This window comes from Streptomyces sp. NPDC047869, from assembly GCF_040704065.1.
In the GTDB taxonomy this organism is placed as follows: domain Bacteria; phylum Actinomycetota; class Actinomycetes; order Streptomycetales; family Streptomycetaceae; genus Streptomyces.
Window position 1 is genome coordinate 96,697 of sequence record NZ_JBEYRK010000012.1, and the last position, 56,653, is coordinate 153,349.

Sequence of the window (56,653 nt, forward strand, 5' to 3'; positions counted from 1 at the left end):
CCCGCTAGAGCCCCACGATCGTGTTCCACCGCTTCGCGAGTTCCGGCCGTTCCGCGGAGGTGATGTCGCGGGCGATGGCCAGGCGGCCGCGCATGGTGGAGTCGGGGAAGATCAGCGGGTTGCCGGCCAGGGCTGCCGTGTCCTTGTCCTTGGACGCGGCCAGGACCTCCCTGGCCGCCGGGACGGGGCAGACGTAGTTGACCCAGGCGGCGAGCCTCGCGGCGACCTCGGGTTCGTAGTAGTGGTCGATCAGGCGCTCGGCGTTGGACTTGTGGCGGGCCCGGTCGGGGATCATCAGGGAGTCCGACCACAGTTCGGCGCCCTCCTCGGGGACGACGAAGCGGATGTCGGGGTTGTCCGCCTGGAGCTGGATGACGTCGCCGGAGTAGGCCTGGCAGGCGAGGACGTCGCCGCTGACCAGGTCCTTGGTGTAGTCGTTGCCGGTGAAGCGGCGGATCTGGCCCCGGTGGACCTCCCGTTCCACCCGGTCGCAGACCCGGTGGAAGTCGTCCGTGGTCCACCGGGTGATGTCCACTCCGTCGCCCTGCATCAGCAGCGCGAACGCCTCGTCCAGCCCGGAGAGCAGGGTCACCCTGCCCTTCAGGTCGCTCGCCCAGAGGTCGGCCACCCCCCGGATCTCACGGCCCAGCCGGCGGCGGTCGTAGGCGATCCCGGTGATGCCGGACTGCCACGGCACCGTGGACCCGCGGCCCGGGTCGAACGCGGGCGAGCGCAGCAGCGGGTCCAGGTGCTCGGCCACGTTGGGCTGGCGGGAGCGGTCCATCCGCTGCACCCAGCCCAGCCGGACGAACCGCGCGCACATCCAGTCGCTGATGACGATCAGGTCGCGCCCGGTGCGCTGGTGGTTCATCAGCGCGGGGCTGATCTTGCCGAAGAACTCGTCGTTGTCGTTGATCTCCTCGGTGTAGCCGACGGAGATCCCGGTGTGCTTCTCGAAGGCGTCGAGGGTGGGCCGCCGGCTCGTGTCGTCGTCATCGGTGTCGATGTACAGCGGCCAGTTCGCCCAGGTGAGTCTCCGGTCGGCGGCGGACTCGTCGGTCACGGACCGGTCGCCGGGCTCGACGTAGGCGGCGGGCACCCCGCAGCCGGCGAGGCTGCCGAGCGCGGCGGCACCGGTGAGCGAGCGCAGCACGGAACGGCGGGACGGGGCGTGCGGGAAGGTCCGGGTCACCCCGGCAGGATGCCGCCGCGGCGCGGGCAGGGGCAATTGACGGGGCGTCGAGCGGACCGGGCCGTACCCGACACCCTGTCCACCGGCGTCCGGGCCCCCGGTACACGCGCGCGGCCCCGGACGGGGAGGTGTCCCGTCCCCGGGGCCGCGGGCCGGTCCCGGTTCCCCGAGCCAGGGGCTCAGGACGCCGGGGGCCGGGTCGTGTCCGCGAGGTCGCGACGCAGGCGTGACCTCGCGGACACGGCCCAAGGCGTCAGGAGGCTCACGCGTCGAGCGACGTCATGACGTGCTTGATCCGGGTGTAGTCCTCGAAGCCGTACGCCGACAGGTCCTTGCCGTAGCCGGACTTCTTGAAGCCGCCGTGGGGCATCTCGGCGACCAGCGGGATGTGGGTGTTGATCCACACGCAGCCGAAGTCGAGCTTCTTGGACATGCGCATCGCACGGCCGTGGTCCTTGGTCCACACCGAGGAGGCGAGGGCGTACTCGACGCCGTTGGCCCACTCGACGGCCTGGTCCTCGTCCGCGAAGGACTGGACGGTGATGACCGGGCCGAAGACCTCGTTCTGGACGATCTCGTCGTCCTGCTTCAGGCCGGAGACGACGGTCGGGGCGTAGAAGTAGCCCTTGTCGCCGACCTGCTGGCCGCCCGCCTCCACCTTGGCGTGCGCGGGCAGCCGCTCGATGAAGCCGGCGACCTGCTTGAGCTGGTTGGGGTTGTTCAGCGGGCCGAAGAGGACGTCCTCGTCGTCCGGCTGCCCGGTCTTGGTCTCGGCGGCGGCCTTGGCCAGCGCGGAGACGAACTCGTCGTGGATGGACTCGTGCACCAGGACGCGGGTCGCGGCCGTGCAGTCCTGGCCGGCGTTGAAGAAGCCCGCCACGGAGATGTCCTCGACGGCCTTGGCGATGTCGGTGTCCTCGAAGACCACGACGGGGGCCTTGCCGCCCAGCTCCAGGTGGACCCGCTTGACGTCCTTGGAGGCGGACTCGGCGACCGACATGCCGGCCCGGACCGAGCCGGTGATGGAGGCCATCGCCGGGGTCGGGTGCTCGACCATCAGGCGGCCGGAGTCGCGGTCGCCGCAGATGACGTTGAAGACGCCCTTGGGCAGGATCGAGCCGAGGATCTCGGCGATCAGCACGGTCGAGGCGGGGGTGGTGTCCGAGGGCTTCAGGACGACCGTGTTGCCCGCGGCGATGGCCGGGGCGAACTTCCACACGGCCATCATCATCGGGTAGTTCCACGGGGCCACCTGGGCGCAGACGCCCACCGGCTCACGGCGGATGATCGAGGTCATCCCGTCCATGTACTCGCCGGCCGAGCGGCCCTCCAGCAGCCGGGCCGCGCCCGCGAAGAAGCGGATCTGGTCGACCATCGGCGGGATCTCCTCGGAGCGGGTCAGCCCGGTGGGCTTGCCCGTGTTCTCCACCTCGGCCGCGATCAGATCCTCGGCGCGCTCCTCGAACGCGTCGGCGATCTTCAGTAGGGCCTTCTGGCGCTCCGCGGGAGTGGTGTCGCGCCAGGCCGGGAAGGCCGCGGCGGCGGCCGCCATGGCGGCGTCCACGTCCGCCTGACCGGACAGCGGCGCGGTCGCGTACGCCTCGCCCGTCGCGGGGTTGACCACCTCGGTGGTCCGTCCGTCGGCGGCGTCCCGGAACTCACCGTCGATGTAGTTGCGCAGACGACGCAGCTCGGTGCTCACTGCCGGCCTCCTGATCTGGTTCGAGGGTTCGAGCTGTCCAGCCCGGACAGCCGCTCCGGCTGTCCGAAGACTGAGACACCCCACCCTAATCGGCGCGCCCACGTTTTCAACACCCCCGCCGCCACCTGTTCTGCGAAATCCGCAAGGTTCGGACTCGTAAACAACGAATTTCATCGCGACGGCCTTGCGAAACTGTCGAGACGTCGTGCACAGTGAGGCCGTGGCCAGTCGAAGCGCAGACCAGAGGGACTCGCCCCGCGAGTCCAGGAACGGCAACAGTCCCCAGCTGGACGCCGTCTCCCTCGCCATCATCCAGCAGCTCCAGGAGGACGGCCGCCGGCCGTACGCCGCGATCGGCAAGGCCGTCGGCCTCTCCGAGGCGGCCGTGCGCCAGCGCGTCCAGAAGCTGCTGGACCAGGGCGTGATGCAGATCGTCGCCGTCACGGACCCGCTCACCGTGGGCTTCCGCAGACAGGCGATGGTCGGGATCAACGTCGAGGGCGATGTCGAGTCGATCGCGGACGCGCTGACCGGCATGTCGGAGGTCGAGTACGTGGTGATGGCCGCGGGCTCGTTCGACATCCTCGCCGAGATCGTCTGCGAGGACGACGACCACCTGCTGGACGTCATCAACAAACGCATCCGGGCGCTGCCCGGCGTGCGCTCCACCGAGAGCTTCGTCTACCTGAAGCTCAAGAAGCAGACCTACATGTGGGGAACCCGATAACCGTGACCGAGAAGGACCTCAGCCGCACCGCGTACGACCACCTGTGGATGCACTTCACCCGCATGTCCTCGTACGAGAACTCCCCCGTCCCGACCATCGTCCGGGGCGAGGGCACCTACATCTACGACGACAAGGGCAAGCGCTACCTCGACGGTCTCGCGGGCCTGTTCGTGGTCCAGGCCGGTCACGGCCGCACGGAGCTCGCCGAGACCGCCTTCAAGCAGGCCCAGGAGCTGGCCTTCTTCCCGGTGTGGTCCTACGCCCACCCCAAGGCCGTCGAACTGGCCGAGCGTCTGGCCAACGAGGCCCCCGGCGACCTGAACAAGGTGTTCTTCACCACCGGCGGCGGCGAGGCCGTCGAGACCGCCTGGAAGCTGGCCAAGCAGTACTTCAAGCTGATCGGCAAGCCGACCAAGTACAAGGTCATCTCCCGCGCCGTCGCCTACCACGGCACTCCGCAGGGTGCTCTGTCCATCACCGGTCTGCCCGGCCTGAAGGCCCCCTTCGAGCCGCTGGTGCCCGGCGCGCACAAGGTCCCGAACACCAACATCTACCGCGCGCCGCTCTTCGGTGACGACCCGGAGGCCTTCGGCCGCTGGGCCGCCGACCAGATCGAGCAGCAGATCCTCTTCGAGGGCCCGGACACGGTCGCCGCGGTCTTCCTGGAGCCGGTGCAGAACGCCGGCGGCTGCTTCCCGCCCCCGCCCGGCTACTTCCAGCGCGTGCGCGAGATCTGCGACCAGTACGACGTGCTGCTCGTCTCGGACGAGGTCATCTGCGCCTTCGGCCGCCTGGGCACGACGTTCGCCTGCGACAAGTTCGGCTACGTCCCGGACATGATCACCTGTGCCAAGGGCATGACCTCGGGCTACTCCCCGATCGGCGCCTGCATCGTCTCCGACCGCCTCGCCGAGCCCTTCTACAAGGGCGACAACACCTTCCTGCACGGCTACACCTTCGGCGGCCACCCGGTGTCGGCCGCGGTGGGCCTCGCCAACCTCGACCTGTTCGAGCGCGAGGGCCTGAACCAGCACGTGCTGGACAACGAGGGCGCGTTCCTCCAGACCCTGCAGAAGCTGCACGACCTGCCGATCGTCGGCGACGTACGCGGCAACGGCTTCTTCTACGGCATCGAACTGGTGAAGGACAAGCACACCAAGGAGTCCTTCAACGACGAGGAGACCGAGCGCGTCCTGTACGGCTTCCTCTCCAAGGCGCTGTTCGACAACGGCCTGTACTGCCGTGCCGACGACCGCGGCGACCCGGTCATCCAGCTCGCCCCGCCGCTGATCTCCAACCAGGAGACGTTCGACGAGATCGAGCAGATACTGCGCGCCACCCTCACGGAGGCGTGGACGAAGCTCTGAGCCCCGGCGCGAGCCCGGATCATCCGACCGGATGATCAACACCGGCCCCGGTGCCGCCCGTTCGAGTGAGAACGGCGGCCCGGGGCCGTGTGCTGTCCGGGCTCCCGCGGCGGGCTGCCTAGCGTGCCAGTGACCGATCGGCCCTGCCTTCGTTCACCCGGACGAGCGATCAGGCACGGGAAAACGGATCAGAACCGAGGTGTTCGCCATGGAGGCCCCGCCGGACAACGACGTGCTCTGGGCACACTCCCTGCAGTTCAGGCACCTGGACGGCTCCCCCGGCCTCGCCGGGGTCTCGCTGGGCGTCCGGGAGGGCGAGATCCTCGCCGTCGCCGGCCCGCGCGGCAGCGGCAAGACGACCCTGCTGCACTGCCTGTCCGGACTCCTCCCGGTGCGCGACGGCGAGGTCTGGTTCAACAGCTCGCCCGTGCACACCATGGGCCCGGCCGCCCGCGAGCGGCTGCGCCGCGACCACTTCGGCTGGGTCGAACCGGCGCCGGTGCTGGTACCGGAGCTGAACGTCTGGGAGAACACCGCCCTGCCCCTGATGCTGCGCGGCATCGGCCGCCGGCGCGCCAAGGTGGCCGCGCTGGAGTGGCTGGAGCGCCTCGACGCCGGCGAGCACGCGCGCAGGCACCCGCGCGAGCTCCAGCAGGCCGAACGCCAGCGGGTGGCCATCGCCCGCGCGCTCGCCCCGGGGCCCACGGTCCTCTTCGCGGACGAGCCGACGGCGCCGCTGCACCGCGGTGACCGGGCGCATGTGCTGCGCACCCTCACCACGGCGGCCCGCTCGCACGGCATCACGGTCGTCCTGGCCACGCACGACGCCGACACCGCCGCCCTCGCCGACCGCACCGTCTCGCTGCTGGACGGGCGGCGGGTGCGGAACGTGCCGCTGCCGGACGCCGCGGAGACGGAAGGCCGGGCGGCGTGCTCGCTCTCCGTCTGACCCGCGCGGCCCGGCCCGCCGTACAGCTGCGCCGGCTGCTGGTGGCCGCGGCCTCGGCGGGCACCGGTTTTCTCCTGCTGTCCTCACTCGGCTACGCGCTGGCCCACCCCGGGACACCGGACACCGCGGTGCCCCGGCTGGCGTGGTGCGTGGTCCCGCTCGCGGCCACGGTGTACCTCGCGCTCGCCGTGGCCCGCACGGATCCCGGCACCCGGCCGCGTCCGGGGCTGTCGGCCGTGGGGCTCGGCCCGGCGCGGCTGATGGCGGTCTCGGTCCTGACCACCGTGCTGTCCTGCGGCCTGGGCTCGCTGCTGGCCCTGCTGCTCTTCCTGCAACTGCGCGGCGACCTGGCGGGCACGCCGATCGACGGCGTGGCGGCCCGGTTCCTGGCCACGGGCCGGTCGCTGCCGCTGCCCGCGGCGCTGACCCTGCTGACCCCGGTCCCCGCGCTCGCCGCCGCGGCGGTCGCGGTCGCCCTGCGCCCCCGGGACCCGCGCCCGCCGGCCGGCGCACCGCGCGCGTTCGGCCGCTTCGGGGCGTACGGCCACTCGGCGCCCCGGGAGACGTTCGGAGCGTACGGGAGGTTCGGGGCGCGGCCGCGCACACCGGCGGCGACGCGGCAGGGCGCGGCGCGGCCCCCGGCCGCCGGGGCCCCCACGGCGGCGGTCACCGAGCCCGAGGTGAACGGGGCCGAGGTGAACGGGGCCGAGGTCCGGGACGCCGACGAAGCCGGTGCCCTCGGCCGCCGGCCCTCCCCGGCCGCCACCCCCGCCGGTCTCCCCTGGGGCATCGCGGCCGTCGCCGCCGGGCTCGCCGTACAGGCCTACTCCGGCGGGCCCGCGGCCACCCCGGCCCTCACCCGCCTGCCCGCCGAGGCCATGGCCGTCCTGGCCGGCTGGGTCCTCACCGCCGCCGGGCTCGTGCTCGCCGCCCCCGGCCTCACCCACCTCTGCGGACGCCTGCTGCAGTCCAGCCGTCCCGGGGTGCTCCGGCTGCTGGCCGGCCGCGTGCTCATGGCGGAGGCCCCCCGGATCGGCCGGCCGCTCGGGGTGGCCTGCGCGGCCGCCTCGGCCACCTACGCCATGACCGTCCTGTACGGGGGTCCGGTCTCGTCCGGCGGCCCGCTCACCGTGCTCGGGGCGCTCGTGGTCACCGGCTGCACCGTGGCGACCCTGCTGACGGCGGCCGTCGAGGCCCGCCAGTGCCGTGCCGAGACGACCGCCGCCCTGCTGCGGCTCGGCGCCCCGCCGGGAACGCTGCGCACCGCCGCCGCCCTGCGCGCGGGCGCCCTGCTGGCGCTGTTCGGCCCGCTCACCCTGGTGATCGCCCACCTCACCGCTCTGGCGTCGGCCCCGTGAGACCCCGCACCGGAGCCGGGCGGAAAAAAACTTCGCCACCCGGCGATGAGTTCCGCCGCCGCCCGCTGTCCAACTCACGACAGCGGCGACCGCAGCCCAGGGAGGCACCCCGTGTACCAGCAGATGATCTTCGTGAACCTGGCCACCGACGACGTCGAGGCCTCGAAGAAGTTCTTCACCCAGCTCGGCTACTCGATCAACCCGCAGTTCAGCACCGACGACTGCGCCTGCGTGGTGATCAGCGACACGATCGTCGCGATGCTGCTGAGCAAGCAGCGCTACGCCGACTTCACCAAGAAGGAGATCGCGGACTCCACCAGGACCAGCGAGGTGCTGATCTGCCTGAGCGCGGAGAGCCGGGAGAAGGTGGACGAGCTGGTCGACAGGGCGATCGCGGCCGGCGGCTCGGCGAGCGGTGACACCCAGGACCACGGCTTCATGTACGGCCGGTCCTTCGACGACCTCGACGGCCACAGCTGGGAGGTCGTGTGGATGGACCCGGCCGCGGTCCAGGGCTGACCCCTTCCGGCCGGGGACGCGCACCCGCACACCTAGCATGGGCGGGTGGATCAGACACCCGCCCAGCCGAACCGAGCCGCCCACGACCGTGAGATCGAGTCCCTCGCCGAGTTCGACGAGGTGGTCGCCGCGCACGGCTCACTGACCCGATTCCGCGTGCAGGCCGTCGATCTGACGGCACGCACGAAGGAGCTGCTCACCGTCGACACCGCGAGCGCCGTCTTCCTCGGCTGCCCGATGGACCCCGAAGCCGCCGCGCACGTCCGCTCGGCCGGCGCCCTGGTCTTCCCGCCTATACCGGGGCTCCCCTTCGATCCGTACCGTGGATTCGCCTACACGCCCGACGAGTTGTTCGCATCGCTCGACGGCGGCTACGAGGCGACGCCCGACGCGCGGGCCTACTCCTGGTTCCAGCGCACCAAGGCGGACGGCGACGTCTTCGCCTCGATGCTGCGCGCGATCCACGACGACTCGGTCTCCGACTCCCTGGACGAACTGCTCGCCGGCGCACGGGTGGTGGGCGTCATGGGCGGGCACGCCATGGCCCGCGGCACCGTCGAGTACGCCGGCGCGGCCCGGCTGGGCCGCGAGCTGACGCGCGCCGGATTCACGGTCGCCACGGGTGGCGGACCGGGCGCGATGGAGGCGGCGAACCTCGGCGCGTACGCCGCGCCCTTCGCGGACGGCATGCTGGAGGAGGCGCTCCTGCTCCTCGCCAAGGCACCGTCCTTCCGGCCGTCCGTCACCGACTGGGCGCGGGCCGCCTTCGAGGTACGCGAACGCTGGCCCGGCGGTGGGGAGTCGGTGGGCATCCCGACCTGGTTCTACGGCCACGAGCCGCCGAACGCCTTCGCCGCGCACATCGCCAAGTACTTCACCAACGCCATCCGCGAGGACGGCCTGCTGGCCCGCTCCACCGCCGGAGTGGTGTTCCTGCCCGGCGCCGCCGGGACCGTACAGGAGATCTTCGACAACGCGACGCCGAACTACTACGAGTCCCGGGGCGAGCCCACGCCCATGGTGCTCGTGGACGAGGAGCACTGGACACGGCGGCTGCCCGCCTGGCCGCTGCTGCGGTCGCTGGCAGGAGGCCGGGCGATGGAGTCCCGAATCAGCCTGGTTGACCGGATCGAGCAGGCTCCCGAGGCGCTGAAACGTCTCCGCGGGCAATAAGCAGGCAAAGTCAACGGGCGTCGGGGGCATATGCATTGACACTTCTTATGGAACGCTTATAGACCTGTGTGTCTCTTGGGGGTGCTGGGACCACATCTCATCCATGTGCCTCAACTCCCCCTTTACCCCCCGCAGTTATGCACTCTGTAAAGGACAAACGTGTCCATAACTCGCCGTAACGCACGTCGTTCCGTGCGCATCCTGGGTGTCGCCTCCGCCTCCGCCGCACTGGCGCTCGGTGTCGCCGGCCAGGCGCTCGCCTGCAACATCAGTGAGTTCTCCGCCGAAGCCAAGTGCGACGGCGACAAGGGCGTCATCGTCGTCACCGACGTCGACCGCTCCGGCACCCCGGCCACCATCACGGTGTTCCGGAAGACCGACGCCGGTGAGACGCCGGTCGGCCAGCCGCAGGTGGTCAAGGGCTCCCGCGAGGGCGCCACGGTGACCTTCCAGGAGGACTGGAAGCCGAACGCGACGTACCGCATCCACGTCAAGACGGACCGGTTCAACGTCGACGCGGACATCAAGGACGGGCTGACGACCCCGGCCGAGGCCTGCAAGAAGGAGGAGTCCTCCTCCCCGAGCGCGCCGGCCAGCCCGTCGTCGAAGCCGTCCCCGTCCGCCCCGGAGGAGTCCGCCACGCCGGCTCCGTCTGCGTCGGAGAGCAGCACCGCCCCGGCGGGCACCTCGGACAACGCGCCGTCTCCGGCGGCCGGTGACTCGAACCTCGCCGAGACCGGTGCCAACTCCAACACCGGCATGATCGCCGGTATCGCCGGCGCGCTCGTCGTCGTCGGCGGGGGCGCGGTCTTCCTCGGCATGCGCCGCCGTGGGGCGAAGAACGGCGCCTGACGCCTGACCTCGCACCACCGCTCGTACAACACCGCGGCCCGTCCCCGTATCCCCGGGGGACGGGCCGCGGTCGTGCTCAGCCGAAGCTGGTCCGCTCGAGCCAGAACTCCAGCACGGCGCGCTCACCCAGCACTTCGAGGCCGGGCGCGTCCAGCGGCAGCCGCCGGTAGAAGGCGAGCAGCACCGAGGTGAGCGGGCCGCGCAGGGCGACGGTGGCCTTCTCGTGGCCGCGGCGCCAGCCGACGCCCTCCTCGCCCAGTTCGACGATCCACTCGGCGTTCAGGGCCGGATCGGTGTCCGTGGCGTGCAGGTGGATGCTGCGGCCGGGGCCGCGCAGTTCCGCCGCGGCCGGGTGAGCCTCGTTCCGCTGCACCCACTCCACGAGCAGCAACCACTCGTCCAGCGCGTCGGCGGCGATGTCGGGCGCCACCTCGTAGGGCAGGCCCGCCGCGAGCGTGGCGTCGGCGCGGTGCACGGTGATCTCGTGCGCCATGCGCCGGGCCCAGAAGCCGGAGTCGAGGCTGCCCGCCCACGTCCACACCGGCGTGCCGGCTCCCGCCTCGCGCAGCGCGGCCACGGCCAACTCGCCGGTCTCCGCGAACCACTTGTCCAGGGCGGCCGCGTCACCCCGCTCCTGCGGTCCGGCTCCGAACGGCACTTGCTCCACCGGGATGTTCTCCTGCGCCCGGGCACGTACCAGGGTGTCCACCCAGCGCAGGGCACCGCCCATGTGGCGCACGAGGTCTTCCAGCGACCACTCCGGGCAGGTGGGCACGGTAGCGGCGAGATCGGCGCCGGAGGCCACCACGGCTCTCAACTGCTGTACCTGAAGGTCGATTTCGTCGCAGTACCGGTCATGTGCGAGCAGAGTCATGCCCTCACCCTAGGCACGCGGTGATCAGCCGAGCACGACGATTTCGGCCGCGTCGAACGCGAGCCCCACCTCGGCCCCCGGCTCCGGCGCGGCCCGGAGCGCGCAGGCCGCCTCCAGGGGCGGGCCGCCGTCCCGGGGCAGCAGCCGGACGGCCACATGGGTGCCCTTGAAGGTGCGGGCGGTCACCGCGCAGGGCAGACCCTCGTCCGCCGCCACGAGCCGCACACCGGCGGGCCGGACCAGCAGCGGATGGTCACCCTGGGGTGAGCCGTCGAGGACGGGCAGCTTGCCCCAGGGGGTGTCCGCGGCGCCGTCGGAGACGGTCGCGGGCACCACGTTCTCGAAGCCGAGGAACCGGGCCACGAACTCGTCCGCGGGCCGCTGCCAGACCTCCAGCGGGGTCCCGGACTGGGCGATCCGCCCGTCCCGCATCACCACCACCCGGTCGGCCAGCGCGAACGCCTCGCCCTGGTCGTGCGTCACGGCGAGCACGGTGGTGCCCAACCGGCGGAAGAGCTCCCGGAGTTCGACCACGAGCCGGTCCCGGAGCGAGCGGTCGAGCTGGCCCAGCGGCTCGTCCAGCATCAGCAGCCGGGGCCGGGGCGCGAGCGCCCGGGCCAGCGCCACCCGCTGCTGCTCGCCACCGGACAGCCCGGCCACGGCCCGCCGGGCCGCCCCCGGCAAGCCGACCAGCTCCAGCAACTCCCCCACCTCGGTGTCCCGTCGCCCCTTGCCGACCCCGTGCATCCGCAGCCCGAAGGCCACGTTGCCGCCGACGTCCCGCTGCGGGAAGAGCTGGTGGTCCTGGAACATCAGGCCGACACCGCGCTTGTGCGCCGGTACGCCCGCCTGGTCCCGGCCGCCGAGCAGCACCCGCCCCGCGTCCAGCGGCTGCAGCCCGGCCACCGCCCTGAGCAGCGTCGACTTCCCGCTGCCGCTGGGGCCGAGCACACACACCACCTCGTGCTCGGCGACGTCGAGTACGACCGCGTCGAGCACGGGCCGGCCGCCCAGGCGCACGGTCGCGGCCTCGAGGCTCAGCAGCATCAGAACTCCCCCGTCCGGTCCGTGCGCAGCCGCTCCAGGACGAGCAGCGCGGCGGCGCACACGACCATCAGAATCGTGGACAGGGCCATCGCCTGCCCGTAGTTGAGCTCCCCGGGCCGGCTCAGCAGCCGGGCCACGGCGACCGGAAGCGTCGGGTTGTCGGGCCGCGCGATGAACACGGTCGCCCCGAATTCCCCCAGGGACACCGCGAAGGCGAACCCGGCGGCGATCAGCAGCGCCCGCCGCACCAGCGGCAGGTCGACCTCCCGCCACACCCGCCAGGGCGAGGCTCCGAGCACGGCGGCCGCCTCCCTCAGCCGGCCGTCCACCGCCCGCAGCACGGGCAGCATGGTCCGCACCACGAAGGGGGCGCCGACCAGCGCCTGGGCGAGCGGGACGAGGATCCAGGACTGTCTGAGGTCGAGCGGCGGCCGGTCCAGGGCGATCAGGAAGCCGAAGCCGACGGTGACGGCGGAGACGCCGAGCGGCAGCATCAGCAGCGCGTCGAAGCCGCGCACCAGCCGGCCGGCGTCCCGGCGGGCCAGCGCTGCGGCGGCGAGCCCTCCGACGGCCAGGGCGATGGCGGTGGCGGCGACGGCGTACTCCAGGGAGGTCCACACGGCGTGCAGCGGCGCCACCAGGAAGGTGCCGCCGTCGGCGTCGGTCAGCGCCCGGTAGTAGCCGAGGCCGGGCGCGTCCAGGGAGCGCTGCACGAGGACCGCGAGCGGCAGCACGAGCAGCAGCGCCACGGTGAGCAGGACTCCGGCGAGCAGCGCCCACTGCCCTGCGCCGCGCGGCCGGCGGGCGGTCACCTTCGGGTCGACCAGGCGCAGCGAGCTCTCGCGCCGCCGTACCGTCCAGGCGTGCACGCCGAGGATCGCGCCCACCGCGACGAACTGGACGAGGGTCAGGACGGCCGCCGTGGAGAGGTCGAAGACCTCCGAGGTCTGCCGGTAGATCTCCACTTCCAGGGTGGAGAACGTGGGGCCGCCGAGGATCTGCACCACGCCGAACGAGGTGAAGGTGAACAGGAAGACCATCAGCGCGGCGGCGGCCACGGCGGGCGCGAGGGCGGGCAGGGTGACCTTCCGCCACGCCGTCAGCGGTGAGGCGCCCAGCATCCGCGCGGCCTGCTCCTGCCGGGGGTCGAGCTGGGCCCACAGCCCGCCGACGGTCCGTACGACGACCGCGTAGTTGAAGAAGACGTGCGCCAGCAGGATCGCCCACACGGTGGTGTCCAGCCGTACGCCCCACAGGTCGTCGAGCAGCCCGCCGCGTCCGACCAGCGCCAGGAACGCCGTACCCACGACGACGGTCGGCAGCACGAACGGGACCGTGACGACCGCCCGCAGCAGGTGTCTGCCGGGGAAGTCGAAGCGGGCGAAGACATGGGCGGCGGGCAGCGCGAGCAGCAGGGTGAGCGCGGTGGAGGCGAGCGCCTGCCAGGTGGTGAACCACAGCACGTGCCCGATGTCCGGCTGGGTGACGACGTCCGCCACCCGCCCGAACCGCCAGCCGCCGTCGGCCTTCAGCCCGCGCACCACGATCGCGGCGACGGGCCAGGCGAAGAACACGGCGAAGAACGCGACGGGCAGGGCCATCAGCCCCAGCCGCGCCGCGCTCCCGCGCGCGGTGCCCTCGCGGGCCGTCACCTCAGTACGAGCGACGTCCACGACTTGACCCAGCTGTCACGGTTGGCGGCGATGGTGCCGGGGGCCATGGTCTCGGGGTCCTTGGCCTGCGGCCCGTACTTCGCGAAGTCCGGCGGCACCGCCGCGCCCTCGCGCACCGGGTAGACGAACATGTTGAGCGGCATGTCCTCCTGGAACTCCTTGGTGAGCATGAAGTCCAGGAACGCCTTGCCGCCCTTGGTGTTCTTCGCGTTGCTCAGCAGGCCCGCGTACTCGGTCTGCCGGAAGCAGGTGCCCTGGGACACCCCGGTGGGGGCGGTGCTGGGCCGCTTCTTCGCGTAGATGACCTCGGCGGGCGGCGAGGAGGCGTACGACACCACCAGCGGCCGGTCGCCGCCTGCCTTCTTGCCCTCCGACGATCCGGAGAACTCCTGGTAGTAGGCCTGCTCCCAGCCGTCGACGACCTTGACGCCGTTGGCCTTGAGCTTCTTCCAGTAGTCCTGCCAGTCGTCGTTACCGAACTTGGCGGCGCTGCCCAGCAGGAAGCCGAGGCCCGGGGAGGAGGTGGCCGCGTTCTCGGTGACGAGGAGGTTCTTGTACGCGGGCTTGGCCAGGTCGGCGAAGGACTGAGGCGGGGTCAGCTTGTGCTCGCTGAAGTAGGCCTTGTCGTAGTTGACGCAGATGTCGCCGGTGTCGACGGGGGTGACGCGGTGCTTGTCCTGGTCGACGCGGTACTGGGGCAGTACCCGGCCTGAGTCCTTCGGCGCGTAGGACTGGAACAGCCCGTTGTCGAGGGCGCGGGAGAGCAGGGTGTTGTCGACGCCGAAGAAGACGTCGCCCTGCGGGTTGTCCTTGGTCAGCAGCGCCTTGTTGACGGCCTGCCCGGCGTCGCCGCTCTTGAGGACCTTGACCTTGTACCCGGACTTCTTCTCGAAGTCCTTCATGACGCTCTTCGAGACGAGCCAGGAGTCGTGGCTGACGAGGGTCACGGTCCTGGAGTCCGCGGCGGAGCCCTTGGCGTCGCCCGACCCGCACCCGGTCAGCACGGGCAGGGCGACGAGACCGAGCCCGGCGGCCACGGCCACGAGGGTCTTGTTGTGCACTGGATGTCCTCCTGGGGTTGGCCAGGAAGAGACGCGGCCCTGCCCGGGCTCCACGAGGGAGCCCGGGCAGGGCGCAACAGCTTGAGTGGTGACCGAACTTCCTACCCAGAATGACCTGGGCGAGGTTCAGAGGGTCTGCGGCCCGGTTGCCGCACTCTCAGCGCTGTGGCGCTCCCCTGTCGGAATATGCAGATGTGTTGACGTGGCCAGATTATCGCTCGGTCGCCGCGAGCTGACCACAGGCCCCGTCGATCTCCTGCCCCCGGGTGTCCCGGATCGTGACCGGTACACCATGGGCCGCTATGGCCTCCACGAACGCCTTCTCGTCCTCGGGCCGCGAGGCGGTCCACTTGGAGCCCGGCGTCGGGTTCAGCGGGATGAGGTTGACGTGCACGGGCTTGCCCCTGAGCAGCCGGCCGAGCCGGTCACCGCGCCAGGCCTGGTCGTTGATGTCCCGGATCAGCGCGTACTCGATGGACAGCCGCCGCCCGGACTTCGCGGAGTACTCGAACCCGGCGTCCAGCACCTCGCGCACCTTCCACCGCGTGTTCACGGGGACGAGGGTGTCGCGCAGTTCGTCGTCGGGCGCGTGCAGGGAGATCGCGAGCCGGCACTTGAAGCCCTCGTCGGAGAACCGGTGGATGGCCGGAACCAGCCCGACCGTCGACACGGTGATGCCACGCTGCGACAGCCCGAGCCCGTCGGGAGCGGGGTCGGTCAGCGCCCGGACGGCACCCACGACCCGCTTGTAGTTGGCGAGCGGCTCACCCATGCCCATGAAGACGATGTTGGACAGCCGCGCGGGCCCGCCCGGCACCTCTCCGTCCCGCAGCGCCCGCATCCCGTCCACGATCTGGTGCACGATCTCCGCGGTGGACAGGTTCCGGTCGAGACCGGCCTGCCCCGTCGCGCAGAACGGGCAGTTCATCCCGCACCCGGCCTGCGAGCTGATGCACATGGTGACCCGGTCCGGGTACCGCATCAGCACGGATTCCACGAGCGTGCCGTCGAACAGCCGCCACAGCGTCTTGCGGGTCGTCCCCTCGTCGGTCGACAGATGCCGCACGACGGTCATCAGCTCGGGCAGCAGCGCTTCCCGCAGTCTGCCGCGCGCGGCGGCGGGGATGTCGGTCCACTCCGCCGGGTCGTGCGCGTACCGCGCGAAGTAGTGCTGCGACAGCTGCTTGGCACGGAACGGCTTCTCACCGATCTCGGCCACGGCGTCCTTGCGCTCGGCGGGCGTGAGATCGGCGAGATGCCGCGGCGGCTTCTTGGCTCCGCGGGGGGCGACGAAAGTGAGTTCTCCGGGCTTGGGCATGGTGGTACCAGTGTCGCAGATCCAATCGGGTGACCTGCGGCTGCCGCTCACTACTACTGTCACTAGTAGGCGTCAGTGGTCGCTCTGGAGCGGCGTCGGACGGCCCAGAGACGGCCCAGCCGACGGGGCTGCACGTCCCCGGCTGAGCTGCCACTGTCATCGTTCCGATCCCTCACGCGAAGCAGACCGTCCATGGCGATACGTCGCCGCCACGATGGCATCGAAGTGATCACTCAGGCGGGAGCGGATCTGGGACCCCTCCGCGTCGGGCCCGTGGTGACCTTGGCCGCTCCTTACCAACGCGACCCACAGAGTGGCTTCACCCTTTGCCTCAAGGGGCACACGGCCAATGAGACCCACGGAGGTACCGAGATGAACGCCGGAGAACGGGCCAAGGCAAAGGCCGAACAGATCGTCGGAAAGACCGTGCGGACGGCAGCCCACGCGATGCACAAGGAAACGCTCGCGGCGAAAGGCGCCGCTCTCGAAGCACGAGGCAAGATGCGGGGCACGAAGGAGCAGACCAAGGGCTCCTTTAAGCCTTGAGCGCGCTGCCGCAGGCTTTTAGGGCCTGTCCGGCGGATCATGTGACCGTCTCGTCTTCAGGTCGTTGGCATGAGCATGGGACGGGGAGATTTAACGCATGCGGAGTAGGCCCGGCTGAAGCCGTACCTACCGAAGCCCGGGAAGCAGGGCGGCCGTTGGGCCAGTCACCGCAGGGTCACCATCGGGATTCTGCACCGGCTGCGCACCGGGGTGCCATGGCGGGATCTAGCCGCCCGGCATGATCCGCCGGACAGACCGTAAACGCGTCCCAGGAACGGCTGAAGACCCAGGGATAGGGCAACAACCTCTTGCCTGGGCCTTCGGCGTTCAGAGCGGGCGGCAGGAATCGAACCCGCGTAGCCAGTTTGGAAGATTCAGTATCTCAAGCCTGCGCAATTCGTGCACGAAACAGGACATAGACCTCCGTCGTCGAATGAGCAGCAGTTATGGGCGGTGGCGTTATATCGGGGAAATTCTGGGCACTGGTGAGCGCCGGGGCAGCCGACGAGAAGGGTCCGGTCATGCGGGAGCCGTCGCAGAACGTTACGGTCGTGGCTCTCCTGGCGGATCCGGACGCGCCCACGGAGATCGCGCAGCATATGGCACGGGTACTTCCTGCTCGGCTCGCCAAAAAGTCGGGGCAAGGGCGGCGGTTCGAGGCGGAGGTGGTCAGTGAGCCCTTCACCGCAGGGACCGAGGACCTGTCCACACTAGCGCGCCGGATCATGGACCGCAGGCGAGATGAGAACTGGGACATCGTCGTGGCCCTCACCGATCTTCCGCTGCACACACACGGGCGCAAGCTCGTCGTGGAGCTGAGTCATGAACACGGCTGGGCGCTGCTGTCCCTTCCTCCGCTGGGGGGCCTGCGTCTTCAGACAAGAGCCCTGCGGGCGGTAGAAGAAACCGTGCTCAGCTTGGCGAGTCAGCAAGCCACTGGCGCTGAGGAACCTCCGCAGCGTCAGCCGCTGGGACGCTTCGTCAGTCGTCTCGCGCCCATTCACCCGGGCCCGATCGGTGAGGACGAGACCGCTGATCTGCGATACGTCGTCAGCGGGCCGCGCGGTTACCTGAGGGTGCTCGGCGGTATGGTCCGAGCCAACCAGCCGTGGCGGTTGGTGCCGGGTCTGTCGAAAGCCCTTGCGGCCGCACTCGCCACGGGAGCCATCGCCACCCGGGTGCGCGTGCCCGCATCGCCGCTCTCCGCTGGCCGGCGTGCCGGTGGTACGGGCTGCACACGGCGGCACGTCAGCCAGTCGTCTAGAGCTGGCGGTGGTCCGTTGCGGTCGCGGCGGTTGCTGTACTTCGTTGCTGTACAGATCCCTTGGAGAGCGGCGTCTCTGCGCCGCGGTCGGTGCGGATGGTCCCCGTGAGCCCCCGCTGGGCCCAACCTAGCTGACGCGCAGCGGATCTTGCGCACCGCCCGAGTGCTCGATACAACCGCCTTGTGACAAGCAACTCCGAGCCGAAGGCACGGCGGACCAAGGACCAGGCGGGAGCCCTCCTGGCCGCCACAACCGCCTTTCTCTTCATTTCCGACCCCGCCCATGAAGCGGCGAACCACCTGCACTACGAGTACGCCCACGTGGGTGCCGCTCTCGTCAGCTTGGCGCTTGCACTCCTCGCGTACTGGGTGGGGCTGCGCGCAATGAGAAAGCTTCCCTGACGGTTCTCGGTCGGTTCCGCGGAGCTGGACGCGTCCTCGCTCAGATGCCGAAGAACCCGAAGGGGTGTTGCCGTGTGCCTCTCGATGTCGAAGTACGGGCGCGACGGTCACTGAAGTCATGCACGCTGGAGTGTTTTGCCTCCAACACATAAGTCGGGAGAGGCGCCGAAGGAGAACAAGGAAGCGCTCTGACCTGGTGACTTCGCTGCGGCGCCTAGTGCCGCATCAGGCTGCCCTCAGTCCAGCCCCTTGCCGGGGCCGCTAGGGAAGCTGGCCCGGACAAGGCAATGGATCCTGGAGCACCTCAGAGGAACAAGTTCTGAAACCGCAGGCCGGTGATCTGCGGCTCCGTCATTGGTCAACCTTCTGACCAGCGGCGGAGCAGTCGACGTTTGTCAGCGTTGGTTGTCGCTGAGCAGCCCCGCACGGCCCGCAGCCTCCCCGAACGGGGACTGCGGGTCGGGGAGGGCGGGCCTCAGGCGGGAATGAGGCCGTGGGGGTTGATGATGAACTTCTCGGCCACTCCCGTGTCGAAGGTCGCGTAGGCCTCGGGGGCGTCGTCGAGGCTGATCACCTTCGTGTTGAGCATGGCGCTCAAGTAGGGCATGCGGTCCCACAGGATCGCCATCATCAGCTCGCGGTTGTAGTGCATGATCGGTGCCTGCCCGGCGGCGATCCGCGGCGACTTGATCCAGGCCTTGCCGAAGTCGATCGGGTACGTTCCCTCTTGCTCGGCCTTCGACTTCGCGAGCGGGTCGGGGCCGTATACGCCGATGACTCCGGTGGCTCCGCCCGCGCGGGTGGCGTCGATCACCTGGTTGATGGCGTAGGCCGGGTCCATGTCCTCGGCCTCGCGGCCGATGCCGTGTGCCTCGGTGCCGACGTAGTCGACTGCGCAGTCGACCATGGGTTCGCCCAGGATGGCCTCGATCTGGTCGGTGAGCGCTGCGTCCTGGCTCAGGTCGATCGTCTCGCAGCCGTTCTTCTTCACCAGCTCCAGGCGGTCCTTGTTGTGGTCGCCGACGATGATGCAGGACGCCCCGAGGAGGCGCGCCGCTGCTGCGCCGCAGCGGCCGACCGGGCCGGCGCCGGCGATGTACACGGTCGAGCCCGGCTTGGCACCGGCCTCCATGAGACCGTGGAACGCGGTGGGCAGGATGTCCGAGAGCAGCGCCAGGTCACGGATCTTCGCCATGGCCTGGTCCCTGTCCGGGAAGCGCAGGAGCTGGAAGTCGGCGTACGGGACGAACAGGTACTCGGCCTGGCCGCCGGTCCAGTCGCCCAGGTTGAAGCCGTACGCTCCGCAGGCCACCTTGGGGTTCGTGGTCTCGCAGACGTCGGTCCGGCGCGCCCTGCAGTTGCGGCATCGGCCGCAGGCGACGTTGAACGGGACGGAGACGAGGTCGCCCTCACTGAGGAACTCGACGTCGGGGCCGACCTCGATGACCTCCCCGGTCATCTCGTGCCCCATCACCATGCCCTGGGGCACCGGGAAGGACCCGCGGTAGATGTGCAGGTCGCTACCGCAGATGTTGGTGGCGACGAGTCTGAGGATGACGCCATGCGGGGCCTTTTTCCCGTTCGGCATCTCAAGCTTCGGGAAGTCGAGGGACTCGACGCGCATGTCTCTCGGGTTGTGGAAGACGACGGCGCGGTTGCTGCTTGCCATGACGATCTCCTCTGCTGATCCAGGGCGACTCGGCCGTGGATGTGCCTGCGGTCATTTCGGTGGCTTTGCGACCTCGGCTTTCCCAAACGTAGGGCTGCCACCCAACGTATGCACGCCGGGCTGTCACCCAACGTATGCACGCCGGAATCGGACCCTCTATGCCCGCGTGCCATCGCACTAACGCTGCGTGCCACGCTCCCGGCCAAGCACGTCATCTCCATCCGGGCAGGTCCGCGCGTTGTTAGCTTTGAGGGATGACCGACGCAGCAGCGCCCGCTCCCCAGGAGCCCTCGCCCGTTCCAGGCCGACGTCCGGGTGACGGGCGCTCGCGAGCGGACCTGATGCCTTTGGCAAGATCTGCAATGGCTTCAGAAGCGACGCGTTACGAACCATCCAACCTCAGCCACCACACACCCCAGCTCCTGTCCCCTCCCCCGTCGACCCACACACCGTGGAGCGGGCGTGGTTCAGGGCGTCAAGGTGGAGCGCGCCATTGCACGAACGACCTTGACGCCCTGGGCCGCGTCTGCTCGGCTCTGCCTGGGTCGACTGCGGACGGGATGGGAGTTCTCCGCGCACGCCACTACGGTCCCGCAGTCGGGAACGGCGCCCCCCATCCCGGTGCCGACCGATCCCCCGCCGGAGACACCGCTTTGACCGCGGCCTGCCCTATGCGGTGATCGACTCATGACCATCGGCCCTATCCACCTGTGGGCGCCCGGAGGCGCAGCCGGGGCGGAGCGGGCCGGAGGCAGGAGCGTCTGCACCGCGCCGACCGAGGAGGCCGCCCTGGAGCGGTTCCCCGAGTTCGCCGACGCCTGGGGCCGGAAGTATCCAGCGATCGTGCGGCTCTGGGAGAACGCGTGGGAGGAGTTCACCCCGTTCCTCCGCTTCGACACCGAGATCCGACGCATCGTCTGCACGACCAACAATCGAGTCCGTCAACGCGCGGATCCGGCGGGCGGTCAAGGCCCGCGGACACTTTCCCAACGAGCAGGCCGCGTTGATGCGTCTACATGGCGATCATGTCGCTCGACCCCACCGGCAAGGGCCAAGCTCGCTGGACCATGCGCTGGAAGACCGCACTGAACGCCTTCGACATCAACTTCGACGGCCGCCTCTCCGCGGCCCGCCAGTAGCTCCAACCACCCTGGTCATACCGCTCGTTTGACAGACCCAACGGGAGAGCGTCGCGGATCGTCGCGGGCGACGGATCACTCGAGGAGGTCCTCGACCGAGGGATACTTCACTCCTCGGCGGCGGGAGATCCAGTAGGTGCGCTCCCGGGCAACCGGCTCTACGGTGAGGATATTCCACTGAGGCACCACGGAGTCGGCAGTGAGACGCCACTGGTCCTCCGTCTCGGGGACCGGTTCGATCGGGCAGCCGGTCATCACCAACTCCCATCGGTCGGTGATCCCTTCATCGCGCCGGTCGGTGGCGCTCACGACACCGGCTATTCGATGCGGTAGGGGACGGCCTTGTTCGCGGGCGGCCCAGTTGTCGGCACACTGTCGCAACGTCAGTGTGCCCTGGAGGTGGAAGCGGTAAGGCTCTCTAGCGGGCATCAGGAAGTCCTCGATCGGCTGGCCAGGGTGCCATGCCGGGTCCGCCAATTCGGTTACCGGACGGATGTCGCCGCTGATTGATACCTCGACATCCCGCGTTCCCCGGTTGGCGAGGTCAACCGGCAGCGTCCAAACGAGAGTTTGCTCCTCGTCGCCGGGCAGGCTCCAGACCGTGTCGCCTGCCAGATGGGATGTGCTGTCGTTGGCGTCATGCAGCGGGGGCCACGCCGGGGCAAGGACCCTGACGTCTAGGTCCGGTGCTTCTGCGTCCAGCCGCGCCTTGGCTGAATCGATCACGACCGCGTGGGCGCTGGCATTGGCACGACGCGCGAGCCGAGCTTGCCAGGCGACAAGCCCTGTGGCCACAGCTGCTGCTGCGGCTGACGCCACCGATCCCGCTGTCTCGGCTACATCCCACGCTTCGACCATTGCTGTTCCTCCCCGTCGTCCGATGCACCCCTGATTGTGGCAAGGAAGGAGGTGGTGACGGCGCCACGGTTCTGTTCTCACCTAGCCCGCCAAATGAGATGACCTCTTAGGCAGAGGGCTGGTCGGTAACCAGGAGTCGACTGATGAAGCCCTCGCGGCGCAGCCGGTCGTGGTGGCTTTCATCGCGGACCGCGTGGCCTCTGGACGTAGCTACCGCAGGAACGAGCAGACCCAGACCGTCAGCCGTGTGGTGGCTCCGCCAGCGGTCGCTGCCGCGCACGGACTCCCCGAAGGCGCCGAGGTATACGCAAGAGCGCGGCTGGTGAAAGAAGAGCGCGGCATGGCTCCCCTGCTTGTGTTCACGGGAGCCACCAGCCCCACGACGCGGGGGCGTATGCCCCGAGGCGAAGCCGTGCACTACCAAGAGCCCGCACTTGAGCTTGGTGTCCCCGACTCAGCCGTCCTCCCTGCGCCGGGTAGATCAGCAGTCGCTGCAGCGCTCCCACGAGCATGTCGATCACCAAGCGGCCGTCCCCGATGGAGTCGACGTACTCCTCCAGCGTCAGTGTCCTCCGTCCTGCTGATCAGCAAGCCGTATGAGGAGAGGCGGGCAGCGGTTGCGCCTGCACGCGTTCCGGCTGATCGGCTCCCGGCCACTGGATTCGTTCCGCCCGGAGCACATCCGCGGCTTGGTGAGCGCGCTGGAGAACGACCCAGCCGTAAGCGGGGGCTATGCGCGGAACATCTACGGCGACGTGCGAGCCGTGCTCAGTGCGGCCGTTGACGACGGGCTCTTGCCCCGTAAGCCGTGCTCCGCGAAATCCGTCCGCCCGCCGGCCGTCGAGCAGCGACGCGTGGTGCCGTGGCTGCCTGCCGAGGTTCGCGCGGTCCGTGCGGCACTCCCTCAGCCCTACCGGCCCATGGTCGATGTGGGCGCCGGATGCGGGCTCCGTCAGGGTGAGATCCTCGGGCTCGCTGAGGACGCGGTCGACTTCCACGGCGGCACTGTTCGGGTGGTCCGGCAGGTGAAGCTGATTCGGGGCAAGGCCGTGTTTGCTCCTCCGAAATGCAACAACGAGCGGGACGCTCCGTTGCCGCCGTCGGTGGCTGAGGCCCTTCGGGCCCACCTAGACGTCTGCACGCCGGTCGAGATCACGTTGCCCTGGCGTAAGCCGGACGGCCCGAAGGTGTCGGCCCGTCTCCTGTTCACGAACACCGCGAGCGGCCTCGTCTGGCGCAGCAACTTCAACACCCAGGAGTGGAAGCCCGCTCTTGCGGCGGCTGGGTTGATCGCGGAGGCCGGGGCGGACGGTAAGTACGAGGCCGCTCGCGAGCACGGCATGCACGCCTTGCGGCACTTCTACGCCTCGCTGCTGCTGGATGCCGGCGAGAGCTTCAAGGCCGTCAGTGAGTGCCTGGGCCACTCCGACCCTGGGTTGACCCTGCGGGTCTACGCGCACCTGATGCCGTCGAGCCAGGAGCGTACGAGGAAGGCCGTGGATCGGGTGCTTCTGCCGGCCCCGCGCGAGCCTGACGGCCCAGAGACGGCCCCGTGACCAACACCAGGGCCCCCTATCCGCGCCGAACGCGCTGGTGGGGGGCTTATTGCTGCCCGGTCACTGCGAGTTCTCCGGGCTTGGGCATGGTGGTACCAGTGTCGCAGATCCATTTGGGGTGACCTGCGGCCTCGCTCGCCAGGGCAGTCGTGCGGCCGGCGGGCCGCTTCTCGTGTCGCCCTTATCGACCCTACTGGCGTCCGTTACGCTCTCTTCGCCCATAAAGATCCCGATCCCCATGGAAGGCAGGACGGCGGAGATCAATCGAGAGCGCCTCGTCAGGACACTGACGTTCTGGCTGCGGCCCGCGTTCGCGTTGCGGGTCATCAACCGGTTCCAGAAGATCGTGGGTTTCGACCGCTCGATGGCCCTCGCGTCCAGCGCCCTGACAGCGCTGGTCCCGGTCTCCATCCTCCTCGGCGCCGTCTTCGGGCAGTACGACGCCGCTGAGCGGATCATCCAGCGCTACAACCTCACCGGCGCGGGCGCCGATGCGGTCAGGTCACTGTTCTCTCCCGCCGAAGGGACCAGCGCGAGTGTGGGCGTCTTCGGCGTCGCGTTTCTGGCGATCTCGATGCTGAGTTTCACGCGAGCGGCGCAGCGGCTCTTCGAGCAGGCATGGGAACTCAAGCCCCTCAGTGTGCGGAACACGCGCAACGGTCTGTGGTGGATCCTGTCTCTCGGTGGCTACGCGGCGGTCATCACGTTGCTCTCCGCGCTCCTCGGCGGGCACGGGCTGGGCCTGGTCGCCCTGGTGTGTGAGGTACCGGTGACCGCCGTGTTCCTCGTCTGGACCGGCCGGCTCCTGTCGGCGAATCGGATCGGCTGGACGGACCTGATTCCCTTCGCCGTCACCGGCGCCGTCCTGACCGCGGCGTATTCGGTGGGGGCGGCCATCTACATGCCGCATCTCTTCAACTCCTCCGCCGCCCGCTACGGCGTGGTCGGTGCGGTCTTCGCGATGATCTCCGCCCTGTTCACGGTCATGCTCGCCCTGGTCGCCTCGGCGGCACTGGGACGGGAAGTACGCGACGAACTCGGCCGGATCCGCGCGGGTCACCGCCCGTCCGACCGTGAGGTCCGCCGGCAGTGGGACAAGGTCGTCGAGCAGACGCGGTCGCAGTGGCGCACGGTCCGGGGCCAGGTCTCTCATCGTCAGGGCTCGGACCAGTGACGGTCACGCCCGGGCCCGCCGGCCCGCGGCGTTTCCGCGTCATCGGCCACGCCGGGGCGGACCGGGCCTTGGGCAGGAGGCGCGGTCGGGCACCCGCGTGTTTCACGGGGTGTGGCCGAAGCCGCTCGAGTGGATGACGCGGCCGTGACGGCGGTGTCCGTGGCGGTGCAGGGCGACGAGGGCGGCGTCGTCGTTGAGGCGTCCGCGGGTGTGGGCGAGCAGATCGCGGTGGATGTGGTGGAGCAGCGATTCGGGGCCGCTCTTGCTCCACTGGGCGACCCGCGTCTCCAGGGGGTAGAAGCGGCCGTCGCGGTCACGGGCTTCGATGACGCCGTCGGTGTAGAGCAGGAGGGTGTCGCCGGGCTCGAAGGAGGCCGCGTCGATGGCGTACGCCTCCGGCCCGGTTTCCGTGGTCCCCAGGGGTGGTGCGGGGTGTAGGCCGGGGACCGTGAGGGCGCTGTTCGGGCTGAGCAGCAGCGGAGGCGGGTGTCCGCAACTGATCATCCGGATGACGTGCTCGTCGTCGGGGAGTTCCAGCAGCAGCATGGTCGCGAACCGCTCACCGGCCTCCGCGGTCGGCTCGAAGTCGGCCAGGTAACGGGTGACGCTGTGGTCCAGCGTCGTGGCCAGGTCGGGGAGGGTGGCGTGCCGGTGGGCGGCCTCGCGGAAGGCTCCGAGGAGCAGAGCGGCCTCGCCGATCGCGGACAGCCCCTTGCCGCGGACGTCCCCGATCATGAGGCGCACGCCGCCGGCGATGCGGGTGGCCGCGTACAGGTCGCCGCCGATCTTCGCCTCGTCCTCGGCGGCCAGGTACAGGCAGGCGATCTGCAGGGACCCCATGCGCTCCGGCAGCGGCCACAGCAGGCCGTGCTGCGCGGCCTCGGCGACCGACCGCACTTGGGCGAGCTGGCGCTGGCGCCGCTCGCGCACCAGGCAGAAGACCACGCTCAGGGCCGAGAGCACCGTGAGGGCGAGGATCTGGACCAGTACGTTGCGTGAGAAGAGCACGCCGAAGTGCCAGCCGATGTAGGCCTGTGCCGCCACCGCCAGGGTGCCGATCACGCCCGTGAGCCACGCGCCCGTGAACGAGGCGGTGATCGCGGGGGCGATCACGAGCAGCGGGCCGAGATGGACGTCCTCCGGGACCAGCTGGTCGACCGCCGTGATCACCACGATGAGGACGATCGGAATCAGCAGCAACGCGTGATTCGACCGCCGTAGCTGCCACATACCAGCTGAGCTGTCCTCAGCTTTCACATCTTCCACATTGCCACCGTGGAGGACACCCGACGAGCACGCCAGGTACGCGGCGCCGACCAGCTTGACCACCGTGTAGGCGGCGGCGGACGCGGCCATTACCGCAGCCGGCCCGGCCACGGTGAGCACGCCCCAGGTGAGCACGCCGGCGGTGATGCCCCCGACCGTGCGCAGCCCGTCCCGCCAGCCGCATGCCAGGGCCCGTTTCGTGACGACGGCCATGTCCGGGCCGGGAACGACGGTCAGGACAGCGAGGACACCGGCCGCGGCGACTAGTTGTACGAGCCCGCGCCCATCCTCGCACCCGCCCGGTCCACGCCCCTCCCCACCTGTGAAGTTCTGCGGGTGAACGGTCGGGTTTCCTGGTCGGGTCTTGCCGGGCCGGGCACGCTGCCGTAGCAAGGTGCTCCATGAACCTTTTCGGCCGCAGCCCTTTCCAGCGGCGTCTGGAGGCGCCCGCCTCCCCCGCCACGCACAGTGCCTCGGCGCCCGGTGCCACCGCCGTCCTGCCCGATCCCGGTCTGGCGTCCCTCACCGGGGAGTGGGCGATCGACCCCGCGCACAGCAGGATCGGGTTCTCCGTGCGGCACGCGATGGTGACCACGGTGCGCGGTGCCTTCACGGAGTACGAGAGCCGGCTCTACTTCGACGCCGGCGACCCGGCCCGCTCCCGCGCCGACATCGTGATGTACACGGCGAGCGTGGACACCGGGGTGGAGCAGCGCGACGCCCATCTGGTGGGCCGCGAGTTCCTGGACGCGGCGACGTACCCGCGGATGACCTTCACGAGCAACGCCGTGCGGCTCGCCGGCGAGGACGTGTACCGGATGACCGGCGACCTCACCATCAAGAACGTCAGCCGCCCCGTCGACCTGGAGCTCACCTACATCGGCCATGTGACGGACCCGTTCGGCTACGAGCGGGTCGGCTTCGACGGCACCACGACCATCAACCGGTGCGACTGGGGTCTGACCTACGACGCCAGGCTCGCCCAGGGCGGGGCCATGGTGAGCGAGAAGGTCCGCCTCCAGTTCGACATCGCCGCCATCCGCACCGCGTCCTGAGCTCGGCGCCCACAACGACGGGCCCCACCCTGGCCACAGGGTGGGGCCCGTTCTCCGTGCGCTCGCTCCGGGCGGCTCAGGCCGAGCCGACGAACAGCACCAGCAGGAGCCAGACCACCGGCGCCGTCGGCAGCAGCGAGTCCAGCCGGTCCATGATGCCGCCGTGACCGGGGAGCAGGGTGCCCATGTCCTTGATGCCCAGGTCGCGCTTGATCATGGATTCGCCGAGGTCCCCGAGGGTGGCGCTGGCGGCGACGGCGAGACCGAGGAGGAGGCCCTGCCACCAGCGGCCGTCGTCGATGAGGAACTCCATGCACAGCGCGCCCGCGACCATGGCGAACGCCACCGCGCCCAGCAGGCCCTCTCGGGTCTTGCCGGGGCTGATGCGCGGGGCGAGCTTGTTCTTGCCGAAGCGCCAGCCGACGGCGTAGGCGCCGGTGTCGCTGACGACCGTCAGGAGCAGGAAGGTCAGCACCCGCCAGGGGCCGTCGTCGGCGGTGAGCATCATCGCGACGAACGTGGCGAGGAACGGCACGTAGAACGCCGCGAAGACACCGGCGGTGACGTCCTTGAGGTAGCCCTCCGGCGGTTCCGTCATGCGCCAGACCAGGACCGCGAGCGCGGTCAGCGCCATCGCGACCCACGCGCCCTCGGCGCCCCGGACGTACCCGGCGACCACCATCGCCGCACCGCCCACCGCGAGCGGCACCAGCGGCGCGCCGATGTCCTTGCGCTCCCGCAGCCTGCTGGTCAGTTCCCACAGCCCGACGACCACCGCGACCGCGACGACACCCACGAAGACGGCCTTGACGACGAACAGGGACGCGATGATCACCACACCGAGCCCGACCCCGACGCCTATGGCGGCGCTCAGGTCGCGGCCCGCGCTCTTCTTCTGCGGCGCGGGCGCCGGCTGCGGGGCGTCGGGCATGGGCTCCGGATTCTGCGTCTCGTTGCGGAACAAGGGGCCGCTCAGCCGAGCAGCCCCCCGGTCGTCGTCCTGGTCTCCGCCATGCGCGGGTACGTCGGGCACGATGGGCATGGGGCGAGTCTGCTGCGCCTCAGGCGCATCGTACGCGGGCCCCGCCGGGGCAGCCCGGTGGACAGGCCCACCCTCGGTGGGCCCCCAGTAGCCGGTCTGCCCCGCCGTCGGCGGCGCCCCCCAGGAAGAGTGGCTCATCAGACTTCGAGCAGCTCCGCTTCCTTGTGCTTCAGCAGCTCGTCCACCTGAGCGACGTACTTCGAGGTGGTGTCGTCGAGCTCCTTCTCCGCACGGCGGCCCTCGTCCTCACCGACCTCGCCGTCCTTGATCAGCTTGTCGATGGCGTCCTTGGCCTTGCGGCGCACCGAGCGGATCGACACCCGGGCGTCCTCCGCCTTGCCCTTGGCGACCTTGATGTAGTCGCGGCGGCGCTCCTCGGTGAGCTCGGGGAACACCACGCGGATGATGTTGCCGTCGTTGCTCGGGTTGACGCCCAGGTCGGAGTCCCGGATCGCCTGCTCGATGTTGCGCAGCGCGCTCTTGTCGAACGGGGTCACGACAGCCATGCGCGGCTCCGGCACGGAGAACGAAGCCAGCTGGTTGATCGGCGTCGGCGCGCCGTAGTAGTCGGCCACGATCTTGTTGAACATCGCCGGGTGCGCACGGCCGGTGCGGATCGCGGCGAAGTCCTCCTTGGCGACCACGACGGCCTTCTCCATCTTCTCCTCGGCCTCGAGGAGGGTCTCTTCGATCACCACTTGCTCCTGCGTGTCTTGAGTAAGGCCCGGCTGCGGTTCCTCTGTCGGGCGGCGGCCGGCTGCGTCGCGTCTTCTACCTGCACGGTTCCCGACCGGCAGGACATTGTCCATCCCCCGGCCCGGGTGCGTCCCGTCCGTCCCCCGGACAGGTGTCGTACCCCGGGCGCCGAGGTGTGCCGGTCAGTCCCGGCTGCCCTGGTCACCCACCAGTGTGCCGATCTTCTCACCCTTGACGGCCCGGGCGATATTGCCCTCGGCGAGCAGCTCGAACACGACGATCGGCAGGCTGTTGTCGCGGCACAGGGTGACGGCGGTGGCGTCGGCGACCTTGAGGTCCCGGGTGATGACCTCGCCGTAGCCGAGGGCGTCGAACTTGACGGCGTCGGGGTTGGTCTTGGGGTCGGAGTCGTAGACGCCGTCCACGCCGTTCTTGCCCATGAGCAGCGCCTCGGCGTCGATCTCCAGGGCGCGCTGGGCGGCGGTGGTGTCGGTGGAGAAGTACGGCATGCCCATTCCGGCGCCGAAGATGACCACGCGGCCCTTCTCCAGGTGGCGCACGGCGCGCAGCGGGATGTACGGCTCGGCGACCTGGCCCATGGTGATGGCGGTCTGCACCCGGCTGTCGATGCCCTCCTTCTCCAGGAAGTCCTGGAGGGCGAGGCAGTTCATGACGGTGCCGAGCATGCCCATGTAGTCGGAGCGGGCGCGGTCCATGCCGCGCTGCTGGAGTTCGGCGCCGCGGAAGAAGTTGCCGCCGCCGATGACGACCGCGATCTCGGCGCCGTCCCGGACGACGGCCGCGATCTCGCGGGCGATCTTGTGCACCACGTCCGGGTCCACGCCCAGGCCCCCGCCACCGGAGAAGGCCTCTCCGGACAGCTTCAGCAGAAACCGGCCGCGTACTTTGCCGTCGTCGCTCTTCTGGGCCTTGGTGGTCATGGAGATCCCGCCTCTTTCACGTGTTGCACATACGAAGAAGGCCATTGCCGGTTGGGGTCGCTTTTCGCTCCCATGCGCGGCAATGGCCTCCTCGTCAGATCTGCTGCCGTCCGCCACGTGCCCGGGTGTGGCGGTGTGCGCGGACGACTGCTGTCGACCCTATAGGGGTCGCGCGTCGATCGCGGTACGGACTCAGATGCCGACCTTGATGCGCGAGAAGCGCTTCAGGGTGACACCGGCCTCGTCCAGTACCTTCTGGACCGACTTCTTGTTGTCCAGCGCGTACGGCTGGCCGAGCAGCGTGGCGTCCTTGAAGAAGCCGTTGACGCGACCCTCGACGATCTTGGCGATCGCGGCCTCGGGCTTGCCCTCGGCGCGGGTGGTCTCCTCGGCGATGCGACGCTCGGACTCGACGACCTCGGCCGGCACGTCCTCCTTGGCGAGGTACTTCGGCGCGAAGGCGGCGATGTGCTGGGCGATGCCCTTGGCGACCTCGGCGTTCGGCTTGTCCAGCTCGACCAGGACACCGATCTGCGGGGGCAGGTCGGGCATGGTGCGGTGCATGTACGCGGTGACGTAGCCGTCGGAGAACTGCGCGAAGCGGTCCAGGACGATCTTCTCGCCGAGGTTGGCGTTGGCCTCGTCCACGAACGCCTGGACGGTCTTGCCGGCCTCGATCTCGGAGGCGAGCAGGGCCTCGATGTCGGCCGGGGAGGTCTTCGCGACGTGCTCGGCGATGGTCCGGGCCGCGGCCTGGAACTTGTCGCCCTTGGCCACGAAGTCCGTCTCGCACTTCAGCTCGACGATGACGCCGGAGGAGTTGTCGTCGGCGATGATGGAGACCACGGCGCCGTTCTCGGCGGAGCGGCCCTCACGCTTGGCGACGCCCTTCTGGCCCTTGATGCGCAGCGCCTCGACGGCCTTGTCGACGTTGCCGTCGGCCTCGTCCAGCGCCTTCTTGCAGTCCATCATGCCGGCGCCGGTCAGCTCACGGAGCTTCTTGACGTCGGCGGCGGTGTAGTTCGCCATGAGTCTGTGAGTCTTTCTCGAAGTCTTCGGAGAACGGAGATGAGCACGGTCCGCGTCCACTTGTAACCGTGGATCACGGACGGCGTGCCGACCTACGGGTGAACAGTGGGGGCGGACTCATCCGCGCCGGGGGCGCAGTGGATTCCGTACCGCCCCCACCGTCCACGTCGACGTCAGGCCTGCTCGCCCTCGGCGGCCGGGGCGGCCTCGGCGGCGGGAGCCTCGGCCGGCTTCTCAACCTCGGCCTCGGCGGCGGGGGCCTCGGCCGGCTTCTCGGCCTCAGCGGCGGGGGCGGCCTCGTCGGCCTTCTTCTCACCCTCGAGCAGGTCGCGCTCCCACTCGGCGAGCGGCTCGCCCGCGGCCTTCTCGCCCTTGTCGCCGGTGGCGACACGGGAGCGGGAGATGAGGCCCTCGGCGACCGCGTCGGCGATCACACGGGTGAGCAGGGTGACGGAGCGGATCGCGTCGTCGTTGCCCGGGATCTTGTAGTCGACCTCGTCGGGGTCGCAGTTGGTGTCGAGGATCGCGACGACCGGGATGTTCAGCTTCCGGGCCTCACCAACGGCGATGTGCTCCTTCTTGGTGTCCACGATCCAGACGGCGCTGGGCACCTTCTGCATCTCGCGGATACCGCCGAGGGTCTTCTCCAGCTTGGCCTTCTCGCGGGAGAGGACCAGCAGCTCCTTCTTGGTGAGGCCGGAGGCGGCCACGTCCTCGAAGTCGATCTGCTCGAGCTCCTTCAGGCGCTGCAGGCGCTTGTAGACGGTCGAGAAGTTGGTGAGCATGCCGCCCAGCCAGCGCTGGTTGACGTAGGGCATGCCGACGCGGGTGGCCTGCTCGGCGATGGCCTCCTGCGCCTGCTTCTTCGTGCCGACGAACATGACCGTGCCGCCGTGGGCGACGGTCTCCTTGACGAACTCGTAGGCGCGGTCGATGTACGACAGCGACTGGAGCAGGTCGATGATGTAGATGCCGTTGCGCTCGGTGAAGATGAAGCGCTTCATCTTCGGGTTCCAGCGACGGGTCTGGTGACCGAAGTGGACGCCGCTCTCCAGCAGCTCCCGCATCGTGACGACGGCCATGGCCGTATCTCCTTGAATTTCTCGGTTGTGCCGCAACAGCCGGTCGGCCGTCGCGCCTGACGCCCGCGTTGCGCCGGTGCCACGAGGGACCGAGGGGCGCTGATACGGACCGTCCGACGGAAGCCGTCCGACGAGACCCGTACCGGGGCGTGCGAAGTCGACCCGGTGACCCGGATCGCCAGAGAAAGTGTACGGGACCGCCGGGGCACCGGGTGACGCCGCTGTCCACAACCGGGGAGTGGTCCACAGATCCCGGCCGTGATCGCGGGGGTGCGGGAGGGTTTCGGCATGCGACGAGTGATGCGGCATTCGGGTGGGTGGGCGGGCTTGGTGCTCGGTCTCGCGGCGCTCGTGCCTACGCCCATGGCCTCCGCGGGCACCCCGGCCCCCGCGCCCTCACCGCCCTCGCGGGCACCGGTCCCGGCCATCGCCCGCGCCTGGCCGGTGGGGATCCGGCCGGTGGTGGTACGGGGCTGGGAGCCACCGGCGACGGTGTACGGCCCCGGGCACCGGGGTGTGGATCTGGGTGCGCCGGCCGGTGCCCCGGTACGGGCGGTGGCACCCGGCCGGGTGTCCTTCGCCGGGCGGGTGGCGGGGCGTGGTGTGGTGTCGGTGGCGCTGACGGGGACGGCTCTGCGCACGACGTACGAGCCGGTGGCCCCGTCGGTGCGGAAGGGCGACGAGGTGGACGCCGGTGACGTGGTCGGCACGGTGGAGGCCACGGCCCAGCACTGCCCCGCCACCTGCGTCCACTGGGGCCTGCTGACCGGCGAGACCTACCTGAACCCGCTGACCCTGCTCCCACCGTGGCTCCTGCGCGGGGGCCCCTCCCGACTGCTCCCGGTACTGAACGTCCGGGCTTAGCGGCAGGGCGGCGAGCGCTGAGCCGCGGGCATCCGTGCCGCCGCGGTCGGCACCCACCCGGCAGCGGCAGACGCACTGGCGTAACCACGAACAGCGACGTCCGGCGTAAACGCGGGCACGCATGCCCGCACAGCTGCGGGCATGCGTGCCCGCCTGGGGCGGCACGGGTGGGCGCAGCGGCACCCCGCAAGCGCGGGCGAGCGCGGCGCCTACCGGCCCGGGCCGGCACAGGGCGTCCTGAGAGCGCGGCGAACTACCGCATCCACCAGCGCGGCAAGGCACCGCCCCGGAAGCGAGGGGCAAACCAAATCCCGCCCAGCGGCAGCACTCAGCCCTGGACCCCCCGCAGGGCCATCCGCACAGCGGTGTCCGTGATCCTGGCCGGCTCCTCCGCCGCACCCAGCTCGATCCGCCGCACGGCCGCGTCCACGACCCCCTGCAACAGCATCGCCGCCAGCCGGGGCTGCTCGTGCCCCATCTCCGCCAGCGCCTCGACGACCATCGCGACCAGCCCTCCGTGAGCCGCGCGGATCTTCTCGCGCGCCCCCGCGTCCAGCTCACTCGCCGAGATCGCCACGACCGCCCGGTGCCGCCGGTCCCCGACCAGCGCCAGCTGCTGCCGCACATACGCCTCGACCTTGCCCTCGGGCGTCGCCGCGCGCTCCATCGCCGCCGCGACCTCCGCCGCCCAGACGGGGAAGTCGACCTCGCACAGTTCCTCGACCACGGCGGCGCGCGAGCGAAAGTACTCGTACACGGACGACCGCGCCAGGCCCGTCCGTTCGGCCAGCGCGGGAAAGGTCAGCGCGTCGGTCCCGCCGTCGGACAGCAGGGACCGAGCCGCGTCCAGCAGGGCGGCTCGCTGCATCGACCGGTGCTCGGCCACGGAGGCCGCTCGAATCCTTGGCACGTCGACCACTTTACGGACGCGTCCCCGCGAACGGGAGCAACTCAGCGTCCGAAGCTCGCCAGCTTCGCCCTCAGCTGCAGCACCGACTTGGTGTGGATCTGGCTGACCCGGCTCTCGGTGACCCCGAGCACATTGCCGATCTCGGCGAGGGTGAGCCCCTCGTAGTAGTAGAGCGTGACGACGGTCTTCTCCCGCTCCGGCAGGGTGTTGATCGCGCGCGCGAGGAACCGGCGCAGTTCCCGGTCCTCGGCGACCTCCACCGGGTTGTCGGCGGCGGTGTCCTCGAGCGTGTCCATGAGGCTGAGCCGGTCGCCGCCCTCACCGCCGACGTGCAGCAGTTCCTCCAGCGCGACCACGTTGGCCAGCGACAACTGACTGAACACGGCGTGCAGCTCGTCCACCTCCATGTCCAGCTCGGCGGCGACCTCGCCCTCCGTCGGGGTCCGCCGCAGCCGCGCCTCCAGGGTGGCGTAGGCCCGTTCGACGTTGCGCGCCTTCTGCCGGACGGACCGGGGGATCCAGTCCAGCGCCCGCAGCTCGTCGATCATGGCGCCCCGGATCCGGGTGATCGCGTACGTCTCGAACTTGATCTCCCGGTCGATGTCGAACTTCTCGATGGCGTCGATCAGTCCGAACACGCCCGAGGAGACGAAGTCGGCCTGTTCCACGTTGGGCGGCAGACCGACGCTGACCCGGCCCGCGACGTACTTGACCAGCGGCGAGTAGTGCAGGATCAGTTGCTCCCGCAGCCGGTCGTCCCCCGTCGCCTTGTACGACCGCCACAGTTCGTCGAGCGTCGAGGGAGCGGGCGGCCGCACGCTGCCACCGTCGCGGGCGGCCGGTGGGACCGCCGCCCGGTCGGAGCCGGAGGTGTGCTGGGGCATTCGTCGCCTTGTGCCGTTCTGCCGTGAAGTGCCGTGATCTGCCGTGAAGTGCTGAGGGGTGGTGCGAGCCGGGGTGGTGGGCGGAAGTGGGCTCGGTGGGTCACCGCGGGCCGAGTGGGGCACCCGGGTGAGCTGTCGGTCTGGTGTCGAGTCGGCGCGGTCTGCGCCCGGACTTCGTGAGCGTAGCGTGACTACGGAGTCGCGGTGTGCGAACAACGAGGCACCACCCCTGCGCGGAGCTTCTCCACCGGTACGACCACCGCAGTCGGCAGCTTGCTCTGCGTGACCACCCGGATGCGCCAACTCCGGGAATTACCAAGGGCTTAGGGCGTTCCCCCGGACGGCCGAACACGCTGGGTCAGCACGGAGCCGGGCCGCCCCGGGCCGAGATCAGCGCCTGGCGTGTCAACTTCCAGCCGTCGCCGTGTCGTTCGACGTAGCCAAGTGCTCGGAGTTCGTACAGTCTCGCGATCGCGTCGTCCGGGGTGGTCCGCGCGCCGCGCGCGATCTCCCCGGCGCCGGCCGGGCGGTTGCCGGGCAGGGCGGCGAGGACGGCCCGCGCGGCCGGTTCCAGCAGGTCACGTGGGAGGACGGGGCCGTGCCTGGGCGGGGCCAGCTCACCCATGTCACCCACGAGTTCGATGACGTCCGCGGCATCGGTGACCAGCGTGGCCCCGCCGCGCAGCAGTTCGTGCACCCCGGCGGAGAGAGAGCTGGTGACGGGTCCGGGGATCCCCATCGTGAATCTGCCGAGCCGCTCGGCGGCCCGCGCGGTGACCAGCGAGCCGCTGCGACAGGCCGCCTCCACGACGACGGTGCCCCGGGTGAGCGCCGCGATCACCCGGTTCCGCAGGATGAACCGGCTCGGCGTCGGATGATCGCCGGGCGGCAGCTCGCCCACCACCAGTCCCTGCTCCGCGATCCGGTTGATCAGCGCGGTGTGGCCACGCGGATAGGGCCGGTCGACGCCGCAGGCCAGCACGGCGACGGTAGCCCCGCCGGCGGCCAGGGCACCCCGGTGGGCGGCCCCGTCGATGCCGTAGGCCCCGCCGGACACGACCACCCATCCCCGTTCGGCCAGCCCGGCGGCGAGGGTGGCCGCCACATGCGTCCCGTACTCGGTGCAGGCGCGTGCCCCGACCACGGCTACCGAGCCGAGCGCCCATACTCGCGGACTGGGCGTGCCGCGCACCCACAGCCCGATGGGCCTTCCGTCGCCCAGGTCGTCGAGCCGGCCCGGCCACTCGGTGTCGCCCGGGCACACGAACCGCACACCGGCGTTCCGCGCCTCCTCGAGGTCCCGCTCCGGCTCGGCCCGCCCGGCCCGCGCCACCAGCCCGTCCCACCGTTTCCCGCTCACCCCCGGCAGCCGCCGCCCACCGTCGCGCAGCCGCCGGACCACTTCCGCCACCCCGAACTCCCGCAGCCACCGTCCGCCGGCCTCGTCTCCCGGCTCGATGACCCGGGCGAGGAAGACCCGCCCCAGCCGCTCCTCCTCCGCGTCGGTCCCCGCGGTCATGTCAGGGCCCCGAGGGCCATGGGCACGCCCCGTGGGATTCCGGTGCGCAGTTGCAGCGCGAGGCAGACGTCGCCGGCGTCCGGGCGGTCGTGTCCGACGAGGTCCGCGACCGTCCAGGCGACGCGGAGCACCCGGTCGATGCCGCGGGCCGTGAGCACGCCCCGCTCGAGGCTCCGCTCGGCCTCGTCCATCGTGCCGGCGCCGGCGTGGAAGCGGCTGCGCAGCTCTCTGCCGGGCACCTCGCTGTTGGTTGCCCAGGGCGTTCCGGCGAGGCGGGCCGCGGCCCGCTCCCGGGCCGCGCGGACCCGGTCGGCGACGGCCGCCGAGGATTCGCCCCGGGCCCCGGGTTCGGTGAGCTGGGCACGGGTGACCGGGTCGACCTCTACCCGCAGGTCGACCCGGTCCAGCAGCGGGCCGGACAGCCGGGCCTGGTACCGGCGGATCGCCGACGGCGGGCAGTCGCACAGGGAGTCCCGCTGCGAGAACCGCCCGCACGGGCAGGGGTTGGCCGCCAGCACCATCAGGAACCGGGCGGGGAACCGGACCACTCCCGCGCTGCGGGCGATCACCACGTGCCCGGACTCCAGCGGCTGCCGCAGGGCGTCCAGGGTCTGGCCATGGAACTCGGGCGCCTCGTCCAGGAACAGCACCCCTCGGTGGGCCAGGGACACGGCGCCCGGCCGCGCCACGCCCGGGCCGCCGCCGACGAGGGACTGCATCGTGGCCGAATGGTGCGGGGCGCAGTAGGGCGCGACCTCGACGAGGGGTTTGCCCGGGGGCAGCAGTCCGGCCACCGAGTGGACCGCCGTGACCTCCAGCGACTCCTGCCGGGTGAGCGGGGGCAGCACGGCGGGCAGCCGCTCGGCGAGCATGGTCTTGCCGGCGCCCGGCGGACCCTCGAGGAACAGGTGGTGCCCGCCGGCGGCGGCCACTTCGACGGCCGTGCGCGCCGAGGTCTGGCCCACGACGTCGGCCAGGTCGTGGTCGGGCTGTGGAGCGCCGCCGCCGTGCATGCCGGTGGCCACCGCGGTGCCGGGCACGCGCAGCCCGGCCAGCAGGGGGTCCGGGCGCCCCTGTCCGTCAGGGTCCTCCTCGGGCACGGGCTCGTCGGTGAGGACGGCGATGAGCTGCCGCAGGCTGCGCACACCGAGCACGGACACCCCGGGGACCAGCGAGGCCTCGGCGGCGGCGCTCTCGGGTACGACCACCTGTTCGTACCCCGCGTCGGCGGCGGCGAGGACGGCGGGCAGGATGCCCCGTACCGGCCGCACCCGCCCGTCCAGTCCCAGCTCGCCGATCATCACGATCTCGGCGAGGACCCGTGGGTCGATCCGGGCGGCGGCGCCGAGCACCGCGCAGGCGACGGCCAGGTCGAAGCCGGAGCCGGCCTTGGGCACGGACGCCGGGCTCAGTCCGACGGTGAGCTTCTTCTGCGGCCATTCGCCGCCCGAGTTCACCACCGCCGCCCGGACCCGGTCCCGGCTCTCCGTCAGGCTCTTGTCCGGGAGGCCGACCAGGGTGAAGGCCGCCACCCCGGGTTCCAGGTCGGCCTGCACCTCGACGACCACGCCCTCGACGCCGACGAGGGCGACGGAGCACGTACGGGCGAATCCCATCTCAGACCACCCCGCGCACATGCTCGACGGCCGGGGCTCCCCGGCGGGGCAGCAGCACGCCGACCAGGTCGATGCGGACGCCGCCCGGCGGGGCTCCGCCATGGGCCTGGATCCAGCGTTCGGCCAGGCCGTGCAGGCGTCGCGCCTTCTCGGGCGAGACGGCGGCCATCGGATGCTGGAAGCCGCCGGCCCTGCGGGTCTTCACCTCGCAGACGACCAGCGTGTTCCCGTCCCGGGCCACGATGTCGATCTCGCCGGAACGACCGCAGCGCCAGTTGCGCCGCAGGATGGTCATCCCTGCCTCGGTCAGCCGCCGTGCGGCCAGATCCTCGCCGTACCTGCCGAGTCCACTGCGTGCCCTGCTCATGTCGGCACCACCTCCGGCACCCACGGTCACGCAGCATGCGAACAGAAGTGGATCTTGGTGGGCTACTCGCCGGTTGTGGACAACCCCGTCACCCGTAGGACGGAATCCGGGAGGGTCAGCCGCCCGGGAGCTCGAGGTCGCTCTTGTTCAGCTCCTCGATGTTCACGTCCTTGAAGGTGAGGACGCGCACCTGCTTCACGAACCGGGCCGGCCGGTACATGTCCCAGACCCAGGCGTCCGCCATCGACACCTCGAAGAACACCTCGCCCTGGACCGAGTGCACCTGCATCTCGTAATCGTTGGTGAGGTAGAAGCGCCGCTCGGTCTCGATCACGTATTTGAACAGACCGACGACATCTCGATACTCCCGGTAGAGCTTCAGCTCCATCTCGGTCTCGTACTTCTCGAGGTCCTCGGCGCTCATGGCATGTTCCCCTTCAGCCGTGCGATCCCCCCATTGTGCGCCAGTCCGACGAGCCCTCAGACGATTTCCGTGTCCAGAGTCACGGGCTTGGCGGGGGGACCTTCGTCGAGCAGCGTGCGCAGCAGCCCGGCGAGTCTGGTCGGATACACCGTCTCATGTGCCCGGGTCAGTTCCTGGCACGTCCACCAGCGCGCTCCGGCGACACTGCGCCGCTCCAGTTCGGTCAGGCCCAGGGCCGCGACGTCCGTCCGGCTCGTGCGGGCCAGGTAGTACCACTCGTCCTGGTCCCAGCGCCGGCCCGCGAACGGGAAGGAGCAGCGCCGGCGCCACAGCACCGGGCCGAGGACGACGTCGGTGATGCCGGTCTCCTCGGCGAGTTCCCTCAGCGCGGCCTCTTCGCGCGTCTCGTCGCCCTCCAGACCGCCACCTGGGGTGAACCACCAGTCGTCGGCCGGATCGTCCGGCTCATGACCGTGCAGCAGCAGGATGCGGTCCTCGGGGTCGAGCAGGACCACCCGGGCCACCCTGCGCGGTCCGCCCTCGTGGGTGTCCTCGCCGGGCCGCGTGGTCTCAGCGGGCACCGGCGGGACCCGGGCGGTTGCGCTTGCGGCCGAGCCGCTTGGCGATCGAGCCGTACACGCCGCCGCCGAGGACCAGGACAGCGCCGCCGACGATCATCAGCTCGATGGTCCGGAGCGGGCCCGGCTGGGAGAGGGCGCCCAGCGCCTTGAATCCGGTGGGGCGCTCGAGCATGCCGTTCATGGGCCAGACCACGGAGTCGACGCGTGCCGAGACGGCGCCGCGCGCCACCGTGCCCTGGGCGGCGTCGGTGAGGTGGGCGGTGGAGTCCAGGGAGCCCTGGCGTTCGTCTCCGAGGAGGAAAAGCCGGCCCTTGGGGACGGTGATGGTCGGGATCTTCTTGATCTCGGCCGGGCTGCCCGCGGGCAGATAGGGCTCGTCGATCTTCTTGCCGTTGACGGTGAGCTTGCCGTCGGTGCAGCAGGAGACGGTGTCGCCGCCGACCGCGACGACCCGCTTGACCACGTTGGCGTTGGTGACCCAGCTCTTGTCGCGGAAGACCACCACATCGCCGCGCCGCACCTCGGTGCCGTCGACGCGCTGGGCCAGCACCCGGTCACCGGCGTCGATGGTCGGCGCCATCGAGCTGGTCGGCACGGTGTACGGACGGTAGACCACCGCTCCCCAGGCGAAGCCGCCGAGGAACAGCACCAGGCCCAGCGCCATGGCCACCCCGGAAAGCCGCTCCGCGAGCCGGCCACCGCCGGCCCGTGCCGTGCCTGTGCCCGCGATGCGCGGGGCCGTACGCGTCGTGCTCTCGCCGCTCATGGACCCGCACCCTACCTGCCGGTACCGAACGGGGGCAGCCCCTCTTTCAGGACCCTGGGAACAGCTTTCCCGGAGCTTCACAGAGGGGCCCCACACGCACGGCCGGCGGGCTCAGCGCTTTCCGGCGGCCGCCGTGGCCTGGACGCCGGTCCGCAGCCGGTCGGTGCGCCCGCGCCGCCAGACCGCCACCGGCAGCACGGCCGCCAGCGCCACGCCCTGCGGCGCCACGGTCAGGGACGCGGCCGCGGAGGACTGCTGACCGAGGCCGGGCTGGTCGAAGGTGTCCGGCACCGGCAGCGTGCCCCAGCGGTTGATGGGCCAGGCGCGCACGATGGCGCGGCCGACGACCTTGTCGACGGGGACCATGCCGTGGTGGCTGTCGGACTGGTTGTAGCGGGAGTCACGGGAGTTCTGGCGGTGGTCGCCCATCACCCAGATGTAGCCCTTGGGGACCTTCACCTTGAACTGGCCGCCCTGGTCGTCCAGGCTGCATGGCGTGTTGCCGGGGTAGACGTAGGGCTCGTTCAGCGCCTTGCCGTTGACCTTCAGCGGGCCGGTCTTGTTGCACTCGACCGTGTCGCCGCCGACTCCGATCACCCGCTTGATCAGGTCCTTCTCCTCGGCGGACGGCATCAGGCCGATCCAGCTCAGGACCTTCTGCACCGGGTTCGGGTTGGGCGCGGGCTCGCCCGCCAGCCAGTTGTCCGGGTCGTGGAAGACGACGACCTCGCCGCGCTCGGGCTCGGACCCGAACCAAGGGGTGAGCTTGTCGACCAGGACGCGGTCACCCTGCTGGAGGGTGTTCTGCATCGAGTCCGAGGGGATCGAGAACGCCTGCACCAGGAACGTCTTGATCAGCAGGGCCAGGACCAGCGCGATGCCGATCAGGATCGGCAGTTCCTTCCAGAAGGAGCGCGGCTTCTTCGGCCGGTTCGCCGTCCCGTCCGTGCCCTCGCCGTCGCTCTGGTGCCGGTGCTCCTCCGGACCGCCGTCGTCGGACGCCGAGAAGTCGGAGTTCCCGGACGTCACGGCGCTGTTCGGAGCGGGGGCGTTCGACTCCACGGGGTGCCCGCGGTGCTCCTCGCCGTCGTGTCCCGACCGTGCGCCAACCGCCACATCCCCCACGCCAACTCCTTACTCTCTGCCGCCGCCTGCGCCATCCACGGTGCAGGCCCACCACTCCCATAACGAGCGGGAGTTCCGCAGGGGTCGGGAGGCGGGTCATTCCGTTCGGATCGCCGGAGGCAACCCTATGCGACAGCGGAGGGGACGCGGTCGACCCCGACACGGAGTCGGCAACGCTTGCAAAGGTTTTAGGTTCGTCGAGGCTGGTCCAGTGGCCGATGGGCCAGCCGATCACCATGGCCCGGCCCACCACCGAGTCCTCGGAGACCGTGCCGCCGTACGGCGTGTTCTGGTGCGCGCGGGAGTCGGCGGAGTTGTCGCGGTGATCGCCCATCACCCACAGGCGTCCCTGCGGCACGGTGATGTCGAAGGGGGTGATGGAGGGGGCGCTGCCCGGATTCAGGTAGCCGGTCTCGCTCAGCGGACTTCCGTTGACGGTGACCCGGCCCTGCGCGTCACAGCACTTGACGTGGTCCCCGCCGACCCCGATGACCCGCTTGATCAGGTCCTTCTCGTTGTCGGAGGGCAGCAGGCCGATGAAGGTGAGGCCTTCCTTGAACTGCTTGACGACCACCGGGTCGTCCTTCTTCTGGGTGGTCTGCTCGTCGGCCAGCCAGCCGCCCGGGTCGTGGAAGACGACGACGTCCCCGCGCTGCGGCTTGGAGCCGAACCACGGGGTGAGCTTGTCGACCAGGACACGGTCGCCGATCCGGATCGTCTGCTCCATGGAGCCGGACGGGATCACGAACGCCTGCACGAGGAACGTCTTCAGGACGAGGGCTATGAGCACCGCGACACCGACCAGAAGGGGGATCTCCCGAACGGCTGACCGCCTGCGCTTGCGCTTCACCTTGCGCTGGAGCTGGCGCCGCTCCGCGCGCGTGCGGCCACCGCCCGTTCCGGAGCCGGTGCGGCGGGTCCCGGTGGGCAGCAGGCTCTCGGCGGCGCTGGCCGGCGCTCCGCGCGGCTTGCCCCGGTTACCCATGCGCGTCCTCCGCGGAGGTGGCCGCGGGCACGCGCGCGTAGGCCGACGGCCGGGTGAGGTGCCGCCAGTGACCGTACGGCCAGGCGACCCAGTCGGCCCGGCCGATGACGTCGTCCACCGGGATCATGCCGCCGCCGGGCGAGCCCAGGTGGTCGCGGGAGTCGCTGGAGCGACTGCGGTGGTCTCCGAGGACGAACAGGCGGTCCGCGGGCACGACGACGTCGAAGGGGACGCTGGACGGGCTGTCCCCGGGATGGAGGAACGCCGTCTCGTCGACCGGCCGGCCGTTCACCTCGAGCCTCCCCTCCTTGTCGCAGCAGACCACATGGTCTCCCCCTACCCCTACAACGCGCTTGATGTAGTCGGCGTCCCCGAAATACCCGGTTCCGTCGAAGACAACCACGTCACCGCGGAGCGGCTGGGCACCGAAACGGTACGCCAACTTATTTACGAGGACGCGGTCACCGATCCTCAATCCCTGTTCCATGGATCCGCTCGGGATCTGGAACGGCCGTGCCACGAAAGCGTTGAGGAGGAGCAGGAACGCAAGACAGACGAAGAGGGTGAGGGTGATCCGGCCGCCCGGCAGCCATGCGGCGATCCGCGGCACCAACGCGAAACGCGACCGTCCCTCCGTCCCCGTGGTACCGGGTCGGGAGGAGCGGTCGCGTTGCGTCGGCTGTGCTTCGGTGTCCATCGGAGCCAGATGCTATCCGCCCCGATGCGACCGAAGGAAAAGCGCTCAGTTCTCGCGCTTCTCCTTGATCTTCGCGGCCTTGCCGCGCAGCTCACGGAGGTAGTACAGCTTGGCGCGGCGCACGTCACCACGGGTGACCAGCTCGATCTTCTCGACGATCGGGGTGTGCACCGGGAAGGTGCGCTCGACGCCGACGGAGAACGAGACCTTGCGGACCGTGAAGGTCTCGCGGACACCGGAGCCCTGGCGACGGATCACAACGCCCTTGAACTGCTGCACACGGGAGCGGTTGCCCTCGATGACGCGGACGTGGACGTTGACGGTGTCACCCGGGCGGAAGGCGGGGACGTCGCTGCGCAGCGACGCGGCGTCGACGGTGTCGAGCAGGTGAGACATTTCGTCTGCTTTCTTCGCTGATGCCACAGGTCATCAACGGGAACTAGGTTTCCATGAGGACTGCCGTGCGAGTCGGTGCGGGCGTCGTGTCCCCCTGTGGCAGGGGCGCACGCCGGACGGACGCACAACAGCGGCCTATTGTTCCATGCCGTCGGCTTGGCGCCAAAACCGGCCGTACGGCTCCCCCGCCGGGTCCGGTTCCCAGCCCAGGATGGAGAGCATCTCCCGGTCCTTCTTGTCGAAGGCCTTGGGGTCGCAGCGCTCGATCAGGTCGGGCCGGTGGGCCGTGGTGCGCCGCAGGGCCTCGTCGCGGCGCCAGCGGGCGATCCGGCCGTGGTGGCCGCTGAGCAGCGTCTCGGGGATGTCCCGGCCGCGCCAGACGGGCGGCTTGGTGTAGACGGGACCTTCCAGCAGGCCGGCCATCGCGCCGGGCGCGAAGGAGTCGTCCCGGTGGGACTCGGCGTTGCCGAGGACGCCGGGCAGCAGCCGCGCCACGGCCTCGGTGACGACCAGGACGGCCGCCTCGCCGCCGGCGAGCACGTAGTCGCCGATGGAGACCTCGTGGACGGGCATCCGGGTCGCGTACTCGTCCATGACGCGCCGGTCGATGCCCTCGTAGCGGGCCGGTGTGAAGATCAGCCAGGGGCACTCGGAGAGTTCGACCGCCAGTTCCTGGGTGAAGGGACGGCCACTGGGGGTGGGCACGATCAGCGCGGGGGTCCGGGCGCCGGTCTCGTAGCCGTCGGCGAGCACCGTGTCGAGCGCGTCGCCCCAGGGTCCGGTCTTCATGACCATGCCGGGGCCGCCGCCGTAGGGGGTGTCGTCGACCGTGTTGTGCCGGTCGTAGGTCCACGCGCGCAGGTCGTGCACGTGGACGTCGAGCTGCCCGCGCGCGCGGGCCTTGCCGACGAGGGAGACGTTCAGCGGCTCGAGGTACTCGGGGAAGATCGTGACGACGTCGAGCCTCATGCGTCCTCCTCCCGGGAGGAGGCGATCTCGGCGGCGTCGTCGATCAGGCCGGGCGGCGGCGCGATGACGGCCTTCTGCTCCTCGAGGTCGATCTCGGTCACGATCTCCTCCACGAAGGGGATCATCACCTCGCTGCCGTCCGGGCGCTCGACGATGAACAGGTCCTGGGAGGGCAGGTGCGAGATCTCGGTGATCCGGCCGACCTCCGTGCCGTCCTCGGTGACCACGTCGAGGTCCATGAGCTGATGGTCGTAGTACTCGTCCTCGCCCTCGGGCAGTTCCTCGGGGTCGACCTCGGCGATCAGCAGGGTATTGCGCAGGGCCTCGGCGGCGGTGCGGTCGCCGACGCCCTCGAAGCGCAGCAGGAGGCGGCCGCTGTGCACCCGGCCGGTGGCGATGGTGAGCGGTCCGGCGGAGGCCGGGTCGGTGGCCAGAACGGCTCCCGGGCCGAGCCGCAGTTCCGGCTCGTCGGTACGTACCTCGACGGTGACCTCGCCCTTGATGCCGTGGGCGCGTCCGATCCGTGCGACTACCAGCTGCACTGTGCTTGCTCTCCTGTCATACGACTACGGGCCGGGGACGGCCCAGTGGCCCTCCCCGGCCCGAGCCGGTGCTGCGATAAGCGTCAGCGGACGTGGTCCACGTCGACGAGGTCGACGCGGACACCGCGGCCGCCGATGGCGCCCACGACGGTGCGCAGAGCGCGCGCGGTACGGCCGTTGCGGCCGATCACCTTGCCGAGGTCGTCGGGGTGGACCCGGACCTCCAGCACGCGCCCGCGGCGCAGGTCACGCGAGGCGACCTGCACATCGTCAGGGTTGTCGACGATGCCCTTCACGAGGTGCTCAAGCGCCTCTTCGAGCATGGTGCTCAGGCCTCGGTCGACTCGGACTCGGCAGCGGCCTCGTCCTTCTTCTCAGCCTTCTTCTTCTGGGTGATGGCCTCACCCTTGCCCTCGTCGTCACCGCCGAGAGCCTCGAACGACGGACGCGTGGACTTCGGCTCGGCGACGAGCAGCGGCGCGGGAGCCGGCTCGCCCTTGAACTTCTGCCAGTCGCCGGTCTTCTTCAGGATGGCGAGAACGGGCTCGGTCGGCTGCGCGCCGACACCCAGCCAGTACGCCACACGCTCGGCGTCCACCTCGATGACCGACGGGTTGTAGGTCGGGTGGTACTTGCCGATCTCCTCGATGGCCCGGCCGTCACGGCGGGTACGGGAGTCGGCGACGACGATGCGGTAGTGAGGCGAACGGATCTTGCCCAGACGCTTCAGCTTGATCTTGACTGCCACGGGAGTGGATTCTCCTGATTTTGACGTGGTTGGGCACGGCGAACAGCCGCGTGGGGTTGCGGTACCCGAGTGCCCGATGGACGCGTCAGCCGGAGGAGAGAGGGGTCCTGTGCGACTGTCGAGTACAGCTAGACATTGTGCCATACCGATCGGGTCGCACTCCGCCACGGGGTACGGGGTGATCCCGGGCATGCCCGAGCGGCACCCGGCGCGGGGGTGAGGCCACGTCGGGTGCGCCGCTCGGCGCCGCGAGGTGCCGTCGGCAGCCGCGCGGGGACGAGCCCGCTTCCGGCACCCACGAGATGCCGGTACTCGCGGCTCGCCGCTACGCCACTCCCGCGACCTCCGGGATCCGGAACGGCTTGCCGCAGCCACCGCACATGATGGGGGCCTGGGCCAGGACCGAGGGCACCACCCGGACGTTGCGGCCGCAGTCGCAGACCGCCTTGACACGGACGCCGCCGCCCGAGGAGCCGTGGCGGGCGGCCGGGCCGCGGAAGGTGCGGGAGGTGTCGGCGGAGGTGGCCGCCGTGTGGGCCTTCAGGGCGCGCTGGAGGCGCTCGATGGTCGGACGGTAGCGCCGCTTCGCCTCGGGATTGAGCGTGACCAGCGAGAAGCCGCTGCTGGGATGCGGCTCCTCGGGGTGGTCCAGGCCCAGTTCCTCGGCGATCGCGAGGAAGCGGCGGTTGTGGTAGCGGCCGGCGCGGGAGGTGTCGCGGACACCGCGGGCGGCGGCGATGCCGTGGACGGCCTCGTGGAGCAGGCGCTCGAAGGAGAGTTCGTGACCGCACGCGGACGACGACTCCCCGATCAGGGACTCTGGCGCGGCAAGGTCGGGCAGTTCGGGGTGGTACCGCTGAATGTCGGCCCACGCCTCTGCCAGCTCTGCGGCGAGAACAGGTGGTGTCTGTGTCGTGCTCACGTAATGACAACGAGCGTGGGTGCCACTGTGTTCCTATTCCGGGGCATCCCAAATAATTTGCACGTACCCGTCAGTTGCCTCTGATGCGTCCTGACGAGGGCGGGTGCGCTGATCTGCGGAGAAGCCTCACAGCTCATACCAAGCCGGTGCGTAGTCCGACGTACGACGCGGCGTGTAAGCGGTGCTGTGGCGGTGGGCGGCGGATGCGCAAGGCGCGTTTCGGTCGCTCTCGCGTGAGGCCGTCACCTCTGTCTGCGTCCGCGCCGATCGAGACGTTACCGGGTGGCTCCGCGCCCCTCGTCACCGGCCCGTCCCGCGCGGGAGCGGACACCGTACGGTCGCCCGGGTTGCGTGGATGTGAAATCTCGCCACTTGTGCGCTCAGCTCCCAAGCAGGGCCCCACGACCCCTGGACGGCATCGCGAGCCGGGAGTTACCTGACATAGGTGGAGGGTGCGAGCGATCGGCACGGGGGCCTCGCAATCGGGCACTGCGACGAACTGTCGGCGGATTGGGGCGCTTACCTATGACACCTACGCTCGTGCGGGAGCAATTGTCCCACCCGGGTTCCGTACCACCCGGCGTGAACCCGTGCGCACGCGCGCGTGACTGGTCCGAGATCCAGGAGCGAATGCTGGTCCCGCTCTACGAGGCCGTCTACGAGCGGCTCGAGGTGGGGCCGGCGACACGGCTGCTGGGCCTGCACTGCGGTTCCGGTCTCGCCCTGCTGATGGCGTCCTCCAGAGGGGCCGCCGTGACCGGCGTCGACTCCTGCCGGGAACTGCTCACCCTCGCGCGCGAGCGCCTGTCACCGGACGCGGCGCGCGGCACGCGCGCGCGTGCGAGCGGAGGAACGGACACGGGCGCGGGCACGAATCTCGTCGAGGATCTACCGGGCGGCCGGGCCGGCGCGGAGACACCCGCGTACACCCTGATGACCGTGTTCGAGCCGATCGGCTGTCTGGCGGGTGACTCCGAGGGCCTGGGCGGCCTGCTCGCGGGCGCGCTGCCGCTGGCCGCGCGGGGGGCGGCCGTGGTGCTGGCCGGGTGGGGCCCGCCGGAGCGCTGCGCCACCTCCTCGGTGCTGCGGGTGGCGACGAAGCTCGCCGATCCACTGCGCAGCCCGGGCAGCTGGCGGCCGGCCCGGCGTGACGACCTGGAGGAGGTCGCCCAGCGGGCCGGGCTGAAGCCGGACGGCTCGGGACGGGTGGCCTGCCCGTTCGGTTACGCCGATGTCGACAGCGCCGTACGCGGCCTGCTGTCGACCGGACTCTTCGACGCGGCGATCGCGGCCACCGACCGCAAGCAGGTGGACAAGGAGCTGGCGGAGGCACTGCATCCGTACCGGCGCGCGGACGGGACGGTGTGGATGCCGAACGTCTTCCGCTATCTGGTCGCACGCATGCCGTAGACGCGCTTCCCCGCCGGTACCACCGGCCTGCCCTGTCCTGTCCTGTCCCCTAAGCCGTGTCCTTGCTCAGGCGGGTGATGCCGGCGATCCGGTAGGCGTCCGCCTCCTCCAGTGTCTCGTTCTCCAGCAGGGCGTGTGCCAGCGCGTCCAGCCGGCCGCGGTGGTCGCGCAGCTTCTGGCAGGCCTCCTCGTAGCACTCGTCGACGATCCGGCGCATCTCGGAGTCGATCACGTCGAGGGTCTGCGGGGCGGCCGACAGTCCGTACGCCTGCTGGGCGTCGCTGGGGAGCGCGGAGAGCCGTCCGACGCGCTCGCTCATGCCCCAGCGGGCCACCATCCCGCGCGCGATGTTGGTGACCTGCTCGAGGTCGCTCTCGGCGCCGGTGGTGACGACTCCGTAGACGACCTCCTCCGCGGCCATGCCGCCGAGCGCGCCGATGATGCGGCCGCGCAGGTAGCCCTCCGAGTGCGCGTACCGCTCCACCTCGGGCGTGGACATGGTCACTCCGAGCGCCCGGCCGCGCGGCACGATGGTGATCTTGCGGACCGGGTCGGCGCCGGTCTGGAGCATGCCGAGCAGGGCGTGGCCGCTCTCGTGGTACGCGGTCCGGCGGCGGTCCTCCTCGGGCATCACCAGGGTGCGCTCGGCGCCGAGCTGGACCTTCTCCAGCGCTTCGGACAGGTCCGCCCGCGTCACCTGCTCCTGTTTGCGCTTGACCGCGAGCAGCGCGGCCTCGTTGGCGAGATTGGCCAGATCCGCACCCGTCATGCCGGGCGTCACCCGCGCCAGCTGGGCAAGGTCCACATCACCGGCGAGCGGCATCTCCCGGGTGTGGATCCGCAGGATCGCCTCGCGTCCGCCGCGGTCCGGCGGGGACACGCTGACCACCCGGTCGAAACGGCCGGGCCGGGTCAGGGCCGGGTCGAGGATGTCCGCGCGGTTGGTCGCCGCGATGACGATCACTCCCTCGGAGCCGGAGAAGCCGTCCATCTCGGTGAGGATCTGGTTCAGGGTCTGCTCGCGCTCGTCGTGGCCGCTCATCGAGGCCCCGCCCCCGCGCACCCGTCCGATGGTGTCGATCTCGTCGATGAAGATGATCGACGGCGCCACCTTGCGGGCCTCGGCGAACAGCTCACGGACCCGGGACGCGCCGACACCGACGATCATCTCGATGAACTCGGACGCCGAGGCCGAGAAGAACGGCACGCCGGCCTCGCCCGCGACCGCGCGCGCGAGCAGGGTCTTGCCGGTGCCCGGGGATCCGGCGAGCAGGACTCCGCGGGGCAGCTTGGCGCCCATCCGGCGGTAGGTGTCGGGGTGCTTGAGGAAGTCGACGACGTCGTCCAGCTCCCCCTTGACCTCGTCGATGCCGGCCACGTCGGCGAAGGTGGTGCGCCCGGTGCCGGGCCGCAGCTCGACCGGTCTGGGCGGCGCCTTGCGTCCGAACATGCCGCCCGCGCCGCCCAGGCCGGAGCCGACCCGCCGGGCGATGAAGATCCACACAGCGGCCAGCAGCACGATCGGGATCAGGGAGATCAGCAGGTTGGACAGGAGCCCGCGCTCCTGTACGACCGGGCGGGCCGTCACGGTGACGCCGTGGCTGCTCAGGTTCTGCCACAGCTTGTCGTCGGCGAAGGCGGGCCGCTGCGTCCGGAACTTGGTGTAGTCGCCGCCGTCGTCAGGGTTGGCCCGGGGGCTCTTGAGCTGGCCCTGGATCGCGTCGCCCTTGGAGTAGATCTTGGCGACATTGCCGGCGCCGACCTCCCGGCTGAACTCCGTGTAGGAGATCGTCGGCTCGTTTCCCTGGCCCAGGTAGTTGAGGCCGACGTACGCCAGCAGGAAGACGATCACCGCGGTGACGAGCAGGCCCCACCACTTGCCGCCGCGCAGTCCGCCGCCGGACCGCCGGGGCGTCTCGTCCGGAGTGCCCTCGGCGCGCCACGGCTGGTCAGGGGCCTTGCGGGGTGGCGCCGCATTGCTCATACCTGGACGTTACGGCACCACGTCGGCCTCGGCATGCGCTGAGGGCGCCCCCGGTTCATGGGGGCGCCCTCAGGGCCGTACCGGCGGGCGTCAGCCCATGAACTTCTTGAACTCGTCCGGCAGCTCGAACTCCTGGCCGCCCTGCTGCGGCAGCCCGAAGGCGCCGCCCTCGGCGGCCGCGGCGCGCCGGGCCGCCTCCTCCTGCTCCTGCTGCTTGCGCTTCATCGGGTTGCCGGAGCGCTGCTTGCCCTTGGCCTTCTTCGGCTGCTTCTTGGTCCGGCCGGGGCCACCGCCCATGCCCGGGATCCCCGGCATGCCGGGCATACCGCCGCCCTGCGCCATGCGGGACATCATCTTGCGGGCCTCGAAGAACCGCTCGACGAGGTTCTTCACCGCGCTGACGTCGACACCGGAACCCTTGGCGATACGGGCGCGGCGGGAGCCGTTGATGATCGTCGGGTCCTGGCGCTCGACCGGGGTCATCGACTTGATGATCGCGGCGGTGCGGTCGACGTCCCGCTCGTCCAGGTTGTTGATCTGGTCCTTGATCTGGCCCATGCCCGGGAGCATGCCGAGCAGCTTGGAGATGGAGCCCATCTTCCTGACCTGCTCCATCTGGGCCAGGAAGTCGTCCAGGGTGAAGTCCTGGCCCTTCTTGGACGCCAGCTTCGAGGCCATCTTGGCGGCCTCTTCCTGGCTGAAGGTCTTCTCCGCCTGCTCGATCAGGGTGAGCAGGTCACCCAGGTCGAGGATGCGGGAGGCCATCCGGTCCGGGTGGAACGCGTCGAAGTCGTCGAGCTTCTCGCCGTTCGACGCGAACATGATCGGCTTGCCGGTGATCTGGCGGATCGACAGGGCGGCACCACCGCGGGCGTCACCGTCGAGCTTGGAGAGCACCACGCCGTCGAAGCCGACGCCGGCGCTGAAGGCCTCGGCTGTGTTGACGGCGTCCTGACCGATCATCGCGTCGACGACGAACAGGATCTCGTCCGGGGAGACGGCGTCGCGGATGTCCGCGGCCTGCTGCATCATCTCCTGGTCGATACCCAGACGGCCGGCGGTGTCCACGATCACGATGTCGTGGACCTTGGTCCGCGCGTGCTCGATGGAGTCCTTGGCGACCTTGACCGGGTCGCCGACACCGTTGCCCGGCTCCGGCGCGTAGACGGCGACACCGGCGCGCTCGGCGACGACGCTGAGCTGGTTCACGGCGTTCGGGCGCTGGAGGTCGGCGGCGACGAGCAGCGGCGAGTGGCCCTGCTCCTTGAGCCACTTGCCGAGCTTGCCCGCGAGGGTGGTCTTACCGGCACCCTGAAGACCCGCGAGCATGATCACGGTGGGGGGCTGCTTGGCGAAGCGCAGTCGGCGGGTCTCGCCGCCGAGAATGGTCACCAGTTCGTCGTTGACGATCTTGAGGACCTGCTGGGCGGGGTTCAGCGCCTTGGAGACCTCGGCGCCGAGCGCGCGCTCCTTGACGTTCTTGATGAACGACCGGACGACGGGCAGGGCCACGTCGGCTTCGAGAAGTGCGATGCGGATCTCGCGCGCCGTGGCGTCGATATCCGCTTCGCTCAGTCGGCCTTTCCCACGGAGGTTCTTGAAGGTCGCACTGAGGCGGTCGGAGAGGGTATCGAACACGGCGGCGTCGGTCCTCGGAAGTCGGGGGCGTTCTGGGCTGCCCTCCAGGATATCCGCCCGGAGAGCTGATATCCCCCGCCCGCCCCACGCAGCGGACGGGGAGCGGCACCTCACATCATCCGCGCAATGTCTCCTCCAGCACCTCGGCCGTCGACGCCGCGTCCTGCGGTGGCAGCGGCGCACCGGTGCCCGTCGTCACGTAGAAGGCGTCGACCGCGTTGGCGCCGAGGGTGCTGACATGCATGCTGCGCACCCGCACCGCCGCCTTCTCCAGGGCCATCCCGATCCGGAACAGCAGGCCGGGGGCGTCCTGCGCGCGTACCTCGATCACCGTGGCGTGGTGGGAGGCCGCCGGGGCCACCGTGACCCGTGGCGGCGGGGCCACCTGGCCGCGGCGGCGCGGATAGGCCGCGTCCCGCTCGGCGAGGCGGCCGGCGATGTCGAGGGAGCCGTCGAGGGCCCGGACCAGGTCGGCGCGCAGCCGGGTGGCCTGCGGCAGGGAGCCGTACTCGGCCGCGACCCGCCAGTTCAGCAGCAGGACCGAGGCGTCTTCGACGTCGTGGGGCAGGCGCAGGGCGCGCAGCCCGGCCGTGCGGACGGTCAGCCGGTGCACGGCGAGGACACCGGCGACCGCCGGCAGCACGCCCGGCTGGTCCGGTACGGCGATGAGCAGCTCGACGCCGAGCGGTTCGGGGTCGCCCGGGGCCTCCCCCACGGGTGGCGGTTCGGGCTGCGCGCGCAGCGCGAGGACGGGGCTGCCGGTGCGGAAGGCCTCGATGGCCAGGCGTTCCTGATCGGCGGTGGGCGCGGCGGGCTCGGGTTCCTCGGCCGTGTCGCCGGCCAGGACGGCGGCCACGCGGCGCACCAGGTCGGCGACGAGGGAGCCGCGCCAGGTGGACCAGGCGGCGGGGCCGGTCGCGAGCGCGTCGGCCTCGGTGAGGGCGTGCAGCAGTTCCAGGGTGCTCTGGCTGCCGACGGCCTCGGCGACCGAGTGGACGGTGGCGGGGTCGTCCAGGTCACGCCGGGTGGCTGTCTCGATCAGCAGCAGATGGTGCCGGACGAGCGTGGAGAGCACCGTGACGTCGGCGCGGTCGAAACCGATCCGCGCGGCCACGTCCTTGGCGATGATCTCGCCGGCCACGGAGTGGTCGCCGGGCCAGCCCTTGCCGATGTCGTGCAGCAGAGCGGAGACGAGGAGCAGGTCGGGGCGGCTGACGCGGCGGGTCAGCTCGGAGGCGCGGACCGCGGTCTCGATCAGGTGCCGGTCCACGGTCCAGATGTGGACGGCGTTGCGCTGGGGCCGGCAGCGGACCCGGTCCCAGTCGGGCAGGAGCCGGCTGATCAGGCCCTCCGCCTCCAGCGCCTCCCAGACCTCGATGGTCGGGCGGCCGGAGCCGAGCAGCGTGACCAGTTGCTCGCGGGCCTCGGCGGGCCAGGGCGTGGGCAGCGGGCGTGTGGTGGCGGCCATGCGCCGTACGGCGTGCAGGGAGAGCGGAAGGCCGGCCTGGGCCGCGGCGGCCGCGGCGCGCAGCGGCAGTACGGGGTCGCGTTCGGGGCGGGCGGCGCGGGCGAGCACCACCTCGCCGTCCTGTTCGACCACGCCCTCGGCCAGCGGCGACCGCTCGGTGACCGGTTTCCCGCCGCCCAACATGGCGCGCAGGCGCGGGCGGACGGCGCGCGAGCGCAGCACGCGCCCCACCTCGCGCCAGGTGACGTCACTGGCGTACGAGATGACCCGCGCCGCCTCGTACACCTGGCGCAGCAGGGTGTCGGCGTCCAGCAGGCCGAGTCCGGCCGCGACCTGGTCCTGTTCCTGGAGTGCGAGCCGGTCGGTGGCGCGGCCGGTGGCCAGGTGCAGGGCGTCCCGGACGTCGAGCAGACGTCGGCGGGCGTCCGCGAGGCCCTCGCGCGGGGCGTCGGCGAGCCAGGAGGCGGCCACGGCGCGCAGGGCGGTGGCGTCCCGGAGGCCGCCGCGGGCCTCCTTGAGATCCGGTTCCAGGAGGTACTGCAGCTCGCCCTGCCGTTCGGCGCGCTCGGCGCAGAGTTCCTGCAGCTCGGGGAGGCGTTTGGGGGCCTGGTTGCGCCAGTCGGCCAGGACGGCGGTGCGCAGTGCGGCGGTGAGGCCGAGGTCGCCGGCGAGGTGCCGGGCGTCCAGCAGGCCGAGCTGGACCTTCAGGTCCTCACCGGCCGTTCGGCGGGCCTCGGCCGGGGTGCGCACGGAGTGGTCGAGGGCGAGGCCGAGGTCCCAGACCGGGTACCAGAGGCGGTCGGCCAGGGCGGCGATCGCGCCCGGGTCACCGCCGTCGTGGAGCAGCACGAGGTCGAGGTCGCTGCGCGGGGACAGTTCCCCGCGGCCGTAGCCGCCGACGGCGACGAGCGAGACACCTCCGAGTCCCCCGGCCGCGGCCGTGAAGAGGCCGGAGAGCCAGTCGTCGGTCAGCTCGGCGAGCGCGGAACGGCGCGGCGGCCCGGACCGCGCCTCCTCGGTGAGGAGGCGCAGCCGGGCCGCCGCGTAGCCGCCGGGTCCCGAGTCGTCCGTCTCTTTTCGCACATCCGTACCCGTCACCCAGCCACTCCTGTCTCGCGTCGTGTCAGAGCGCGTCCGGGCCGCGCTCGCCGGTGCGGACCCGTACGGCCGTCTCCACCGGCAGCGACCAGACCTTGCCGTCACCGATCTTGCCGGTGCGGGCCGCCTTGACGATGACCTCGACCAGCTGCTCGGCGTCGTCGTCCTCGGCCAGTACCTCGATACGGATCTTCGGAACCAGGTCGACGGTGTACTCGGCACCGCGGTAGACCTCGGTGTGGCCTCGCTGACGACCGTAACCGCTGGCCTCGGTGACCGTCAGTCCGTGGACGCCGAACGCCTGAAGGGCCTCCTTGATCTCATCCAGCCGGTGCGGCTTGACGACGGCGGTGATGAGCTTCATGCGTCCACCTTCTTGGAGGGCTTGGCGGCCGCGGCCGGGCCGGGGGCGGGAGCGGAGGAACCGATGACACCGCCGCCGGTGCCGCTGAAGTCGTAGGCGCTCTCGGCGTGCTCGGCCTGGTCGATGCCGGAGATCTCCTCGTCCTCGCTGACCCGCATGCCGATCGTCCTGTCGATCAGGAAGGCGAGGACGGCGGAGGCGACCAGGGAGTAGGCGAGGACCGCGAAGACGCCGGCGCACTGCTTCCACAGCTGGTCGAAGGAGTGGTCGCCGTAGAAGACGCCGGTGGCGTCGGACTGGCCCTTGCCGGTGGCGAAGAAGCCGATGAGCAGCGAGCCGATGATGCCGCCGACCATGTGGACGCCGACGACGTCGAGGGAGTCGTCGTAGCCCCACTTGAACTTCAGGCCGACGGCCGCGGCGCAGGCGACACCGGCGATGGCGCCGACGGCGATCGCGCCGAGCGGGGAGACCGCGCCGCCCGACGGGGTGATCGCGACCAGGCCGGCGACCGCGCCGGAGGCGGCGCCCAGGGTGGTGAACGCGCCGTGGCGGATCTTCTCGTAGGCGAGCCAGGCGAGCATGGCGGCGGCGGTGGCGACCTGCGTGTTCACGAACATCAGCGCGCCGACGCCGTCGTCGTTGCCGAGCCAGGAGCCGGCGTTGAACCCGAACCAGCCGAACCACAGCAGACCGGCGCCGAGCATGACCAGCGGGAGGCTGTGCGGGCGCATCGGGTCCTTCTTGAAGCCGACCCGCTTGCCGATGACCAGGATGACGCCGAGGGCCGCGGCACCGGCGTTGATGTGGACCGCGGTACCGCCGGCGAAGTCGATGACGCCGAGCTTGTAGGCCCAGCCGTCGGCGCCCCAGACCCAGTGGGCGACCGGGACGTAGACGATCGTGACCCACAGCGCGACGAACAGCGACCAGGCCGAGAACTTGACGCGGTCGGCGAGGGCGCCGCTTATCAGGGCCGGCGTGATGATGGCGAACATGAGCTGGAAGACCATGAAGACGTAGACCGGGATCGTGTAGCCGTCCCAGAGCTCCGTCAGCCCGATGTTGCTGAGGCCGAGCCAGTCGGCGTTCCATCCGAGCAGGCTGGATCCCGAGCCGAAGGCGAGGGAGAAGCCGTAGAGCACCCAGAGGATGGTGACGATGCCCATGCTGATGAAGCTCATCATCAGCATGTTCAGGGTGCTCTTGACGCGGACCATGCCTCCGTAGAAGAAGGCCAGGCCCGGGGTCATGATCAGTACCAGGGCGGAACAGATGAGCATGAAGCCTGTGTTCGCGGCGGACAACTTGGGTGCCTCCGCGGCAAGCGTGATGGCTGGTGCCATCGGCGTCTCCTCGTCGATTGGTACGGCCCCGTGCGGGCGGTGCCTGAGCGGTCCGGTCGGGTGAGGGGTGGGCCGGTTATGCGCCACGAGACTGGCGCAGCGCGGTTTCGGTGGAAGCCCCTCGTTGTTTCGCCGGGGTGACGAAGGCGCCCTGCGTGTTACGCGTCGATGAAGAGCGAGATATCGGGCCGCGGGATCGTTATCGTGGCGCAACCTTCGCGGTGCGCGAAAAACCGGCCGCGGCGGGCCTCTCCGACGACCTGGCGCGGGGGAGCCGAGTCGGGCGGTTCGGGAGGACCGGCCGCGGCCGGCGCATGGGTGCCCTGCGGGGTCAGACGGCCTCCGCGGCCTCGGGCAGGTCCACGGCGAGCTGGTCGGAGAGGTCGACGACGGCGGTGAGGTCGCCGAAGTCGCGCACGGCGGTGTCGACCGTCTTGCGGATCCGGGTGTTCACCCGCTCGGAACGCACCTTCTTGGCGACCCGCATGGCGTCGGAGGCGTACTGGGTGCTCTGCTCGGGCTCGCGTCGCAGCAGGTGCACGGTCGCCATGCCGATCAGGTTCAGCGCATACGACCGCTGGTGCTCGTGGTCCTTGGCGAACAGCTCCACCGCCCGCTCCATCAGCGGCTGGGCCAGGGAGGCGTAGGTGGGACTGCGGCCGGCCACGTAGGCGAGGTCGCGGTAGGAGTGCGAGTTCTCCGCGAACAGTTCCGCCTCGGAGAAGAAGCGGATCCAGTCGGGGTCCGGCTCGTCCCACTCGTCGGCGTCGGCGAAGGTGTCCTCGGCCATGCGGACGGCCCGCTTGCACTTCCCGGGCTGGCCCATGTTGGCGTAGGCGCGGGCCTCCATCGCATACAGCATGGCCTGGGTGCGCGGACTGGCGCAGTCGCGGCTGCCGTACTGCGCGAGATGGATCAGCTCCAGGGCGTCGTCGGGCCGGCCGAGATGGATCATCTGGCGGCTCATGTTGGACAGGACGTAGGAGCCGAGCGGTTTGTCGCCGGCCTCCTTCGCGGCGTGCAGGGCGAGGACGAAGTACTTCTGCGCGGTGGGCTGGAGACCCACGTCGTACGACATCCAGCCCGCGAGTTCGGCGAGTTCGGCGGCGACCTTGAAGAGCTTGCGGCTGGTGGCCTCGGGCTGGGGCTCCTGGAGCAGGTCGGTGACCTCGTGGAGCTGGCCGACGACCGCCTTGCGGCGCAGGCCGCCGCCGCACTGGGCGTCCCACTGGCGGAACATGCGGGTGGTGGACTCCAGCAGGTCCAGCTCTGGCCTGGACAGCCGGCCCGGCCTGCGGGAGTCGAGGACGGTCTCGGGCTCCGGCGGGTTCGACGAGGAGGGGGACGGCACCAGCCAGCGCTGCAGGGGCTCGACCAGGGACGGGCCCGCGGCCAGGGCCAGCGAGGTCCCCAGGAAGCCGCGCCGCGCCAGCATGAGGTCGCTGCGCGAGAACTCGCTGAGCAGGGCCACCGCCTGCGGACCCGTCCAGGGCAGGTCG

At 70.6% G+C, this 56,653-nt stretch carries 52 protein-coding genes, 6 pseudogenes and 1 riboswitch (2 of these 59 running past the window's edge); of the genes and pseudogenes, 19 read left to right on the forward strand and 39 right to left on the reverse strand.

Annotated features, from left to right (window positions below):
* On the forward strand, positions 1–8 hold the 3' portion of the coding sequence (locus AB0924_RS17785) for an acyltransferase family protein (RefSeq protein ID WP_358935744.1). It extends 1,030 nt beyond the left edge of the window; 8 of the gene's 1,038 nt are visible here — the last part of the coding sequence; its start codon lies beyond the left edge, outside the window; it ends in the stop codon at positions 6–8.
* Here AB0924_RS17785 and AB0924_RS17790 read toward each other — a convergent pair.
* Together AB0924_RS17790 and AB0924_RS17795 are read right to left on the reverse strand one after the other, a co-directional pair.
* The gene (locus tag AB0924_RS17790; protein ID WP_366911883.1) at positions 5–1,192 is read right to left on the reverse strand and encodes a spermidine/putrescine ABC transporter substrate-binding protein; all 1,188 of its coding nucleotides are present in this window, start codon (positions 1,190–1,192) and stop codon (positions 5–7) included. The genes AB0924_RS17785 and AB0924_RS17790 overlap by 4 nt on opposite strands.
* Positions 1,193–1,454: 262 nt before the next feature.
* Entirely contained in the window at positions 1,455–2,894 is a 1,440-nt protein-coding gene (locus AB0924_RS17795; RefSeq protein WP_358935740.1) for a gamma-aminobutyraldehyde dehydrogenase, read from the reverse strand.
* A 205-nt stretch (positions 2,895–3,099) separates the two neighbouring features.
* Here AB0924_RS17795 and AB0924_RS17800 point away from each other — a divergent pair, with 205 nt between their 5' ends.
* The 7 genes from AB0924_RS17800 (at position 3,100) to AB0924_RS17830 (ending at position 9,839) form a co-directional block, all read left to right on the forward strand.
* Positions 3,100–3,621, forward strand: a complete 522-nt coding sequence (locus AB0924_RS17800; RefSeq protein WP_351664264.1) for an Lrp/AsnC family transcriptional regulator — start codon at positions 3,100–3,102, stop codon at positions 3,619–3,621.
* Positions 3,606–4,988 carry an aspartate aminotransferase family protein gene (locus tag AB0924_RS17805; protein WP_366911884.1) on the forward strand — a complete coding sequence of 461 codons (1,383 nt, stop codon included), beginning with the start codon at positions 3,606–3,608 and terminating at the stop codon, positions 4,986–4,988. The genes AB0924_RS17800 and AB0924_RS17805 overlap by 16 nt, the downstream gene beginning before the upstream one ends.
* Positions 4,989–5,196: 208 nt before the next feature.
* A complete protein-coding gene (locus tag AB0924_RS17810) occupies positions 5,197–5,937 on the forward strand; it encodes an ATP-binding cassette domain-containing protein (RefSeq protein WP_358935736.1) in 741 nt (246 codons plus the stop codon).
* Positions 5,919–7,295 (forward strand): hypothetical protein, encoded by a 1,377-nt coding sequence (locus AB0924_RS17815; RefSeq protein ID WP_358935733.1) that lies wholly within the window; start codon positions 5,919–5,921, stop codon positions 7,293–7,295. Before AB0924_RS17810 ends, AB0924_RS17815 begins: the two co-directional genes overlap by 19 nt.
* A 111-nt stretch (positions 7,296–7,406) precedes the next feature.
* Positions 7,407–7,814 carry a VOC family protein gene (locus tag AB0924_RS17820; RefSeq protein ID WP_358935731.1) on the forward strand — a complete coding sequence of 136 codons (408 nt, stop codon included), beginning with the start codon at positions 7,407–7,409 and terminating at the stop codon, positions 7,812–7,814.
* Positions 7,815–7,859: 45 nt separating this feature from the next.
* Positions 7,860–8,987, forward strand: a complete 1,128-nt coding sequence (locus tag AB0924_RS17825) for an LOG family protein (RefSeq protein ID WP_366911885.1) — start codon at positions 7,860–7,862, stop codon at positions 8,985–8,987.
* A gap of 159 nt (positions 8,988–9,146) precedes the next feature.
* On the forward strand, positions 9,147–9,839 hold the full coding sequence (locus tag AB0924_RS17830) for an LAETG motif-containing sortase-dependent surface protein (protein WP_366911886.1): 693 nt from the start codon (positions 9,147–9,149) through the stop codon (positions 9,837–9,839).
* A gap of 76 nt (positions 9,840–9,915) precedes the next feature.
* On the opposite strand, the gene AB0924_RS17835 is transcribed toward AB0924_RS17830, so the two are convergent.
* The 5 genes from AB0924_RS17835 to rlmN form a co-directional block, all read right to left on the reverse strand.
* On the reverse strand, positions 9,916–10,713 hold the full coding sequence (locus tag AB0924_RS17835; RefSeq protein ID WP_366911887.1) for a maleylpyruvate isomerase family mycothiol-dependent enzyme: 798 nt from the start codon (positions 10,711–10,713) through the stop codon (positions 9,916–9,918).
* Positions 10,714–10,737: 24 nt separating this feature from the next.
* A complete protein-coding gene (locus AB0924_RS17840; RefSeq protein ID WP_366911889.1) occupies positions 10,738–11,760 on the reverse strand; it encodes an ABC transporter ATP-binding protein in 1,023 nt (340 codons plus the stop codon).
* Complete coding sequence (locus AB0924_RS17845; RefSeq protein ID WP_358935881.1) at positions 11,760–13,361, reverse strand: iron ABC transporter permease; 1,602 nt, start codon at positions 13,359–13,361, stop codon at positions 11,760–11,762. Before AB0924_RS17845 ends, AB0924_RS17840 begins: the two co-directional genes overlap by 1 nt.
* Before the next feature lie 47 nt (positions 13,362–13,408).
* Positions 13,409–14,494: a thiamine ABC transporter substrate-binding protein gene (locus AB0924_RS17850; protein ID WP_366911890.1), complete on the reverse strand. Its 1,086-nt coding sequence runs from the start codon at positions 14,492–14,494 to the stop codon at positions 13,409–13,411.
* 80 nt (positions 14,495–14,574) lie between these two features.
* Positions 14,575–14,682, reverse strand: a riboswitch (TPP riboswitch).
* A gap of 23 nt (positions 14,683–14,705) precedes the next feature.
* On the reverse strand, positions 14,706–15,812 hold the full coding sequence (rlmN, locus tag AB0924_RS17855) for a 23S rRNA (adenine(2503)-C(2))-methyltransferase RlmN (protein ID WP_358935719.1): 1,107 nt from the start codon (positions 15,810–15,812) through the stop codon (positions 14,706–14,708).
* 192 nt (positions 15,813–16,004) lie between these two features.
* Between rlmN and AB0924_RS17860 the strand changes: the two genes are divergently transcribed.
* From AB0924_RS17860 to AB0924_RS17875, 4 genes and pseudogenes are all read left to right on the forward strand, one after another.
* Positions 16,005–16,358 carry a hypothetical protein gene (locus tag AB0924_RS17860; RefSeq protein ID WP_358935717.1) on the forward strand — a complete coding sequence of 118 codons (354 nt, stop codon included), beginning with the start codon at positions 16,005–16,007 and terminating at the stop codon, positions 16,356–16,358.
* A 114-nt stretch (positions 16,359–16,472) separates the two neighbouring features.
* A pseudogene (locus tag AB0924_RS17865) lies at positions 16,473–16,586 on the forward strand (transposase); the annotation flags it as partial.
* Positions 16,587–16,804: 218 nt separating this feature from the next.
* On the forward strand, positions 16,805–17,731 hold the full coding sequence (locus AB0924_RS17870; protein ID WP_366911891.1) for a hypothetical protein: 927 nt from the start codon (positions 16,805–16,807) through the stop codon (positions 17,729–17,731).
* 74 nt (positions 17,732–17,805) lie between these two features.
* Positions 17,806–18,024 (forward strand): hypothetical protein, encoded by a 219-nt coding sequence (locus tag AB0924_RS17875; RefSeq protein ID WP_366911892.1) that lies wholly within the window; start codon positions 17,806–17,808, stop codon positions 18,022–18,024.
* 475 nt (positions 18,025–18,499) lie between these two features.
* Here the strand turns inward: AB0924_RS17875 and AB0924_RS17880 are convergent, their stop codons facing one another.
* Positions 18,500–19,693: an alcohol dehydrogenase catalytic domain-containing protein gene (locus AB0924_RS17880; RefSeq protein WP_358935713.1), complete on the reverse strand. Its 1,194-nt coding sequence runs from the start codon at positions 19,691–19,693 to the stop codon at positions 18,500–18,502.
* Between the two features lie 804 nt (positions 19,694–20,497).
* On the opposite strand from AB0924_RS17880, the pseudogene AB0924_RS17885 reads away from it, so the two are divergent.
* Positions 20,498–20,832, forward strand: a pseudogene (locus tag AB0924_RS17885) (transposase); the annotation flags it as partial.
* 75 nt (positions 20,833–20,907) lie between these two features.
* Here AB0924_RS17885 and AB0924_RS17890 read toward each other — a convergent pair.
* Complete coding sequence (locus tag AB0924_RS17890) at positions 20,908–21,690, reverse strand: hypothetical protein (RefSeq protein ID WP_366911893.1); 783 nt, start codon at positions 21,688–21,690, stop codon at positions 20,908–20,910.
* Between the two features lie 118 nt (positions 21,691–21,808).
* Between AB0924_RS17890 and AB0924_RS17895 the strand changes: the two are divergent.
* A pseudogene (locus tag AB0924_RS17895) lies at positions 21,809–22,021 on the forward strand (hypothetical protein); the annotation flags it as partial.
* 28 nt (positions 22,022–22,049) lie between these two features.
* Here AB0924_RS17895 and AB0924_RS17900 read toward each other — a convergent pair.
* Positions 22,050–22,256, reverse strand: a pseudogene (locus AB0924_RS17900) (hypothetical protein); the annotation flags it as partial.
* Positions 22,257–22,301: 45 nt separating this feature from the next.
* Here AB0924_RS17900 and AB0924_RS17905 point away from each other — a divergent pair.
* Positions 22,302–23,246, forward strand: a pseudogene (locus tag AB0924_RS17905) (site-specific integrase); the annotation flags it as partial.
* 238 nt (positions 23,247–23,484) lie between these two features.
* On the forward strand, positions 23,485–24,420 hold the full coding sequence (locus AB0924_RS17910) for a hypothetical protein (protein ID WP_358936755.1): 936 nt from the start codon (positions 23,485–23,487) through the stop codon (positions 24,418–24,420).
* Positions 24,421–24,522: 102 nt separating this feature from the next.
* Here the strand turns inward: AB0924_RS17910 and AB0924_RS17915 are convergent, their stop codons facing one another.
* A complete protein-coding gene (locus AB0924_RS17915; RefSeq protein ID WP_366911894.1) occupies positions 24,523–26,079 on the reverse strand; it encodes a LysE family transporter in 1,557 nt (518 codons plus the stop codon).
* Positions 26,080–26,087: 8 nt separating this feature from the next.
* Here AB0924_RS17915 and AB0924_RS17920 point away from each other — a divergent pair, with 8 nt between their 5' ends.
* Positions 26,088–26,741: a YceI family protein gene (locus tag AB0924_RS17920; protein WP_358936760.1), complete on the forward strand. Its 654-nt coding sequence runs from the start codon at positions 26,088–26,090 to the stop codon at positions 26,739–26,741.
* Positions 26,742–26,817: 76 nt separating this feature from the next.
* Here the strand turns inward: AB0924_RS17920 and AB0924_RS17925 are convergent, their stop codons facing one another.
* From AB0924_RS17925 to rpsB, 5 genes are all read right to left on the reverse strand, one after another.
* A complete protein-coding gene (locus tag AB0924_RS17925) occupies positions 26,818–27,921 on the reverse strand; it encodes a phosphatidate cytidylyltransferase (RefSeq protein ID WP_358936762.1) in 1,104 nt (367 codons plus the stop codon).
* Positions 27,921–28,478: a ribosome recycling factor gene (gene frr / locus AB0924_RS17930; protein WP_358936764.1), complete on the reverse strand. Its 558-nt coding sequence runs from the start codon at positions 28,476–28,478 to the stop codon at positions 27,921–27,923. The genes AB0924_RS17925 and frr overlap by 1 nt, the downstream gene beginning before the upstream one ends.
* Positions 28,479–28,661: 183 nt before the next feature.
* A complete protein-coding gene (gene pyrH / locus AB0924_RS17935; RefSeq protein ID WP_358936767.1) occupies positions 28,662–29,420 on the reverse strand; it encodes a UMP kinase in 759 nt (252 codons plus the stop codon).
* A 192-nt stretch (positions 29,421–29,612) separates the two neighbouring features.
* Positions 29,613–30,449, reverse strand: coding sequence for a translation elongation factor Ts (gene tsf, locus AB0924_RS17940; protein WP_358936769.1), 837 nt, complete (start codon positions 30,447–30,449; stop codon positions 29,613–29,615).
* Between the two features lie 173 nt (positions 30,450–30,622).
* Complete coding sequence (rpsB, locus tag AB0924_RS17945) at positions 30,623–31,531, reverse strand: 30S ribosomal protein S2 (protein WP_358936771.1); 909 nt, start codon at positions 31,529–31,531, stop codon at positions 30,623–30,625.
* 363 nt (positions 31,532–31,894) lie between these two features.
* Here rpsB and AB0924_RS17950 point away from each other — a divergent pair, with 363 nt between their 5' ends.
* Complete coding sequence (locus tag AB0924_RS17950) at positions 31,895–32,395, forward strand: M23 family metallopeptidase (protein ID WP_366911926.1); 501 nt, start codon at positions 31,895–31,897, stop codon at positions 32,393–32,395.
* A gap of 328 nt (positions 32,396–32,723) precedes the next feature.
* Here the strand turns inward: AB0924_RS17950 and AB0924_RS17955 are convergent, their stop codons facing one another.
* The 17 genes and pseudogenes from AB0924_RS17955 to AB0924_RS18035 all read right to left on the reverse strand — a co-directional run bounded on the left by AB0924_RS17955 (position 32,724) and on the right by AB0924_RS18035 (position 45,846).
* A complete protein-coding gene (locus tag AB0924_RS17955) occupies positions 32,724–33,281 on the reverse strand; it encodes a helix-turn-helix domain-containing protein (RefSeq protein WP_358936894.1) in 558 nt (185 codons plus the stop codon).
* 65 nt (positions 33,282–33,346) lie between these two features.
* On the reverse strand, positions 33,347–34,189 hold the full coding sequence (whiG, locus tag AB0924_RS17960; protein WP_366911895.1) for an RNA polymerase sigma factor WhiG: 843 nt from the start codon (positions 34,187–34,189) through the stop codon (positions 33,347–33,349).
* Positions 34,190–34,547: 358 nt separating this feature from the next.
* The gene (dprA, locus tag AB0924_RS17965) at positions 34,548–35,708 is read right to left on the reverse strand and encodes a DNA-processing protein DprA (protein WP_358936776.1); all 1,161 of its coding nucleotides are present in this window, start codon (positions 35,706–35,708) and stop codon (positions 34,548–34,550) included.
* Positions 35,705–37,324, reverse strand: a complete 1,620-nt coding sequence (locus tag AB0924_RS17970) for a YifB family Mg chelatase-like AAA ATPase (RefSeq protein ID WP_366911896.1) — start codon at positions 37,322–37,324, stop codon at positions 35,705–35,707. The genes dprA and AB0924_RS17970 overlap by 4 nt, the downstream gene beginning before the upstream one ends.
* A gap of 1 nt (position 37,325) precedes the next feature.
* Positions 37,326–37,721, reverse strand: a complete 396-nt coding sequence (locus tag AB0924_RS17975; RefSeq protein WP_358936780.1) for a YraN family protein — start codon at positions 37,719–37,721, stop codon at positions 37,326–37,328.
* A gap of 85 nt (positions 37,722–37,806) precedes the next feature.
* A complete protein-coding gene (locus AB0924_RS17980) occupies positions 37,807–38,115 on the reverse strand; it encodes a DUF2469 domain-containing protein (protein WP_003965949.1) in 309 nt (102 codons plus the stop codon).
* A gap of 56 nt (positions 38,116–38,171) precedes the next feature.
* Positions 38,172–38,696, reverse strand: coding sequence for an NUDIX hydrolase (locus AB0924_RS17985; protein WP_366911897.1), 525 nt, complete (start codon positions 38,694–38,696; stop codon positions 38,172–38,174).
* Positions 38,686–39,462, reverse strand: coding sequence for a signal peptidase I (lepB, locus tag AB0924_RS17990; RefSeq protein ID WP_366911898.1), 777 nt, complete (start codon positions 39,460–39,462; stop codon positions 38,686–38,688). Before lepB (AB0924_RS17990) ends, AB0924_RS17985 begins: the two co-directional genes overlap by 11 nt.
* A 111-nt stretch (positions 39,463–39,573) precedes the next feature.
* Entirely contained in the window at positions 39,574–40,587 is a 1,014-nt protein-coding gene (lepB, locus tag AB0924_RS17995) for a signal peptidase I (RefSeq protein WP_358936786.1), read from the reverse strand.
* Positions 40,478–41,572, reverse strand: a pseudogene (gene lepB, locus AB0924_RS18000) (signal peptidase I); the annotation flags it as partial. The pseudogene lepB (AB0924_RS18000) and the gene lepB (AB0924_RS17995), both read right to left, overlap by 110 nt.
* Complete coding sequence (lepB, locus tag AB0924_RS18005; RefSeq protein ID WP_358936788.1) at positions 41,565–42,269, reverse strand: signal peptidase I; 705 nt, start codon at positions 42,267–42,269, stop codon at positions 41,565–41,567. The gene lepB (AB0924_RS18005) and the pseudogene lepB (AB0924_RS18000), both read right to left, overlap by 8 nt.
* A 45-nt stretch (positions 42,270–42,314) precedes the next feature.
* Positions 42,315–42,665 carry a 50S ribosomal protein L19 gene (gene rplS / locus AB0924_RS18010; RefSeq protein WP_199212174.1) on the reverse strand — a complete coding sequence of 117 codons (351 nt, stop codon included), beginning with the start codon at positions 42,663–42,665 and terminating at the stop codon, positions 42,315–42,317.
* A gap of 135 nt (positions 42,666–42,800) precedes the next feature.
* Positions 42,801–43,634, reverse strand: coding sequence for a tRNA (guanosine(37)-N1)-methyltransferase TrmD (gene trmD, locus AB0924_RS18015; protein WP_358936793.1), 834 nt, complete (start codon positions 43,632–43,634; stop codon positions 42,801–42,803).
* Positions 43,631–44,176, reverse strand: coding sequence for a ribosome maturation factor RimM (gene rimM / locus AB0924_RS18020; protein WP_358936795.1), 546 nt, complete (start codon positions 44,174–44,176; stop codon positions 43,631–43,633). Before rimM ends, trmD begins: the two co-directional genes overlap by 4 nt.
* Before the next feature lie 83 nt (positions 44,177–44,259).
* Complete coding sequence (locus AB0924_RS18025) at positions 44,260–44,499, reverse strand: RNA-binding protein (RefSeq protein ID WP_005479813.1); 240 nt, start codon at positions 44,497–44,499, stop codon at positions 44,260–44,262.
* Between the two features lie 5 nt (positions 44,500–44,504).
* Positions 44,505–44,924, reverse strand: a complete 420-nt coding sequence (rpsP, locus tag AB0924_RS18030; RefSeq protein ID WP_358936798.1) for a 30S ribosomal protein S16 — start codon at positions 44,922–44,924, stop codon at positions 44,505–44,507.
* Positions 44,925–45,249: 325 nt separating this feature from the next.
* Positions 45,250–45,846 (reverse strand): hypothetical protein, encoded by a 597-nt coding sequence (locus AB0924_RS18035; RefSeq protein ID WP_358936800.1) that lies wholly within the window; start codon positions 45,844–45,846, stop codon positions 45,250–45,252.
* 525 nt (positions 45,847–46,371) lie between these two features.
* On the opposite strand from AB0924_RS18035, the gene AB0924_RS18040 reads away from it, so the two are divergent.
* A complete protein-coding gene (locus AB0924_RS18040; RefSeq protein WP_366911899.1) occupies positions 46,372–47,256 on the forward strand; it encodes an SAM-dependent methyltransferase in 885 nt (294 codons plus the stop codon).
* Positions 47,257–47,305: 49 nt separating this feature from the next.
* On the opposite strand, the gene ftsH is transcribed toward AB0924_RS18040, so the two are convergent.
* From ftsH to AB0924_RS18070, 6 genes are all read right to left on the reverse strand, one after another.
* The gene (gene ftsH, locus AB0924_RS18045) at positions 47,306–49,240 is read right to left on the reverse strand and encodes an ATP-dependent zinc metalloprotease FtsH (protein ID WP_366911900.1); all 1,935 of its coding nucleotides are present in this window, start codon (positions 49,238–49,240) and stop codon (positions 47,306–47,308) included.
* Positions 49,241–49,330: 90 nt separating this feature from the next.
* Positions 49,331–50,878 carry a signal recognition particle protein gene (gene ffh, locus AB0924_RS18050; protein ID WP_358936807.1) on the reverse strand — a complete coding sequence of 516 codons (1,548 nt, stop codon included), beginning with the start codon at positions 50,876–50,878 and terminating at the stop codon, positions 49,331–49,333.
* Between the two features lie 115 nt (positions 50,879–50,993).
* Positions 50,994–53,444, reverse strand: coding sequence for a [protein-PII] uridylyltransferase (locus AB0924_RS18055; protein WP_358936808.1), 2,451 nt, complete (start codon positions 53,442–53,444; stop codon positions 50,994–50,996).
* Positions 53,445–53,469: 25 nt separating this feature from the next.
* On the reverse strand, positions 53,470–53,808 hold the full coding sequence (locus tag AB0924_RS18060; protein ID WP_100828472.1) for a P-II family nitrogen regulator: 339 nt from the start codon (positions 53,806–53,808) through the stop codon (positions 53,470–53,472).
* The gene (locus AB0924_RS18065) at positions 53,805–55,154 is read right to left on the reverse strand and encodes an ammonium transporter (RefSeq protein WP_358936809.1); all 1,350 of its coding nucleotides are present in this window, start codon (positions 55,152–55,154) and stop codon (positions 53,805–53,807) included. The genes AB0924_RS18060 and AB0924_RS18065 overlap by 4 nt, the downstream gene beginning before the upstream one ends.
* Positions 55,155–55,485: 331 nt before the next feature.
* A protein-coding gene (locus AB0924_RS18070) for a hypothetical protein (RefSeq protein WP_358936896.1) crosses the window boundary here: on the reverse strand, positions 55,486–56,653 show its 3' portion. Its footprint extends 311 nt past the window's final position; only the last 1,168 of its 1,479 coding nucleotides appear in the window; its start codon lies off the right edge, out of view; its stop codon occupies positions 55,486–55,488.

What these genes read in the sequence shown, in the direction of transcription:
- AB0924_RS17870 (WP_366911891.1), top strand. Translation starts at nt 16,805, where the DNA reads ATGGGCGGTGGCGTTATATCGGGGAAATTCTGGGCACTGGTGAGCGCC.
- AB0924_RS17810 (WP_358935736.1), top strand. Translation starts at nt 5,197, where the DNA reads ATGGAGGCCCCGCCGGACAACGACGTGCTCTGGGCACACTCCCTGCAG.
- dprA (WP_358936776.1), bottom strand. Translation starts at nt 35,708, where the DNA reads ATGACCGCGGGGACCGACGCGGAGGAGGAGCGGCTGGGGCGGGTCTTC.
- AB0924_RS17860 (WP_358935717.1), top strand. Translation starts at nt 16,005, where the DNA reads ATGGCGATACGTCGCCGCCACGATGGCATCGAAGTGATCACTCAGGCG.
- rplS (WP_199212174.1), bottom strand. Translation starts at nt 42,665, where the DNA reads ATGTCTCACCTGCTCGACACCGTCGACGCCGCGTCGCTGCGCAGCGAC.
- AB0924_RS17920 (WP_358936760.1), top strand. Translation starts at nt 26,088, where the DNA reads ATGAACCTTTTCGGCCGCAGCCCTTTCCAGCGGCGTCTGGAGGCGCCC.
- lepB (WP_366911898.1), bottom strand. Translation starts at nt 39,462, where the DNA reads ATGAGCGGCGAGAGCACGACGCGTACGGCCCCGCGCATCGCGGGCACA.
- AB0924_RS17980 (WP_003965949.1), bottom strand. Translation starts at nt 38,115, where the DNA reads ATGAGCGCCGAGGACCTCGAGAAGTACGAGACCGAGATGGAGCTGAAG.
- pyrH (WP_358936767.1), bottom strand. Translation starts at nt 29,420, where the DNA reads ATGACCACCAAGGCCCAGAAGAGCGACGACGGCAAAGTACGCGGCCGG.
- AB0924_RS17840 (WP_366911889.1), bottom strand. Translation starts at nt 11,760, where the DNA reads ATGCTGCTGAGCCTCGAGGCCGCGACCGTGCGCCTGGGCGGCCGGCCC.
- AB0924_RS18065 (WP_358936809.1), bottom strand. Translation starts at nt 55,154, where the DNA reads ATGGCACCAGCCATCACGCTTGCCGCGGAGGCACCCAAGTTGTCCGCC.
- ftsH (WP_366911900.1), bottom strand. Translation starts at nt 49,240, where the DNA reads ATGAGCAATGCGGCGCCACCCCGCAAGGCCCCTGACCAGCCGTGGCGC.
- rlmN (WP_358935719.1), bottom strand. Translation starts at nt 15,812, where the DNA reads ATGCCCAAGCCCGGAGAACTCACTTTCGTCGCCCCCCGCGGAGCCAAG.
- tsf (WP_358936769.1), bottom strand. Translation starts at nt 30,449, where the DNA reads ATGGCGAACTACACCGCCGCCGACGTCAAGAAGCTCCGTGAGCTGACC.
- AB0924_RS17835 (WP_366911887.1), bottom strand. Translation starts at nt 10,713, where the DNA reads ATGACTCTGCTCGCACATGACCGGTACTGCGACGAAATCGACCTTCAG.
- AB0924_RS18060 (WP_100828472.1), bottom strand. Translation starts at nt 53,808, where the DNA reads ATGAAGCTCATCACCGCCGTCGTCAAGCCGCACCGGCTGGATGAGATC.
- AB0924_RS17880 (WP_358935713.1), bottom strand. Translation starts at nt 19,693, where the DNA reads ATGGCAAGCAGCAACCGCGCCGTCGTCTTCCACAACCCGAGAGACATG.
- AB0924_RS17845 (WP_358935881.1), bottom strand. Translation starts at nt 13,361, where the DNA reads ATGGCCCTGCCCGTCGCGTTCTTCGCCGTGTTCTTCGCCTGGCCCGTC.
- lepB (WP_358936788.1), bottom strand. Translation starts at nt 42,269, where the DNA reads ATGGACACCGAAGCACAGCCGACGCAACGCGACCGCTCCTCCCGACCC.
- rpsB (WP_358936771.1), bottom strand. Translation starts at nt 31,531, where the DNA reads ATGGCCGTCGTCACGATGCGGGAGCTGCTGGAGAGCGGCGTCCACTTC.
- AB0924_RS17970 (WP_366911896.1), bottom strand. Translation starts at nt 37,324, where the DNA reads ATGGGATTCGCCCGTACGTGCTCCGTCGCCCTCGTCGGCGTCGAGGGC.
- trmD (WP_358936793.1), bottom strand. Translation starts at nt 43,634, where the DNA reads ATGAGGCTCGACGTCGTCACGATCTTCCCCGAGTACCTCGAGCCGCTG.
- whiG (WP_366911895.1), bottom strand. Translation starts at nt 34,189, where the DNA reads ATGCCCCAGCACACCTCCGGCTCCGACCGGGCGGCGGTCCCACCGGCC.
- AB0924_RS18025 (WP_005479813.1), bottom strand. Translation starts at nt 44,499, where the DNA reads ATGCTCGAAGAGGCGCTTGAGCACCTCGTGAAGGGCATCGTCGACAAC.
- AB0924_RS17910 (WP_358936755.1), top strand. Translation starts at nt 23,485, where the DNA reads ATGGAAGGCAGGACGGCGGAGATCAATCGAGAGCGCCTCGTCAGGACA.
- AB0924_RS17950 (WP_366911926.1), top strand. Translation starts at nt 31,895, where the DNA reads ATGGCCTCCGCGGGCACCCCGGCCCCCGCGCCCTCACCGCCCTCGCGG.
- AB0924_RS17925 (WP_358936762.1), bottom strand. Translation starts at nt 27,921, where the DNA reads ATGAGCCACTCTTCCTGGGGGGCGCCGCCGACGGCGGGGCAGACCGGC.
- AB0924_RS17890 (WP_366911893.1), bottom strand. Translation starts at nt 21,690, where the DNA reads ATGGTCGAAGCGTGGGATGTAGCCGAGACAGCGGGATCGGTGGCGTCA.
- AB0924_RS18040 (WP_366911899.1), top strand. Translation starts at nt 46,372, where the DNA reads ATGACACCTACGCTCGTGCGGGAGCAATTGTCCCACCCGGGTTCCGTA.